Annotated in this window: 37 protein-coding genes and 2 pseudogenes; 19 read left to right on the top strand and 20 right to left on the bottom strand. The window is 63.3% G+C overall.

What is annotated here, in order from left to right; genetic code table 11:
• Positions 1-14 precede the first annotated feature (14 nt).
• From CWO91_RS24150 to nthA, 3 genes are read right to left on the bottom strand one after another with little or no spacing between them, the layout of a single operon-like run.
• Positions 15-392 (bottom strand): nitrile hydratase accessory protein, encoded by a 378-nt coding sequence (locus tag CWO91_RS24150; RefSeq protein WP_165405670.1) that lies wholly within the window; start codon positions 390-392, stop codon positions 15-17.
• Positions 392-1,051 carry a nitrile hydratase subunit beta gene (gene nthB / locus CWO91_RS24145; protein ID WP_130216910.1) on the bottom strand — a complete coding sequence of 220 codons (660 nt, stop codon included), beginning with the start codon at positions 1,049-1,051 and terminating at the stop codon, positions 392-394. Before nthB ends, CWO91_RS24150 begins: the two co-directional genes overlap by 1 nt.
• On the bottom strand, positions 1,048-1,680 hold the full coding sequence (nthA, locus tag CWO91_RS24140) for a nitrile hydratase subunit alpha (RefSeq protein WP_130216908.1): 633 nt from the start codon (positions 1,678-1,680) through the stop codon (positions 1,048-1,050). The genes nthB and nthA overlap by 4 nt, the downstream gene beginning before the upstream one ends.
• A gap of 240 nt (positions 1,681-1,920) precedes the next feature.
• Between nthA and CWO91_RS24135 the strand changes: the two genes are divergently transcribed.
• The 3 genes and pseudogenes from CWO91_RS24135 to CWO91_RS24125 all read left to right on the top strand — a co-directional run bounded on the left by CWO91_RS24135 (position 1,921) and on the right by CWO91_RS24125 (position 5,428).
• Positions 1,921-3,393 carry a DASS family sodium-coupled anion symporter gene (locus CWO91_RS24135; RefSeq protein ID WP_130216906.1) on the top strand — a complete coding sequence of 491 codons (1,473 nt, stop codon included), beginning with the start codon at positions 1,921-1,923 and terminating at the stop codon, positions 3,391-3,393.
• A gap of 229 nt (positions 3,394-3,622) precedes the next feature.
• Positions 3,623-4,773: pseudogene (locus tag CWO91_RS24130) on the top strand (methionine ABC transporter ATP-binding protein).
• Positions 4,763-5,428 carry a methionine ABC transporter permease gene (locus CWO91_RS24125; protein ID WP_128944195.1) on the top strand — a complete coding sequence of 222 codons (666 nt, stop codon included), beginning with the start codon at positions 4,763-4,765 and terminating at the stop codon, positions 5,426-5,428. Before CWO91_RS24130 ends, CWO91_RS24125 begins: the two are co-directional and overlap by 11 nt.
• Before the next feature lie 144 nt (positions 5,429-5,572).
• Here the strand turns inward: CWO91_RS24125 and CWO91_RS43185 are convergent, their stop codons facing one another.
• Positions 5,573-5,791: a hypothetical protein gene (locus tag CWO91_RS43185; RefSeq protein ID WP_165405669.1), complete on the bottom strand. Its 219-nt coding sequence runs from the start codon at positions 5,789-5,791 to the stop codon at positions 5,573-5,575.
• 144 nt (positions 5,792-5,935) lie between these two features.
• Between CWO91_RS43185 and CWO91_RS24120 the strand changes: the two genes are divergently transcribed.
• The 3 genes from CWO91_RS24120 to CWO91_RS24110 all read left to right on the top strand — a co-directional run bounded on the left by CWO91_RS24120 (position 5,936) and on the right by CWO91_RS24110 (position 11,081).
• Entirely contained in the window at positions 5,936-7,924 is a 1,989-nt protein-coding gene (locus tag CWO91_RS24120) for a TonB-dependent siderophore receptor (RefSeq protein WP_165405668.1), read from the top strand.
• A gap of 187 nt (positions 7,925-8,111) precedes the next feature.
• Positions 8,112-9,404 (top strand): siderophore utilization protein FsrB, encoded by a 1,293-nt coding sequence (fsrB, locus tag CWO91_RS24115; RefSeq protein WP_130216902.1) that lies wholly within the window; start codon positions 8,112-8,114, stop codon positions 9,402-9,404.
• An 849-nt stretch (positions 9,405-10,253) separates the two neighbouring features.
• A complete protein-coding gene (locus CWO91_RS24110) occupies positions 10,254-11,081 on the top strand; it encodes a hypothetical protein (RefSeq protein WP_130216900.1) in 828 nt (275 codons plus the stop codon).
• Here the strand turns inward: CWO91_RS24110 and CWO91_RS24105 are convergent.
• Positions 11,078-12,274, bottom strand: coding sequence for a M24 family metallopeptidase (locus CWO91_RS24105; protein WP_130216898.1), 1,197 nt, complete (start codon positions 12,272-12,274; stop codon positions 11,078-11,080). The genes CWO91_RS24110 and CWO91_RS24105 overlap by 4 nt on opposite strands.
• A 471-nt stretch (positions 12,275-12,745) precedes the next feature.
• Between CWO91_RS24105 and CWO91_RS24100 the strand changes: the two genes are divergently transcribed.
• The 5 genes from CWO91_RS24100 to CWO91_RS43610 all read left to right on the top strand — a co-directional run bounded on the left by CWO91_RS24100 (position 12,746) and on the right by CWO91_RS43610 (position 18,768).
• Complete coding sequence (locus CWO91_RS24100) at positions 12,746-13,765, top strand: TRAP transporter substrate-binding protein (protein WP_091895472.1); 1,020 nt, start codon at positions 12,746-12,748, stop codon at positions 13,763-13,765.
• Between the two features lie 15 nt (positions 13,766-13,780).
• A complete protein-coding gene (locus tag CWO91_RS24095) occupies positions 13,781-15,670 on the top strand; it encodes a TRAP transporter large permease (protein WP_130216884.1) in 1,890 nt (629 codons plus the stop codon).
• Between the two features lie 20 nt (positions 15,671-15,690).
• Positions 15,691-17,340: an acyl-CoA synthetase gene (locus CWO91_RS24090; RefSeq protein ID WP_165405667.1), complete on the top strand. Its 1,650-nt coding sequence runs from the start codon at positions 15,691-15,693 to the stop codon at positions 17,338-17,340.
• Between the two features lie 238 nt (positions 17,341-17,578).
• Positions 17,579-18,517, top strand: coding sequence for an autotransporter outer membrane beta-barrel domain-containing protein (locus tag CWO91_RS24085; protein WP_130216882.1), 939 nt, complete (start codon positions 17,579-17,581; stop codon positions 18,515-18,517).
• Positions 18,475-18,768, top strand: coding sequence for an autotransporter domain-containing protein (locus CWO91_RS43610; RefSeq protein WP_245471348.1), 294 nt, complete (start codon positions 18,475-18,477; stop codon positions 18,766-18,768). The genes CWO91_RS24085 and CWO91_RS43610 overlap by 43 nt, the downstream gene beginning before the upstream one ends.
• 72 nt (positions 18,769-18,840) lie before the next feature.
• Here the strand turns inward: CWO91_RS43610 and CWO91_RS24075 are convergent, their stop codons facing one another.
• From CWO91_RS24075 to CWO91_RS24035, 9 genes are all read right to left on the bottom strand, one after another.
• A complete protein-coding gene (locus CWO91_RS24075; RefSeq protein WP_130216877.1) occupies positions 18,841-19,818 on the bottom strand; it encodes a TRAP transporter substrate-binding protein in 978 nt (325 codons plus the stop codon).
• A gap of 38 nt (positions 19,819-19,856) precedes the next feature.
• Entirely contained in the window at positions 19,857-21,170 is a 1,314-nt protein-coding gene (locus CWO91_RS24070) for a TRAP transporter large permease (protein WP_130216875.1), read from the bottom strand.
• 2 nt (positions 21,171-21,172) lie between these two features.
• Entirely contained in the window at positions 21,173-21,721 is a 549-nt protein-coding gene (locus tag CWO91_RS24065; RefSeq protein ID WP_245471346.1) for a TRAP transporter small permease, read from the bottom strand.
• Between the two features lie 207 nt (positions 21,722-21,928).
• Positions 21,929-22,726 (bottom strand): MBL fold metallo-hydrolase, encoded by a 798-nt coding sequence (locus CWO91_RS24060; RefSeq protein ID WP_130216871.1) that lies wholly within the window; start codon positions 22,724-22,726, stop codon positions 21,929-21,931.
• On the bottom strand, positions 22,723-23,511 hold the full coding sequence (locus CWO91_RS24055) for a TatD family hydrolase (protein ID WP_130216869.1): 789 nt from the start codon (positions 23,509-23,511) through the stop codon (positions 22,723-22,725). Before CWO91_RS24055 ends, CWO91_RS24060 begins: the two co-directional genes overlap by 4 nt.
• A gap of 13 nt (positions 23,512-23,524) precedes the next feature.
• Positions 23,525-25,483: a methionine--tRNA ligase gene (gene metG / locus CWO91_RS24050; protein ID WP_130216867.1), complete on the bottom strand. Its 1,959-nt coding sequence runs from the start codon at positions 25,481-25,483 to the stop codon at positions 23,525-23,527.
• Positions 25,484-25,593: 110 nt separating this feature from the next.
• Positions 25,594-26,640, bottom strand: coding sequence for a DNA polymerase III subunit delta' (locus CWO91_RS24045; RefSeq protein ID WP_130216865.1), 1,047 nt, complete (start codon positions 26,638-26,640; stop codon positions 25,594-25,596).
• Positions 26,637-27,323 (bottom strand): dTMP kinase, encoded by a 687-nt coding sequence (gene tmk, locus CWO91_RS24040; RefSeq protein WP_130216863.1) that lies wholly within the window; start codon positions 27,321-27,323, stop codon positions 26,637-26,639. Before tmk ends, CWO91_RS24045 begins: the two co-directional genes overlap by 4 nt.
• 2 nt (positions 27,324-27,325) lie before the next feature.
• Positions 27,326-28,588 (bottom strand): D-alanyl-D-alanine carboxypeptidase family protein, encoded by a 1,263-nt coding sequence (locus tag CWO91_RS24035; RefSeq protein WP_165405666.1) that lies wholly within the window; start codon positions 28,586-28,588, stop codon positions 27,326-27,328.
• A gap of 154 nt (positions 28,589-28,742) precedes the next feature.
• Here CWO91_RS24035 and CWO91_RS24030 point away from each other — a divergent pair, with 154 nt between their 5' ends.
• Complete coding sequence (locus CWO91_RS24030) at positions 28,743-29,699, top strand: alpha/beta fold hydrolase (protein WP_130216859.1); 957 nt, start codon at positions 28,743-28,745, stop codon at positions 29,697-29,699.
• Here the strand turns inward: CWO91_RS24030 and CWO91_RS24025 are convergent.
• Complete coding sequence (locus CWO91_RS24025; RefSeq protein WP_130216914.1) at positions 29,693-30,628, bottom strand: septal ring lytic transglycosylase RlpA family protein; 936 nt, start codon at positions 30,626-30,628, stop codon at positions 29,693-29,695. The genes CWO91_RS24030 and CWO91_RS24025 overlap by 7 nt on opposite strands.
• An 805-nt stretch (positions 30,629-31,433) precedes the next feature.
• Between CWO91_RS24025 and CWO91_RS45055 the strand changes: the two genes are divergently transcribed.
• Positions 31,434-31,562, top strand: a complete 129-nt coding sequence (locus tag CWO91_RS45055; protein WP_256465491.1) for a hypothetical protein — start codon at positions 31,434-31,436, stop codon at positions 31,560-31,562.
• 33 nt (positions 31,563-31,595) lie between these two features.
• Here CWO91_RS45055 and CWO91_RS24015 read toward each other — a convergent pair whose 3' ends face one another.
• Positions 31,596-31,829, bottom strand: a complete 234-nt coding sequence (locus CWO91_RS24015; protein WP_245471347.1) for a hypothetical protein — start codon at positions 31,827-31,829, stop codon at positions 31,596-31,598.
• A 224-nt stretch (positions 31,830-32,053) separates the two neighbouring features.
• Here CWO91_RS24015 and CWO91_RS24010 point away from each other — a divergent pair, with 224 nt between their 5' ends.
• Positions 32,054-32,644, top strand: coding sequence for a TIGR00645 family protein (locus CWO91_RS24010; protein WP_130216855.1), 591 nt, complete (start codon positions 32,054-32,056; stop codon positions 32,642-32,644).
• Positions 32,645-32,663: 19 nt separating this feature from the next.
• Here CWO91_RS24010 and CWO91_RS24005 read toward each other — a convergent pair whose 3' ends face one another.
• The 4 genes from CWO91_RS24005 to CWO91_RS23990 all read right to left on the bottom strand — a co-directional run bounded on the left by CWO91_RS24005 (position 32,664) and on the right by CWO91_RS23990 (position 36,373).
• Entirely contained in the window at positions 32,664-32,981 is a 318-nt protein-coding gene (locus tag CWO91_RS24005) for a DUF1476 domain-containing protein (protein WP_165405665.1), read from the bottom strand.
• 246 nt (positions 32,982-33,227) lie between these two features.
• Positions 33,228-33,419, bottom strand: coding sequence for a hypothetical protein (locus tag CWO91_RS24000; RefSeq protein ID WP_091895525.1), 192 nt, complete (start codon positions 33,417-33,419; stop codon positions 33,228-33,230).
• 246 nt (positions 33,420-33,665) lie between these two features.
• Positions 33,666-34,340: an endonuclease/exonuclease/phosphatase family protein gene (locus tag CWO91_RS23995; protein ID WP_130216851.1), complete on the bottom strand. Its 675-nt coding sequence runs from the start codon at positions 34,338-34,340 to the stop codon at positions 33,666-33,668.
• Positions 34,340-36,373: a VTT domain-containing protein gene (locus CWO91_RS23990; protein WP_130216849.1), complete on the bottom strand. Its 2,034-nt coding sequence runs from the start codon at positions 36,371-36,373 to the stop codon at positions 34,340-34,342. Before CWO91_RS23990 ends, CWO91_RS23995 begins: the two co-directional genes overlap by 1 nt.
• Before the next feature lie 464 nt (positions 36,374-36,837).
• Between CWO91_RS23990 and CWO91_RS23985 the strand changes: the two genes are divergently transcribed.
• From CWO91_RS23985 to CWO91_RS23960, 5 genes and pseudogenes are all read left to right on the top strand, one after another.
• Positions 36,838-37,044 carry a hypothetical protein gene (locus tag CWO91_RS23985; protein WP_130216847.1) on the top strand — a complete coding sequence of 69 codons (207 nt, stop codon included), beginning with the start codon at positions 36,838-36,840 and terminating at the stop codon, positions 37,042-37,044.
• 1,424 nt (positions 37,045-38,468) lie between these two features.
• Positions 38,469-38,683: pseudogene (locus CWO91_RS44425) on the top strand (hypothetical protein).
• Between the two features lie 3,306 nt (positions 38,684-41,989).
• Entirely contained in the window at positions 41,990-42,181 is a 192-nt protein-coding gene (locus CWO91_RS23970) for a hypothetical protein (RefSeq protein ID WP_130216845.1), read from the top strand.
• Between the two features lie 800 nt (positions 42,182-42,981).
• Positions 42,982-43,188 carry a hypothetical protein gene (locus CWO91_RS23965; RefSeq protein WP_130216843.1) on the top strand — a complete coding sequence of 69 codons (207 nt, stop codon included), beginning with the start codon at positions 42,982-42,984 and terminating at the stop codon, positions 43,186-43,188.
• A 1,595-nt stretch (positions 43,189-44,783) separates the two neighbouring features.
• Positions 44,784-45,065, top strand: a complete 282-nt coding sequence (locus tag CWO91_RS23960; RefSeq protein ID WP_130216841.1) for a hypothetical protein — start codon at positions 44,784-44,786, stop codon at positions 45,063-45,065.
• Positions 45,066-45,198 lie beyond the last annotated feature (133 nt).

Raw genomic sequence — 45,198 nt, 5'->3', positions numbered from 1 at the left:
GAACTCAGCGAGACCTACCGAAAATCCTCAGGCCTGAGCTCGATCGGCTTGCCATGCGGCGTGCGGTCGGCGGCGTGGTCCCAGGCGTCGCGGTAGCGGTGCAGCGTCTCCGTCGAAGCGACGCCCTTGCGTGCGACGAGGCCTTCCAGCGTGGCGAGCCAGTGCAGGTAATAGGTCTCGCCCGTGTCAGGATCGCCGGCGGCCTGGGCGCGCTTGATCTCGTCGGCGAGCGCTGCGGCCCATTCCGGCCAGGTGAACACGCCGCGTTCGTGCAGGCTCAACGCCATCGCAAACGCGTGCGCCTCCCAGGGCGCACGGAACACCGGGCCGTCGTCGTCACGGGGAATGCTCGGAATGGCCGTCGTGGCGGCGGCCGCAAGCGTGCGGCTCATCACGCCGGGTCCAGATAGGGCTCGAACGCGTCGATGGAGACCTTCGAGGTCGGATCGCCATCCGCGCCCCAGAGATCGCGCCCCTCGAACACGACCGTGTAGAGCCATTGCGGATTTTCGCCTTGCTCCATCGCGGCCGAATCCGGAAACACGTGGCAGCCATGGTTGAGCTCGACGACACCGACATGGCCGCGCACATAGCGCGGCAGCCGCGTATGCGTCGCCGGATGAATGTTCTTGGCGCGCACACGCTCGCCGATCGCAAACTTCGCCGGGGCCGGGGCAGGGCGAGCGAACTTGCCGCGCACCATCACGCGCTCGACATTGGCGAGGTCGAACTTGCCGTGCTTGAGCGCCTTTGCAGGCTGCATCGCGTGGCCGGCGGCGACCTCCTCCCTCGTGAGGTAGCCCTTCTCGATCAGCATCTCCTCGAGCCCGAGGAACCACTTCTTGTAATAGGAGCTCGACAGATAGACATGCGGCGGGATCGTTTCGCGATAGAAGCGCGAGGTGTCGATGTTGAAGGCGCCGGCCGCACCCATCGCACGCACCATCGCCAGCACGCGCGCTTCCCAATCAGCGTGGAACATCGGCTCGTTCGGCTCGGGCTCGACCTTGCCGAACCCGTCCATGCCGCCCATGTCGTGCACGCCGTTCACGACGGCGCTCCCGGCGTCTTGGGAAAGCCGGTGCCGATCATGGAGTCGCGGGTGACGAGCTCGGCGAGTTGTTCCTCGCTCCAGCCTTCCGTGCCCTTGGGTCGCATCGGCAGCACCAGGAAGCGCGTTTCCGCGGTGGAATCCCAGACACGGATTTCGATGTCCTTGGGCAACGTGACGCCGAAATCGGCGAGCACGCCGCGTGGATCCTTGACTGCGCGCGAGCGGTAGGGCGCGGCCTTGTACCAGACCGGCGGCAGCCCGAGCATTTCCCAGGGGTAGCAGGAGCACAGCGTGCACACGATCATGTTGTGGCGCTCGGGCGTGTTCTCGACCACGACGAGATGATCGCCGACGCGGCTGACATGGCCGAGCGTGCCGATGGCCCTGCTGCCGTCCTCCAGCAGCGCTTTTTTGAACGCCGGATCGGTCCAGGCCTTGGCGACGACGCGCGCGCCGTTGTGCGGGCCGATCTTGGTCTCATAGGCCTGGATGATGGCATCGAGCGCGGCCGGCTCGACATAGCCTTTTTCGGTCAGGATCGTCTCGAGCGCGCGCACGCGCAGCTCGGTCTCCGACAGCTCGGAATGGTCGTGATTGTGGTGGTGGTGGTTATGATCGTGGCTCATGGGACAAAGGATAGGCGCAATGATCCGTTTCTGTCGAGCGTTCGTTGCAGTGCAATCCGGCCACGTGTTCGTGACGCCGTTGGCACGCTGGCATCGCCGGTGACATGACGAAAACCGCTTTCAATCCGGCCCTGGACAGCCATTGATATCGTCGTGGACAGTCCGTATACGCCGCGCTGGGACAAAAGCCGGCCCGGTCAACGGGCCGCACGGCGCGACCACAATCGAGGGGGAAGGCCCATGACCGCTAGCTCACAGGCGTCTGAGTCGAACGGGTTTCGCTGGAAGCTGATCGCTCCCCTCCTGGTGTGGCTGGCGATCTATCTGTGGCCGGTGCCGTCGGGCCTCAATGTCAATCAATGGCACTATTTTGCCGTGTTCGCGGCAGTCATCACCGGGCTCATCCTGGAATCGATGCCGGTCGGTGCCGTCGGGTTCATCGGCCTTACCGTCGCGGGCGTCGCCGGCTATATCGATGCCGATCCCACAAAATCGCTGCGCTGGATGCTGGCGGGATTTGCCGAGAGCACGGTGTGGCTGATCGTCGGCGCCTTCGTGTTCTCGATCGGCTATCGCAAGAGCCAGCTCGGCCGCCGCATTGCGCTGGTGCTGGTGCAGCGGCTCGGCCGCAACACGCTCGGCCTCGGCTATGCGGTCGCGATGTCGGACTTCCTGCTCGCGCCGGCGACGCCCTCGAACACCGCGCGCAGCGGCGGCATCGTCTATCCCATCATCAGCAACATCCCGCGCATCTACGGCTCCGAGCCGGGACCGACCGCCGGCAGGATCGGCACTTATGTGATGTGGACCGCCTTTGCGGCGACCGCGATCACGAGCTCGCTGTTCTTCACCGCGCTGGCACCCAATGCGGCAGCGCTTGCGATCGCCAAGAAGACGGTCGGGATCGAGGTGAGCTGGGGCCAGTGGTTCGTCGGCTTCGCGCCGCTCGGGATCCTCCTGATGGTGCTCGTTCCGCTGCTCAGCTATCTGGTGTGCCGTCCGGAGGTGAAGAGCAGCCCGGAAATCTCGGAATGGGCGGCGAAGGAGCTCAGCGCGATGGGCCCGATGTCGCGCAATGAATGGATCATGCTCGGCCTGATCGTGCTCGCGATGTTCCTGTGGATCGCGGGCTCGAGCCCGGACATCCACGTCCCCGTGCTCGGCTCGAACTTCGTCAACGCCACCACCGTCGTGTTCATCGTGATCTCCTTGATGCTGGTGACCGGCGTGATCGAGTTTGCCGACATCGTCGGCGAGAAGAGCGCCTGGGAAGTGTTCTTCTATTTCACCTCGCTGCTGACGCTGGCCTCGGGCCTCAACGAGATCGGCTTCATCAAATGGTTCGCGACCGAATACGCCAAGCCGCTCGCCGGGCTGTCGCCATCGACCGCGATGCTGCTGCTGGTCGCGCTGTTCTTCTGGATCCACTATTTCTTCTCGAGCATCACCTCGCATGCGGCCGCCGTGCTGCCGGTGGTACTGGCGGTCGGATCCGGCATCCCTGATCTGCCGGTCACGACGCTCGCCATGCTCTGCATGTATTCGCTCGGCCTGATGGGCGTGATCTCGCCTTATGCGACGGGACCTGCGCCGATGTATTTCGGCAGCGGCTACATCGGCAAAGGCCAGTTCTGGGGCTTTGGCCTGATCTTCGGACTGCTCTATTTCGCCGGCCTCCTGCTGATCGTGCTGCCCTGGTTGCAGGTCCACTGAGCCGGGTTCGAGGCTGATGGCCTGGCGAATAAATTTTCTCCCCCGCGGGCGGGATTTGGAAAGTTTCATCCAACTCCCGCAGATATCTGACATTGCAAGACGGACCTGAAAGGGCGATGGTGCGTGCTGCGGTGCAGCGCGCTTATACGAGCCCTCATCGCGGTTCCAATCCCGTCGCATGATGCGACCAGGCTTCCCGCGTGTTTTGCGGGCAAGCGAACCATTGTGCATGAAGGCCACCACCATGAACGCCCACCAATCGCTTGCGATCGGACAACCGATCCAGACGCCTGAAGCGATTTCGCCCGCCGCGACCGAGCCTGACGCGATGGTCCGTTTCGCCGGCATCTCAAAGACCTATCCGGCCTATCGCGGCAAGCCCGGCGTCAAGGCGCTGCAAGACATCGACTTCGCGATTCCGCGCGGCTCCATCACCGGCGTGATCGGCCGCTCCGGCGCCGGCAAGTCGAGCCTGGTCCGGCTGATCAACGGGCTGGAAAAGCCGACCACGGGCCGCGTCATCGTCGATAACAGAGACATCTCGGCGCTCGCAGGGCGCGAATTGCGGCTGGCGCAGCGCTCGATCGGCATGATCTTCCAACACTTCAACCTGCTGTCGTCGCGCACGGCGGCCGACAACATCGCGCTGCCGCTCGAGATCGCCGGCTGGGCCAAGGCCGACATCAAGGCCCGTGTCGCCGAGCTGCTCGCGCTGGTCGGCATCGCCGACAAGCACGACCGCTATCCCTCGGAACTCTCCGGCGGCCAGAAGCAGCGCGTCGGCATCGCGCGGGCCCTCGCCACGCGGCCGAGCGTGCTGCTGTCGGACGAGGCGACCTCGGCGCTCGATCCGCAGACCACACGCGCGATCCTCGATCTGCTCGCCAATATCAACCGCGAGCTCGGGGTGACCATCGTGCTGATCACCCACGAAATGTCGGTGGTACGTCAGCTCGCGAAGGAGGTCGTGGTGCTCGACGCCGGCCACGTGGTCGAGAGCGGCCACGTCGCTGACATCTTCACCCAACCCAGGCACCCGATCACGCAGTCCTTCCTGGCGGAGGTGATCGGCGACAGTCTGCCGGTGTCGCTGGCGAGCCGGATCGTGCCAGAGCCTATCGCAGGCGGGCAGGCCGTGATCCGCATCCAGGTCCGCGGCGCCGCGCCGGCGATACGCTGGTGGCGCGCCTTGCCCGTGAGCTCGGCCTCGACGTTGCAGTGCTCTCGGCGCGCATCGACGAGATCAGCGGCCAGCACGTCGGCTCGCTCGTCCTCGGCATTCCTTTTGGCATTTCTGGCGGAGAGGACGCGGTGACGCGGACGCTCGCCTGGCTGTCTCGATATCAATTCCCGGCGGAGCGTCTCGGCCATGTCGCCTGAACTCATCAACCTGATCGCCCAGGCCACGGGCGAAACCCTGTTCATGGTCGGCATCGCGGCGCTGCTCGGCACCGTCTTCGGTCTGCCGCTCGGCGTCTTTCTTGCGACCAGCCGGAAGGGGGAGCTGTTCGCGGCACCTGCCATCAACGGCGTGCTCGGCGTCATCGTCAACGCGACGCGGTCCACGCCCTTCATCATCCTGGTCGTCGCCATCATCCCGTTCACGCGCCTCGTCGCCGGCACCTCGATCGGATCGACAGCGGCGATCGTGCCGCTGACCATCGCTTCGACGCCATTCATCGCGCGCCTCGTCGAAGCCGCGATCCGCGAGGTCGATGCCGGCCTCATTGAAACGGCGTCCTCGTTCGGGGCCTCGCCGATCCAGATCGTGCTCAAGGTGCTGATCCCCGAGGCGCTGCCGGGCCTGGTGCTGGCGCTGACGCTCGCGGTGGTCAGCCTGCTCGGCTATTCCGCCATGGTCGGCGCCGTCGGCGGCGGAGGCCTCGGCGATCTCGGCATCCGCTATGGCTATCAGCGGTTCATGCCGGAGATGATGCTGGCCGTCGTCGTCGTGCTGATCGCGCTGGTGCAGCTCGTGCAGAGCGCGGGCGATTATCTGGCGCGTCGCGTCAACCGCCGGCTGCGGCATCGCTGATACCGTTTACAGATGTTGCGGACGAGTAGATTCTCGTCCGTCTGGAAACATTCGAAACGTGACTGGGCGCATTCGCCGCACATGCTGCGCACACGTCTGGAGAAATTCTAACGCTGTTCCTATCGCACTCCGAAACCGCCTGGGTTAGGGCGGGGCATCAAAAATGATACCGGCAAAGCCGGCAGTGCGTGGGGCTTCCAAGACGTGACCGACTTCCAACTTTCTTCGCGTGATGACACGCGTCGCCGGCAGATTCATCTTCTCTTCTTCGGTGCGGTCAGCACATTTGCTCTCTCCGTGCCGCTCGGTGACGTGCAAGCCCAGACGCAGATTCCCGCTGTCACCGTCGACGCGCCAGCCCAACGCGCTCGTCCCGCGGCGATTACATCGTCACGAAGATCGGCGGCGACACGCGCCTCTCGCGCCAATCGTCGCGCTCCGGCGCAGCAAGCTGCGCCAACCCAGTCGGCATCGAACGGCGCCACCGGCGAACGCGCCAATGGTCCGGTGCGCGGTTTCGTCGCCACCAGGAGCGGCACCGCCACCAAGACGGATACACCGCTGATCGAAACGCCGCAGTCGGTGTCCGTGGTCACCACCGACCAGGTCAGAAACCAGGGCGCGGTCTCGATCGGCGAGGCGCTGCGCTACACGGCCGGCGTCAGCGGCGACGTCAATGGCGGCTCGGACACCCGCTTCGGCGCCCTTCAGATCCGCGGCTTCGACACGACCATGTCAGGCCTCTACGTCGACGGCTTGCGGATTCCATCCAGCAACTACGTGCACTTCAACGGCCTCGATCCCTACGGGGCCGAGCGCATCGAAATTCTCAAGGGGCCGTCCTCAGCGATGTATGGCGGCAGCGGCACCGGCGGCATCCTCAACTACGTGACCAAGCTGCCGACCGCGCAGCAGTTCGGCGAGGTGTCGATCTCCGGCGGCAGCTTCAACCGCTATCAGGGCCAGTTCGACATGGGCGGCCCCGCCAACAAGGAAGGCACGGTGCTGTGGCGCCTCACCGGCGTGGTGCGCGACGGCGAGACTCAGGTCGACTTCACCAAGGACAACCGCGTCTTCATCGCGCCCGCCGTCACCTTCAAGCCGAACGAGGACACCACCATCACCTTGCTCGCCAACTACCAGCGCGACCGGGCAGGGTGGGGCCTCCAGTTCCTGCCGGCCTCGGGCACGGTATGGCCGAACAACGGCCGCACCATCCCGGTCTCGTTCTTCGCGGGCGTGCCGAGCTTCAACGCCTTCAACACCGAGATCGCGACCGCAGGCTACCAGCTCTCGCACGATTTCACCGACAACATCACGTTCCGGCAGAACCTGCGTTACGCCTATCAGCACAACGAGGAAAAGACCTTCTACGGCACGGGATATACCGACGAGGCGGCGGGGCAGCTGGGGCGTTTCGGCAGCTACAGCAACTCGTACATCAACTCGTTCGCGGTGGACAACCAGCTCCAGGGCAAGTTCACCACCGGCATCCTCAACCACACCACGCTGGTCGGGATCGACTATCGCAACACCGCGTTTCGCGACACCGCTTTTAGCGTTACGACGTCGTCGCCGGAGGTCAACGTGTTCAACCCGGTCTACAGCTACGACTGGACCATCGGCGCGATGAGCGACAACACCGGCGTCAAGCAGTCGCAACTCGGCCTCTACGCGCAGGACCAGATCAAGCTCGGTCGGCTGTCGTTCCAGCTCGGCGGCCGCCAGGATTTCGTGACGACGCAGCTCGACAGCGGCATCTCCAATACGTCGGTTTCGAAGGATGCTTCGGCTTTCACCGGCCGTGCCGCCGTGATGTACAATTTCGACAGCGGCATCGCGCCGTATTTCAGCTACTCGGAATCGTTCCTGCCGGTGCTCGCCACGGGACCGGGCGGCCAGATGCTTAATCCCGAGACCGGCGTGCAGTACGAGGTCGGCGTCAAGTACCAGCCGCTCGGCTGGAACGCGCTGTTCACTTTCGCAGCCTTCGACCTGACGCGTGACAACGTCGTCGTCTACGTGCCTGCAACCAACTTCGCCGAACAGACCGGTCAGGTGAAGTCGCGCGGCATCGAGCTCGAAGGCACGATGTCGCTCGCCGACGGCTGGAACCTGCGCGCGGCCTATGCCTATGTCGATGCCATGGTCACGCAGGATCCAGTGAATGTCGGCAAGGCGCCGGTCACCGTGCCGCTCAACCGCGCCTCGCTGTGGAGCGACTATACGCTTCAGAACGGACCGCTCGCAGGCTTGCAGTTCGGCGGCGGCATCCGCTATGTCGGCGCGACCTGGGGTGATGATGCCAACACATTCAAGGTGGGATCCTCGACCGTGCTGGATGCGCTTTTGGCCTACACCAGGGACAATTGGCGTCTGTCACTGAACGTCACCAACCTCGCCGACACACGTTATGTCGCCGCCTGCTACGGACTGGCGGGGTGCATGTATGCCGAGGGGCGCAAGGCGATCGGCAAGTTGACCTACCGCTGGTGAGCAGGGCAACCACACATGGGAGACAGTTCGGCAGGCGGCTTCATCGCGGCGCATCCTTCGAGACGCCCGCTGTCGGCGGGCTCCTCAGGATGAGGTCATGTTTCGCGGCAAACTCCCAAACCCTCATGGTGAGGAGCCCGCCCAAAGCGGGCGTCTCGAACCATGAGACTGAGGTGGGATTCGAACGATGAGAGCGATATTCGGACGGCTGCATCGCTGGGCGGGACTGCTGACCGCCGGCTTCCTGTTCTTCTCCGGCATCACCGGAGCGATCATCTCGTGGGACCATGAGATCGACGACGTCCTGAACAGCCATCTGTTCGACGTCTCGAGCAAAGGCCCGGCGATTCCCTCGATCGAGCTCGCCAAGATGATCGAGCAGCGGGATCCCCGCGCGCGCGTGGTTTATCTCTTCACGACGCCAGAGGAGCGCCACTCGCTGTGGTTCTTCGTCATGCCGCGGATCGATCCGGCGACCGGAAAGCGTTACCCGCTCGATTACAATCAAGTCTTCCTCGATCCCAACACCGGCGCGGAGCTCGGCCGGCGCTATTGGGGCGCAGTGTGGCCGGTGACGAGAGAAAACTTCGTCTCGTTCCTCTACAAGCTGCACTACACCATGCACATCCCGGAATTCTGGGGTAGCGACCGCTGGGGCATGCGCGTGCTTGGGGTGATCGCCATCATCTGGACCATCGATTGCTTCGTCGGCTTCTATCTGACGCTGCCCTCGCGCCGGCGCGCCAAGGCGGTGCGGGCGCCTGAAGTCACGCGCCAGCTCGAGCGCGGCTTCTGGGCGCGGTGGGCGCCGGCCTGGACCATCAAGACCTCGGGCAGTGCCTACCGGATCAATTTCGACATCCATCGCGCCTTCAGCCTGTGGACCTGGGGCGTGCTGTTCGTCATCGCCTTCACGGCGTTCTCGCTGAACCTGTATTTCGAGGTGTTCTCGCCGCTGATGAAGATGGTCTCGAACTACACCCCGACGCCTTATGAGCAGCGGCCATATCGCGATCTCGACAATCCCATCGAGCCCAAGGTCAGCTTTGCCGACATCGCGGGGCGCGCGGCGGCCGACGGCAAGGGGCGAGGGTGGACCACCCCAGTCGGCGCGATCAGCTACGGCCCGGCCCATGGCGTCTATGCCGCCGCCTTCTTTCATCCCGGCGACGACCACGGCGCCGGCGGCGTCGGCCCGGCGCAGCTCTATTACGACAGCGAGGACGGCCGCCCCATCGGCGAACGGCTGTCCTGGGTCGGCACCGCCGCCGATATCTTCGTGCAGGCGCAATTCCCGCTGCATTCGGGCCGCATCGTCGGGCTGTTCGGCCGCATCCTGATCTCGATCATGGGCCTCGTCGTGGCGGCTCTCTCGGTCACCGGCGTCGTGATCTGGTGGCGCAAGCGTCGCGCCCGCGTGCGCGTGCGCGAGACCGCGGCGATGCGCCTCGGCCGGCAGCAACTCACGCCGGCAGAGTAGCGCGCTCGTCCGGCCTTCGGGTGAACCTTGCCGCGAAACCGAGCCTCGGTGTGAATCCGTAGCGCACGTCCGTGGTTGACGCGCCGCGCTGCGATTACGGTCACCTGAGGATATTTAGGAACCAAGGATATTCCGGTACGGTTTGTGAGTTCCAGGGAAATCCCACTTGCCGAAGGCGGTCCGCCAGGAGGCGACTGATGAGTGATCAATCCAAGCCGGTAGGTGCAAGCTCTTCCTCTAGCAACAAGCCCGATCAAGGTGTTTCTCGCCGCGGCTTCATCGCGAAATCGCTCTGCGGCGCAGCGCTTGCGGGCGCGGCTGCGGCTCCGGCGTGGGCCCATGGCACGGCAGGATCTGCCACGGGTGCCTATGCCCGCGCACGCAGGCCCATCCCGAAAGAGGTTGCGCAATACCAGTATCAACCAAACGGAGCCCAGCGCTGCGGGGTTTGTGCGCATTTCCGGCCTCCCGGCAGCTGCGAGATCGTTGCCGGACCTATCAGCCCGGACGGGTGGTGCCGTTACTTCCGCGGCGCGCGAGGTTCGCGCGGCTCATCTGGCCCAGGCCGAAGCTATTGAGAGAGACTGCGATCGCTCGCCGTGCGTCGCGCGCGAAGAGCACAGTCTCTTCTCGCCCTGCCACGACACACGGCTTGCGCATGGCCTGTTGAGATGCTCAACGCGATCTCCGCCGGTGTTCAACGACAGCACCTCACCTTGCTGCCAGTGCCGCGCCTCGGCCGGCAGCAGCTCACGCCGGCAGAGTAGGGTGCGGCATCGCGGATGAACCTCCTCGCCCGGCACCGGCACAAAGACTGGAGATAGCTCCCAGTCGTTTGCGGACATTGCCATGAGATTACCCACCTTGCTCTGCCTGCTCGCCTTGGCAACACCCGCCTATGCGGCCGCGCCCGAGCAGCATTATCTCGACCTGCGCGATCGCTACATCGCAAAGTTCTCGGCAGCCAAAGAGAGCGACGAGATCTATAAGCAGCACGATGCCGCGCTCAAGGAGCTGGCAGGCGTGCTGCGCGGCCTGGTGGGACCTGTTACGATCAAGGGGCTACCGGCCGAGGGCAAGTCGAACGTCGATACGCTGTTCAAGAACGACATCGGCTTCGGCCATCTCGACGGGCTCAGCTTCGCCTCGGAAAGTTACAAGACGCAAGCGGTGGTGACCACGACCACGCTGCTCAAGCATTGGCTGGGCGAGCATCGCGAGGATGGCATGCCGCAGGAGAGCGGCGCAGCGTTGAAATCCGACCGCTTCTACTACTACGCGATCCAGGACGCCGCCTTCGCCATCTATGCGGAGCTGCCGATCACCAAGCCTGCGGCGGCGAGTGCCGCGATCGCGGTGCTCGGCGTGCGCGGCAATGGCGGTCTCAAGGCGCCGCCGGATGAAATCGACGTCGTCGCGATCCAGGGCGACAAGGTGTTCTTCATCGCAACATCGGACGCCGTAAAGACCACTCCGATACCGGCCTGCGAGAAAGTCTGGAAACAAATGATGGCCAAGCCGGTCGACAAGAAGGACCTGCGCGGCGACATGACCCGCGAAGACAATGCGATGACCGCCTTCACAGCCTGCTTCGCCAAGGAAGCGCCGAGCCAGAGCTGGTTCGCAGCAGTCGTCAAGAAGGCGCAGAGCCGGCTCGATCTGTTGCCGCCGCGCTAAAGCGCGTTGCCGCCCAAATTCCAACCACGCCCGCCTTCGCCAAAAATCTCGTATCCCGTCGGCGTCACCGCGACCGTGTCCTCGAGCTTGATGAAGCCGCGCGTCGGATGCTTCATCGTGGTCTCGATCGACACCACCATGCCGGCCTCGAGCGGCTGGCGGGCGTCAGTGTCGTCGTAGGGAACCGGCCCCTTGGCGGTCAGGCGAGGGGCCTCGTGGCTGACGAGGCCCATGCCGTGGGCCAGGAAATCGGTGCAGTCGCGCTGGGTGATCTGGGCGAGCTGTCGCTCGGCCGCGACGTAGATGTCGCCGCCCATGGCGCCCGGCCGGACCGCGGCGAAGGCGGCGCGCTGCACGGCCTCGATTTCGGCCAGATAGTCCTTCAACTCGACATCCGGCTTGCCCAATACGGCCATGCGCGCGAGGTCGCCGATATAGCCGTGATAATTGCCGCCGGAGTCCAACGACAGCACCTCGCCTTGCTCCCAGTGCTGCGACGACGGCGCCCGGTTGTGGCTGCTGCCGCAGGCAAGCAAGCAATACTCGAAGGTCAGTCCGCGGTTGGCTTCGGCGAGGCGCAACGCATCCGCCAATTGCTGCTTGGTCGTGCCCCGACCGTGACCGGCGATCACCGCCAGCATGGATGCGATGACGAGCTCGGACGCGGTCTTGAGCTTCGCCAATTCCTCCGCCGACTTGACTGCCCGCAGCCGCTCCAGCACCACGAGAGCGTCCTTGAGCTCGGCACCGGGCAGGGCGTCGGCCAGAGCCCGGCCGGCATCCATCGGCAGGAACGCCATCTCGACCCCGACCCGCCGCGAGGGCACGCCGGCATCCCGGATCAGGCCTGCGGCCCGCGTGATCGCATCGACCGATCCATTGGACTCGGTCCGGAGCTGTGGAACCCAGGGCGGCGCGACAGCGCGCTGATGGGTCTCCATACGGTGGCCGACATAGATCGCTTTCTCGGGGGCGCCCTTGGGATAGACCAGGACCGGCAAATAGCGGCTGACGCCGAGCGCGTCCATGTAGTCGAAGAAGATCGCCCGCTCAGCGCCCAACAAGTACTGCACATTGTGCTTGGAGGTCGCGACCAACACGTCGAGGCCGGCGTCCTCCATGAGACGGTCGAGCTTGGCGGCATCGAACGGAATGACACGCGAGGCAGTGGCGCGGGCAGCGGTCTCCTGCATGACGACTCTCCCATGGCTGCGGCGATTTGATCTCCTGCAATTCCTGTCCGCGACCATCCGACTAACAGCCGGATGGTCAGTTGGCTCCCGATGTTAGGCCCGGAAGTAGGGTTCGCACCAGCTTGGGGAACTGCCCGCCACGTCCACATCCGTAATTCGCATAAGGTATATTATGGAATATATTTATGTACAATTGGATCAGACATTTAGATGGAATTCCTGTCACCGCACCTTCGCTCCAGGCCATTTACGGGCTGGCGCTGGGCCGCTCTCCCAGCTCTTTGACGGCTACTGTGCATGGGGTTGTTTTCGCATTTTTTTGTCGGCCCATCTCTCCGAAAGCCGATATTGCCGTGACCTTGCCCGGCTGCAATAAGCGAGGCCTCGCGAGATCGCAGATGACCTTCTGACCTGACGTCCGTATAGGTTTGCATCTCAGAACAACAACAAACCTTCCGAGGAAGCAGACCCATGAGCTTTTCCCGACGCACGCTTCTCAAGGCCTCCGCCGCCACCGCGGTTCTGGGCGGCCTCGGTGCGCCCCATGTGGCCCGCGCCCAGAGCGCCGAGTTCACCTACAAATACGCCAACAACCTGCCGGACACCCATCCGCTGAACGTGCGCGCCAAGGAGATGGCGGCCGCGATCAAGAGCGAGACCAACGGCAAGTTCGACCTCCAGATCTTCCCGAACAACCAGCTCGGGTCCGACACCGACATGCTGAGCCAGATCCGCTCCGGCGGCGTCGAGTTCTTCACGCTGTCAGGCCTGATCCTGTCGACCCTGGTGCCGGCGGCGTCCATCAACGGCATCGGCTTCGCGTTCCCGGACTACGACACGGTCTGGAAGGCCATGGACGGCGATCTCGGCGCCCATGTCCGCGGCGAGATCAAGAAGGCCGGCCTCGAGGTCATGGACAAGATCTGGGACAACGGCTTCCGCCAGACCACGTCGTCGACCAAGCCGATCACCGGTCCCGACGATCTCAAGGGCTTCAAGATCCGCGTGCCGGTGTCGCCGCTGTGGACCTCGATGTTCAAGGCGTTCGATGCGGCGCCCGCCTCGATCAATTTCAGCGAGGTCTATTCGGCGCTTCAGACCAAGATCGTCGAGGGCCAGGAGAACCCGCTGGCGATCATCTCGACCGCAAAGCTCTACGAGGTGCAGAAGTACTGCTCGCTGACCAACCACATGTGGGACGGCTTCTGGTTCCTGGCCAACCGCAGAGCCTGGGAAAAGCTGCCGCAGGACGTGCGTACCATCGTCGCCAAGAACATCAACGCCGCCGCGGTCAACGAACGCGCGGATACCGCCAAGCTCAACGCCAACCTCCAGCAGGAGCTCGCGACCAAGGGCCTGACCTTCAACCAGCCGGCCGTGGCGCCGTTCCGCGACAAGCTGCGGTCCGCCGGCTTCTATGCCGAGTGGAAGGGCAAATACGGCGACCAGGCTTGGGACCTCCTGGAAAAGGCGGTGGGCAAGCTGTCGTAACGCGCAGGCCGCGTCATGGCTGATGTCGAGGTCGAGGTGATCGAAGCGGCGGGCGAGGCGACTGTTCAGTCCCCTCGCCGACCTTCGTTGCTGGCCTCAACGGAGCGCGCACTCGGCCTTCTCGTGGAGATCCCGGCGGCGATCCTGGTCGTCGCCGAGATCGTGATCCTATTTGCCGGCGTGGTTGCGCGCTACGGCTTGCACCGGCCGCTGATCTGGTCGGACGAGCTCGCCTCGATCCTGTTTCTGTGGCTCGCCATGCTGGGCGCGGCGGTCGCGTTCCGCCGCTCCGAGCACATGCGCATGACCGCGGTCGTCGCCAGCGCCACGCCGGCGACGCGGGCCTATCTCGATCTGGTCGCAACCTGCGCGGCGCTGGCGTTCCTGGCGCTGATCGTCTGGCCGTCCTGCGACTATGCTTACGAAGAGAGCTACATCACCACGCCGGCGCTGCAGATCTCGAATATGTGGCGCGCTGCCGCGCTGCCGGCCGGCATCAGCCTGATGGCAGCGTTCGCCTTGCTGCGGCTGCTGCGCGCCGCCGATTACCGGATGGTCGCGGCCGCCGTGCTGTCGGTTGCGGTCCTGATCGGCGCATTCTGGCTGGCGGAGCCGTCGCTGCGGCCGCTTGGCAATCTCAATCTCGTCATCTTCTTCGTCGGCGTCGCCGGCTTCTGCGTGTTTGCCGGCGTTCCCATTGCGTTCGGTTTTGGCCTTGCCATCTTCGGCTATCTGGCGCTGACCACGCGCACGCCCGTGATGGTGCTGGTCGGGCGGATGGATGAGGGCATGAGCCACCTCATCCTGCTCTCGGTGCCGCTGTTCGTGTTCCTGGGGCTTCTGATCGAGATGACCGGCATGGCGCGGGCCATGGTGGCGTTCCTGGCGAGCCTGCTCGGACATGTCCGCGGCGGGCTGCATTACGTGCTGGTCGGCGCGATGTACCTGGTGTCCGGCATCTCTGGCGCTAAGGCCGCCGACATGGCGGCGGTCGCGCCGGTGCTGTTCCCGGAGATGAAGCAGCGCGGCGCCAAGCCCGGCGACCTCGTCGCGCTTCTTGCGGCGACGGGTGCTCAAACCGAGACCATTCCGCCGAGCCTCGTGCTGATCACGATCGGCTCGGTCACGGGCGTGTCGATCGCCGCCCTCTTCACCGGCGGCCTATTGCCCGGCGTGGTGCTCGCCATCACGCTGTGCATGCTGGTGTGGTGGCGCTACCGCCACGAGGACATGAGCCACGTCCGCCGCGCCACGGCATCCGAGATCCGCAGGACCTTCGTCATCGCCCTGCCCGCGCTCGCGCTGCCCTTCGTGATCCGCTATGCCGTGGTCGAGGGCATCGCGACTGCCACCGAAGTCTCCACCATCGGCATCGTCTACGGCGCCCTGGTCGGCCTCCTGGTGTATCGCCGCTTCGACTGGCGGCGGCTGTTTCCGATGCTGGTCGAGACCGCAGCGCTGTCGGGCGCGATCCTGCTGATCATCGGCACGGCCACCGGCATGGCCTGGGGCCTGACGCAATCAGGCTTCTCGCGCTCGCTGGCGGCAGCCATGACGGGGTTGCCCGGGGGAGCGGCGACCTTCATCGCCGTCTCGATCCTGGCCTTCACCATTCTCGGCAGCGTGCTCGAGGGCATCCCGGCGATCGTGCTGTTCGGCCCGCTGCTGTTTCCGATCGCCCGCGCTGTCGGCGTGCACGAGGTGCATTATGCGATGGTGATCATTCTGGCCATGGGTATCGGGCTATTCGCCCCACCCTTCGGCGTCGGCTATTATGCCGCCTGCGCCATCGGACGCGTCGATCCGGCCGAAGGCATCAGGCCGATCTGGGGTTATCTGCTGGCGCTGCTGGTGGGATTGATCATCGTCGCGATCTTCCCGTGGATTTCGATCGGATTCCTTTGAGGCGTTTTCAGGAGGTGTCGATGAGTGAGCGGCAGAACCAGTACAATATCGGCCTCGACAAGACCCCCGCCAACTATGTGCCCCTGAGCCCGCTGAGCTTCCTCGCGCGCAGCGCTGCGGTGTATCCCGATCACGTCAGCACGGTCTATGAGGGCCGCAGCTTCACCTGGGCGCAGACTCACGAGCGCTGCCGCCGCTTTGCCTCTTATCTGGCGGGCAAGGGTATCGGCGTCGGTGACACCGTGGCGGCGATGCTGCCGAACATTCCGGCGATGAACGAGGCGCATTTCGCCGTCCCCATGACGGGCGCCGTGCTCAACGCACTCAACATTCGTCTCGATGCGCCCTCGATCGCGTTCCAGCTCGACCATGGCGGGGCCAAGATCATCCTGGTCGATCCGGAATTCTCCGGCGTCATCACCGACGCACTCGCACAGATGACCGGGCCAAAGCCGTTCGTGGTCGACGTCGACGATGCCGCCTTCAAGGGCGGCAAGCGCATCGGCGAGATCGAATATGAGGCGGCGCTCGCGCTAGGAGACCCGAGCTTCACCGCGGTCCTGCCTGCGGACGAATGGGACGCGATCGCGCTGAGCTACACCTCGGGCACCACGGGAAATCCCAAGGGCGTCGTCACCCATCATCGCGGCGCCTATCTCAATGCCGTCAGCAACATCCTCGCCGGCAATCTCGGTCAGCATCCGGTCTATCTCTGGACGCTGCCGATGTTCCACTGCAACGGCTGGTGCTTCCCCTGGACCGTTGCGGCGGCCGCCGGCACCAACGTGTGCCTGCGCAAGGTCGAGCCGACCAAAATCTTCGAGCTGATCAGGCAGCACGGCGTCACCCACATGTGCGGCGCTCCGATCGTCTACAACACGCTGATCAACGCGCCCGATGCCCCCAAAGGCAGCGCTGCCCGCCGCGTCGTCGGTCTGATCGCAGGCGCCGCGCCGCCGGTCGCCGTGCTCGAAGGCGCAGAAAGCATCGGCATCAAACTGACGCATGTCTACGGGCTGACCGAAGTCTACGGTCCCGCCTCCGTCTGCGCCGAGCAACCCGGCTGGGACGAGCTTCCGCCCGCCGAACGCGCGCGCATGAAGCGCCGGCAGGGCGTGCCCTACCCGCTCGAGGAAGGCGTCACCGTCATCAATCCGCAGACGATGCAGGAGGTGCCGCGCGACGGCGAGACCATCGGCGAGGTCATGTTCCGCGGCAACATCGTGATGAAGGGCTATCTCAGAAACGAGAAGGCGACCAAGGAAGCCTTCGAGGGCGGCTGGTTTCACACCGGTGACCTCGGCGTGCTCGACGAGCACGGCTACGTCATCATCAAGGACCGCTCCAAGGACATCATCATTTCCGGCGGCGAGAACATCTCCTCCGTCGAGGTCGAGGACATCCTCTACAAGCACCCGGCCGTGCTGTTCGCCGCCGTGGTCGCCAAGCCCGATCCGAAATGGGGCGAGGTGCCCTGCGCCTTCGTCGAGCTGAAGGACGGCGCCAGCGCGAGCGAAGCCGAGATCATCGCGTTCTGCCGATCGCAGATGAGCGGCTTCAAGACGCCCAAGGCGGTCGTGTTCGGGCCGATCCCGAAGACTTCGACCGGGAAGATCCAGAAATTCCTGCTGCGCAACGAGGTGGGATCAGCAAAGGCGATCTCGGCCTGAGCCGATCGAGGCTTCAGAAATATCTAGAAACATAAGCTGCGTCTGCGCGGCGATTGTGCGTTGTCGGAAACCGAGCGCGCAGCCTCGACGACATCGAGACACGACAGGAAAAGATTGGAAAACGTTAGAGACGCATTTACGATTCCGCGTCGTCGGATTCGCCGCTTCCAGATGATTCGCCGCGCGGGCTGCGCGGCCGGCGACCGGTGCGGTTGGGGCGCTTCATGCGGTTGGTGTCGTGAGTGCGGATGCGCCTGCGCGTCTGGCGCTGCTGCTATTGACGGCTGGACTGTTGCTGCCCAACGCGGCCGCCGCGCAGGCCATGCGCGAGTTCGGCGCCTTCGCGGGCGCGCAGGGATCTGGGCCTGGCGGGCCTAATGCTCCGGGTGGCTTCAATAGTCCCGCGGGCGTTGCCTTTGGCGGCTCGCAGCCGCCGGGTTTCTCGGGGGCCGGATTTGGCAATGCCGGCGGCATGCCGCCAGCCTATGGATGGAACGCCGAACCGCCGGGCCTGGCCGATCCGGCACGGTTCGGCATGCGGCGGGTCTTCGGCGGCGGCGCCGATCGCGCCGCGCAGCCCGAGACGGCACAGGCCACATTCCTTGCGATGACGCAGTTCACACAGACCCTGCTCAATCCTGCCGTCGAAGGCCGCGGTATCGGCCCGGCTGAGTTCAATGCAGAGCTTGCGGCCTACGCCGAGATCGGAAACGACCTGACGCATGGCGGCATCGGACGCGAGGCCTATGGGGCGATCTACGGCAAGCCGTCGCTCGCCACCCCGCAATGGAGCGTCTGGGCTGCCAGCTTCGGTGGCTCGCAGGTCTCGACCGGCGGCAGCGGCTCGGCCAGCCGCAGTTTCGGCACCGTAGCCGGTGCCGACTACTCTCTCTCGCCGCAGACACGGATGGGCTTTGCACTCGCCGGCGGCGGCACCGGCTTTGCCAACAATTTTTCCAGCGGCCGCTCCGATCTGTTCCAGGCCGGCGCCTTCGTCAGACACACCACCGGTTCGGCTTATGTCGCGACCGCACTCGCCTATGGCTGGCAGTCCATCACCAGCGACTATCGGCCAATGCGTCGCCGAGCGCGTCCGGCGGCGACGGCTTCACGGACAGCCGCACCGAGCTCGGCCTGCGCGCGAGCACGTCCTTTGCCTTGTTGGGAAGCGTGCTGAACCTGCGCGGTCGACTCGCCTGGGCGCATGATTTCAGCGCGGGACAATCGATCCCAGCTGCGTTCCAGTCCCTGCCCGGCCAAGGCTTCATCGTCGGCGGTACGGCTTTGCCGCCGAACGCAGCGCTCACTGGCGTTGCGATCGAGCTGCGCGACCTCAACGGCTGGTCCGCCACGGCGAACTTCGACAGCGAAGTGTCGAGCCTCGTGCGGTCCTATACCGGCAAAGCCATGCTGCGTTACGCATGGTGAGGCTGCCGCGAGATCGAGGAGAGGACTTCCGCCCACGCGCCCGCAAGCGGTGAGCGGAAGGCATCGCCGGTCTCACATCTTCTTGTAGGCGTCGATCAGCGCCTGGCCGTCGGGCCCGGCCTTCTTGAGCCAGTCGGCGGTGAGCTGCGCGCCGATCTTCTGGAAGCCGGCCTTGAGCGCGGGGCTCGGCGGCTCCACCGTCATGCCCTTGGCCTTGAGCTGCTCGATGTACCAGGTGCTCTTGTCTTGCCAGGCCTTCCAGCCGCGGGTTTCCGCCGTCGCGGCTGCCTTGAGGATGGCTTCCTGGGTTGGCTTGTCGAGTCCCTCGAACGCGGCCTTGTTGACGAAGGTATAGTCCTTCGGAATCCAGGCCTGCACGTCGTAGAAGTACTTCAGGGACTCCCAAGCCTTGGAATCATAGCCCGTGCCGCCCGACGACATGAAGGAATTGACGACGCCCGTCGCAAGCGCCTGCGGCAGTTCGGCAGCCTGGATCGTGACCGATTGCGCGCCGACCAGCTCGCCGATGCGCGCGGTCCCGACGTTGTAGGCGCGCCACTTCAAACCTTTCATGTCTTCGATCGTCGCGAGTGGCTTGTTGACGTAGACGCCCTGCGGCGCCCACGGTACGGCGAACAGCAGCTTCAGACCCTGCGCATCGAGCTTCTTGACGATCGCGGGCTTGGAGGCCTGATACAGCTTCATCGCGTCGGGGAAGCTGGTCGCGAGGAACGGCACGACGTCGATGCCGAAGAGCGGGTCCTCGTTCTCGTGGATCGACAGCAGCACCTCGCCCATCTGCGCCTGCCCGGTTATCACCGCGCGCTTGATGTCGGGCGCCTTGAACAGCGAGGCGCCCGGATGAACCGTGATCTGGAGCTTGCCGGACGTAGCGGCCTCGACGTCTTTGGCGAAGGCGACCAGATTTTCGGAATGCGGATTGTCGGCAGGATACGCTGCCGGCAGGTTCCATTTGGTCTGGGCCAAAGCAGGGGTCGCAGTGATCGCGACGCCAGCGATCAAGAATGCGCGGGCTAAACGAGAGATCATCGGGCTTCTCCTCACAGTCAATCTGAAAAAAGGTACGCTCAGTCTGGGAAAGCAAGCTTCGGCAGGAACATCACGATCTGCGGATACTCCGTGATGATGAACACGGCAGCCAGCAGCAGAATGAAGAATGGGAATGCCGCCCGCGCGACGGTGAACGTATCGCGGCCGCTCATGTTCTGGAGCACGAACAGGTTGAAACCGACCGGCGGCGTGATCTGCGCCATCTCGACGTGAATGATGAGATAGACGCCGAACCAGACCAGATCGAGGCCGGCCTGCTTGACCATGGGCAGCACGATCACGGCGGTCAGGACGATCATCGAGATGCCGTCGATCAGGCATCCCAGGATGATGTACATGATGCTGAGATAGAGGGCGAGCATGCTTGGTGTGAGCTGCTGCCCCTGGACCCAGGTGGCGAGCGCCGCCGGAATGCCCGTATAGGCCATCGCAGCGGTGGTGTAGGCCGCGCCCGCGAGGATCAACATGATCATGCAGGTCAGGCGCGTCGCGCTCATGATGCTCTCGAGGAAGTTCTTGCGCGTGAGCGTGCCGCTCCACCACGCCAGCAGCAGCGCACCCGAGACACCCCATGCGGCGCATTCCGTCGCTGTCGCAAAGCCGAGAACGAGCGAAAGGAAGACCGCTAGGATCAGTAGCAGGCAGGGCGCCAGCTTGCCCGACTCGCGGAGCTTCTGCCGGAATGGCATCGGCGGATCGCGCGGCGGAATCTTCTTCGGGTTGAGCAGCGACCAGATGATGATGTAACCGGAATAGAGCACAATCACGAGCACGCCCGGCAGGAAGCCGCCGAGAAACACTTGAAGCACGGAGACGTTCGCCGTGACCGCATAGACCACCATCGGGATCGAGGGCGGAATCAAGAGACCGAGCGTGCCGGAGCCCGCGAGTGATCCAAGGCTCAGGCTCTTGTCGTAGCCACGCTTGTCGAGTTCCGGCAGTGCGATCTTGCCGATCGTCGCACAGGTCGCGGCCGAAGAGCCCGACACCGCCGCAAAGATGCCGCAGCCGATCACATTCACATGTGTCAACCGCCCCGGCAGCCACTGCACCCAGGGCGATAGACCGCGGAACATTTCCTCCGACAATTTGGTACGGAAAAGAATCTCTCCCATCCAGATGAACAACGGCAGCGCGGCCAGCGTCCAGGACGAGCTTGCGCTCCAGGTGGTGGTCGCAAGCACCGAGCCGAGTGGCAGGCTCGTGGTCAGCGCCATCGCCACGAAGCCGACCAGCCCGAGCGAGACCGCGATCCAGACGCCGCTGCCTAGCAGCAGGATCATGACGCCGAGCAGGATGAACGACAGCTCGATCATGCCGAGATTGGCCATGGTCAACCTCCGCCGCCCTGCGAGATGCGCTCGATGAATTCGTCCGGTGTCTCGTCCGGCGAGCCCTTCTCGTAGCTCGGCCGGTTGCCGCCGACGACATTGACCATTTCGTCGATCAGCGCGATCGACAGGATCGCAAGGCCGCCGGCAAAGCCGAGCTGCGGAATCCAGAGCGGAAGCGCGACGACGCCCTGCGCCACGTCGTTGAAGCGCCAGGAATCGTAGGTCATCTGCACGGCATGCCGGGTGAAATAGAGGATGAACGCGGTGGCAATGCCCAGCGCGACGATCTCCGCGACCTGCTTGGTCCGCCCGTGCAGATGCTCCAGCAGCAGGCCGACGCGGATCATCTCTCCGCGCTTGAAGGTGTGCGCGAGGCCGAGGAAAGCCATTGCAGCCATGCACCAGGACGCGAAATCGTCGCCTGCGGGAATGTTGATCGCAAACTGACGCCCGACCGACATGACCATCATGATTGCAAAGATCGTAACCAGGAAGACACCCGCGGCGTAGCCCGCGCCGAGATAAAGGAGATCCAGAGCGCGTCGCACCAATCCCCGAGCCGCTACATCGTCGCCTGCCAAACGCAATCCCCATCCTAACGAGGCGATTCAACCGACCCGGCGATTGCACATCAGCGGCCGGTCCTGCTTGAATATCGCCCTGTCAAACGCCTGTCTTTCAGACGTTAGATCAACATGATGGGGCCGGCGCAAGCAAGGAGTATGCCGCCAGGCAGGAGAATTTCCACCGCGGGTTTAGTGCGTCTCCAGTCGCAGCCCGTCATAGGCCGGCACCACGCCCGCGGGCAGCGACTGCCTGATGACCTCGTAGTCGACGTCGGCGGTCATGTTGGTGATGACCGCACGCTTCGGCTTGAAACGTTCGATCCACGACAGCGCATCGTTGATGCTGAAATGGCTGACATGACCGGTGTAGCGCAGGCCGTCGACGATCCAGAGGTCCAGATTTTCCAGTGCGCCCCAGCTCTCGCGCGGGATGTCGTTGAGGTCGGGTGTGTAGGCAGCATCCCCGATGCGGTAGCCGAGCGCGGGAATGTTGCCGTGCTGCACCAAGAAGGCGGTCATCGTCACTGCGCCGCCCTTCCCCAGGATGGTCTGGCTTTCCCCCGCCTCGATCGAATGCCGCGTCAGGATCGGCGGATAGTCGCTGCCCTCCGGCGAAATAAAGCAGTAGGAGAACCGCGCCATGATGTCCTTGGCGGTCGACAGGTTGAAGTAGGTCGGGATGCGGCGTCGCATATGCATGACGACCGAGCGCAAGTCGTCCATGCCATGGGTCTGATCGGCGTGCTCGTGGGTCAAGAACACCGCGTCGATGTGGTCGACATTGGTCGAAAGCAACTGCTCGCGCAGGTCCGGCGAGGTGTCGATCACGATGCATGTGGTGCCGTGCTCGGATTTTCGCTCGACCAGCAGGGAGCAGCGGCGACGACGGTTTTTGGGATTGTTGGGATCGCAGGCGCCCCAGCCGAGCGCCGGGCGCGGCACGCCGGCGGAGGAGCCGCAGCCCAGGATCGTCAGCGTCAGCGTCATGCGTCTCCTGAAGCCTTCACCTTTGAGAACAGACGGAAGAAATTTTCGGTGGTCTGGCGCGAGATCTCGTCGAGCGACACGCCGCGCGCCTCAGCGAGCACCTTTGCGACCTCGACCACATAGGCCGGCTCGTTGCGTTTGCCGCGGAATTTACCAGGCGCAAGATAGGGCGAGTCTGTTTCAACCAGAATACGGTCCGACGGCAGTTCGGCCGCAAGCGCGCGCAGGGACTCCGACTTCTTGAACGTCAAAATTCCCGTGAAGCCGACATACAGCCCGAGCGAAACCGCCTTCAGCGCCAGCTCACGCCCGCCGGTGTAGCAATGCAGCACCGCGCGAAACGATCCGCGTCCGGCCTCATCCTCCAGGATGCGGGCACAATCCTCGTCCGCCTCGCGGGTGTGGATCACCAGCGGCAGGCCGGTGGCGCGGGCGGCGGCGATGTGGGCGCGAAAGCCCCTCGCCTGCGCCTCCGGTGAGCCGTTGTCGTAGAAATAATCGAGCCCGGCTTCGCCGAGCGCGACGACTTTGGGATGCTGCGTCAGCGCAATCAGCTCGTCCGGCGCGATGCCATCCTCCTCATCCGCGTTGTGCGGATGAGTGCCTACCGAGCAATAGACATCGTCATAGCGCTCCGCGATCCTGACGAGATCGTTCAGCTTCCGCACCCGCGTCGAGATCGTGACCATGCGCTTGACGCCGGCTGCACGCGCACGCGACACGATCCCGTCGAGATCTTCCGCGAAGTCCGGAAAATCCAGGTGGCAGTGACTGTCGACCAACATCGCGCGACCGCCTTCAGGCCGCCGGCTCGATGTAGCGCGGGAACGCCGGTTTCGGCGCCGGCAGCGTCGAGCCCGGAGCGATGCGCGAGGTGCCACCGAGCGCCGCGAAATTACGCTCGGCCTCGGGGATGCCGAGGCTCTCGAGCAGCAATCCCGAGGCGGTCGGCATCGCCGGCTGGGCCAGGATCGCGATCTGGCGCACGACTTCGGCGGTGACATAGAGCACCGTCTTCTGCCTGACAGGATCGGTCTTGGCGAGCGCCCAGGGCGCCTCGCCCGCGAAATAGCGGTTGGCCTCCGCAACCACGGCCCACACGGCGCTGAGCCAGTGATGGATCTGCTGCGTCGCCATTGCTTCGCGTGACGTGACGATCATGCCGTCGGCCATCGCCAAGATCGCCTTGTCGTTGTCGCTGAACTCGCCGGGCTCCGGCAGCACGCCGCCGAGCTGCTTGGCGATCATCGACAGCGAGCGTTGCGCAAGGTTGCCGAGATCGTTGGCGAGATCGGCGTTGATGCGCGCGACAATGGCCTCGTGGTTGTAGTTGCCGTCCTGGCCGAACGGCACTTCGCGCAGGAAGAAATAGCGCATCTGGTCGACGCCATACTGGTCGGCGAGGTTGAAGGGATCGACGACGTTGCCGACCGACTTCGACATCTTCTCGCCCCTGTTGAACAGGAAGCCGTGGGCATAGACCCGCTTCGGCAGCGGAATGCCGGCCGACATCAGGAACGCCGGCCAATACACCGCATGGAAACGGATGATATCCTTGCCGATGATGTGCACGTCGGCCGGCCAATAGCGCCAGCTGTTGTCGCTCTCGTCGGGGAACCCGACGCCGGTGATGTAGTTGGTCAGCGCGTCGACCCAGACATACATGACGTGCTCTTCGTCACCGGGCACCTTCACGCCCCAATCGAAGGTGGTGCGCGAGATCGAGAGATCGCGCAGCCCCCCTCTGACGAAGCTCACCACCTCGTTCTTGCGGGAGTCCGGTCCGATGAAATCGGGATGATCCGCGTAAAGCTTGAGCAACCTGTCCTGGTACGCCGACAGGCGGAAGAAATAGCTCTTCTCCTCGACCCACTCGACCGGCGTACCCTGCGGTCCGAGCCGCACGCCGTCATCGTTGAGGCGCGTCTCGTCCTCGGCGTAATACGCCTCGTCACGAACGGAATACCAGCCCGAATAGATGTCGGCATAGACGTCGCCGTTCGCTTCCATGCGTCGCCAGATCTCCTGGCTGGAGCGATGATGCTGCTCTTCGGTGGTGCGGATGAAGCGGTCGAACGACACGTTCAGACGCTCGTCCATCTCCTTGAAGCGGCCGGCATTGCGGGTCGCGAGCGCGGAGACGGACATGTTTTCGCCGGCCGCCGTCTGAACCATTTTTTGACCGTGCTCGTCGGTGCCAGTCAGGAAGAACACGTCCTTGCCGTCGAGCCGCGCGAAGCGCGCCAAGACGTCGGTCGCGATCGCTTCATAGGCGTGGCCGATATGCGGGCTGCCATTGGGATAAGCGATCGCCGTCGTGATGTAGAAGACGTTGTCGCGCGCGGGGGCGGCGACAGGAGCAGCGACCTGCGGAGCTGCGACTGCGGCGGGCTTCGGCGCACGCGGCGCCTTCTTCGATACCTTGGGCGTCGATACCTTGGGCTTCGCAGCCTTCGGCGGCGCGACGACAGGAGCCGGCGCTGCGATCGCGGCAGGCGCAGTCACCTTCGCCTTCTTGGCCACCTTCTTCATTGGAGCCTTGGCTGGCTTTTTGGCCGCTTTCTTCACCGCCTTCTTGGCGACGACCTGCTTCTTGGTAGCCTTCTTGCCAGCCCGTTTTGCCGTCTTCGCAGCGCTCTTCTTCACGCTCTTTTTGGCGGCGGCCTTCTTGGTCTTTTTGGCAGCTTTGCGCGCAAGCACCTTTGCAGCCTTCTTGCTGCTCTTGCCCTTGGCGGTTTTCTTAGCTCGCGTTGCCACGACAAATTCCTTTACCGGCTTCTCAAAAATTTGGAAACGAACCTGCGTCAGGTTGTTGTTTTACGCATGATCTTTTCGGAAAACCGCTCCGCACTTTTCCGGATCATGCTCTAGCGCGTTGCGTCCGCCAGCCAGCCGAACACCGAGAAAACCAAGGGCTTGCGCTCCAGATTGTAGGTTTCGGTGTCGCGCGCGGCGCGGACGACCTTTTCCCATACCTCAGCTAGACGCGCAAGGCGCGGCAGGTTCTGGTTGGCATTGGCTTCATCCGCATGCAGGCGCTCGGCGATCCAGCGGTCGATGCCGTCGATGAAGGCGGCAAGCGCGACGCGGTCGCTGGTGCCGAGCGAGTCGCCGAGCGTGTGCAGTTCGCGCGGATCGACCTGCGGCAGACGCGCGAGCAGTGCCGCTGTGCGCTGCTGGAGCTTGAGCGCATCACCGCCGAGCAGCGTCAGCGCCCGCGCGACACTGCCCTCGGAGGCCTCCGCCGCTTCGCGCAGGGCGGGATCGTTCGGGTCGAGGTCGGCCGCCGAAGCCGCAGCACCGATCACGTCGTCCGTGACGAGCGGGCGCAGGCGCAGCTTGCGGCAGCGCGACTGGATCGTGGCGAGCACGCGTGCGGGCGCGTGGCTCACCAGCAGGAACAGCGATTGCTGCGGCGGCTCTTCGAGGATTTTCAGCAGCGCGTTGGCCGCATTTGGATTGAGCTCGTCGACGGTATCGACGATGCAGACGCGCCAGCCTTCGGCGGCGGCCGTCGAGCCGAAGAAGCCGATCGTCTCGCGCGTCTCGTCCACGGTGATCACGGTGCGCATCACGCCGCGGTCGTTCGCGGTGCGCTCCAGCGTCAACAGGCCGCCATGCGAGCTCGCCGCAACCTGCCGCGCCACGGCGTCATCGGGATCGATCGCAAGGTCTTGGGCGTGCTGGACGGCCGGCGCCAGCGGCTGGCCATGGGCGAGCACGAAGCGCGCCATGCGGTAGGCCAGCGTTGCCTTGCCGATCCCTTGCGGCCCGCCGATCAGCCAGGCATGCGGGATGCGCCCGCTGCGGTAGGCGGTCAGCAGCGCCGTCTCGGCGTCGCGATGGCCGAACAGCCTCGACGTCTCGCGCGGATGCGCAATGGCGGTTTCGCGCTCGGTCTGACGCGGGCTCATGCGGAAATCACCGAAGAGGGCGTGGGAAGGAGACGTTCGCGCAGCGCCGTCCAGACACGCCCGGCAACCGTATCGGGATCGGAATTGGCGTCGATCAGCGCGCAACGCGCGGGATCTTCCGCGGCGATCTTGAGATAGGCGTCGCGCAGTCCCTGGTGGAACTTGAGATCCTCGCCCTCGAACCTGTCCGGCGTAGCGCTGCCGCGGCGCGCGGCGGCACGCTGCAGGCCGATCTCGACCGGCAGGTCGAGGATGATGGTGAGATCCGGCTTGAGATCGCCGATCGTGACCCGCTGCATCGCGTTGATCAGGCCATCCGGCACGCGGCCGAGGCTGCCCTGATAGGCTCGCGTCGAGTCGGCAAAGCGGTCGCACAGCACCCAGACGCCTTGGCTGAGCGCGGGCTGGATTACGGTGCGGACGTGATCGTCGCGGGCGGCGGCGAACAGCAGCGTCTCGGCTTCGGGTCCAAGCAGCTTGCCCATGCCTGACAGCACCAGATGACGCATGATCTCGGCGCCCGGCGAGCCGCCCGGCTCGCGCGTGACGAGGATGCGCATCCTTGCCGCCTTGAGACGGTCGGCGAGCTTCTTGATCTGGGTCGACTTGCCCGCCCCTTCGCCACCTTCAAAGGTGATGAAGCGTCCGCGTCCAGACGGCCACCGTACCGCGCTTTCACTCATGGTCAGAGCTTCTCGGCGCCCGCGCGGAACATGCCGATCACGAGCTCGCTGGCGCCGTCGATCGCGCGGCGCATGGTCGAGCCGGTGCCGATCGCTTCCGCGGCATAGACCGGTGTCTCCACCGCGATGGCGCCGCTGCGCCAGACCTTGACCACGCCGACCCGCTGGCCGGCTTCGACCGGCGCGCGCACCGGGCCGCTATAGACGATGCGGGCGATCAGCTTGTCGCTGCCGTTCTTGTGCACCATCACCTTCACGGGTGACTTGGCCATGAGCTTCACCGAGCGGCTCTCGCCGCCGAACACCTTGGCGTAGCCGACGGGTTGCTCGGCTGCGATCAGTACGCGGGTCTCGAAATTGCGGAAGCCCCATTCCAGCATCTTCTTGGCTTCCGTGGCGCGGTCTTCGGGATCGTCGAGCCCGTTGACCACGACGATCAGGCGCGTGCCGTTTTGCACGGCCGAGCCCACCATGCCGTAGCCGCCTTCCTTGGTGTAGCCGGTCTTGAGGCCGTCAGCGCCTTCCATCGAATTGAGCAGCGGATTGCGGTTGGGCTGGCGGATCTTGTTCCAGGTAAACTCCTTCTCGCCGAACAGTTTGTAGAACTCGGGGAAGTCCAGGATGATGTGGCGGGCGAGGATGCCGAGCTCGCGCACCGTCATCTTGTTGCCGGGATCGGGCAAGCCGTTGGAGTTGGCGAAGGTCGATCGGGTGAGGCCGAGCTCGCGGGCGCGCTTGGTCATGAAGTCGGCCGCGAAAATCCGCTCGTTGCCCGCCATGGCTTCGGCGAGCGCGATGCAGGCGTCGTTGCCGCTCTGGATGATCGCCCCATGCAGGAGATCGTCGACCGAGACCTTGCTGTTGATGGCGGCGAACATGGTCGAGCCGCCCGAGGGCGCGCCGCCCCTGCGCCAGGCATTCTCGCTGATCCGGTACTCGTCGGTCAGCTTGATGTCGCCCTTCTTGATGGCGTTGAAGACGACCTCCGCGGTCATCAGCTTCATCATGCTGGAGGGCGCGCGCAGCTCGTCGGCGTTCTTCTCGAACAGCACGCTGCCTGAGGAGGCCTCCATCAGGATCGCAGTCGGGGCGTCGCCGTCGAAGCCCGTGTCTTCCGCCTTCTTGGCGCCCTGCACGCTCTGGTTGGCGGCGTAGAGCGCCCCGCCCCAGCCGATGGCCGCGACCAGAACCACCGCGATCAGCCCGCGCGCCAGCGCACCGGCGGTGAACCGGGAGCGACGAAGCAAAGAAGGACGAAATGCCATGGCCAAGCCCTGAGAGCGGCGTTCTAGCAGTTGGAACAGATGCGAACAACACGGAGCTGGACGCTTGTCCCTGAGATTGCACGATTCTCCTCGCGCCCCTATCGTGGCATCTTATATTTCCCGACCAAACCCCTGAAACAAGGCGGAAAAGCGAATGTCCTCAACCCGGATGATCAAGGCCAACGGGGTCGAGCTCTTCATCCGCGAAGCCGGCCAGGGGCCGCTGGTGGTGCTGTGCCATGGCTGGCCGGAACTGTCCTATTCCTGGCGCTACCAGATCCCGGCACTGGCAGAGGTCGGGTTTCACGTCGTCGCCCCCGACATGCGCGGCTACGGCCAGAGCGCGGCGCCGCCTGATGTTGCCGCCTACTCCATCTTCGACACGGTCGGCGATGTCGTCGGCCTCGTGCAGGCGCTGGGCGAGAGCAAGGCGATGGTGGTCGGCCACGACTGGGGCGCGCCGGTGGCCTGGCACGCGGCGCTGTTCCGCCCCGATATCTTCACGGCTGTCGCCGGCTTGAGCGTGCCGCCGCCGTTCCGAGGCCGCGGCAAGCCGCTCGATTTGTTGCGCCAGGGCGGCATCACCAATTTCTACTGGCAGTATTTCCAGACGCCCGGCGTCGCGGAAGCCGAGCTCGAGCGCGACGTCGCCCACACCATGCGCATCGTGCTCGGTGGCCGCGGCCTCGCCGATCCCTCGGCAGCCATGTTCGTGCAAGAGGGCAAGGGCTTTCTCGGCCATGCGGGCGCCGAGGGGCCACTGCCCGGCTGGCTGAACGAGGCTGATCTCGCCTATTTCACCGAGTGCTTCCGTAAGTCCGGCTTCCGCGGCGGGCTGAACTGGTACCGCAATATCGACCGCAATTGGGAGCTGACCGCCCCCTGGCAGGATGCGCAGATCCATCAGCCCTCGCTGTTCATCGCCGGCTCCAAAGACGCCGTCATCACCGGTCTGATCGGGGCCAAGCGCGTCAACGAGCTCGAGCGTGTGCTGCCCAAGCTGAAGCGCAAGCTGATCCTCGAGGGCGCCGGCCATTGGGTGCAGCAGGAGCGGCCCGAGGAGGTGAACGCGGCGCTGGTGACGTTCTTGAAGGAAAGCGCGGCTCAGTAGAGGCCGCGACCGCTCAGGATGCTGCGGGCCTCGGCCGCGCCGTCCGAGGTGTAGGCGGCGGACCGAGCGCTCTCGGTCGCGTAGCGGCCGTCCTCATCATAGGACACGGCACGCGCGTTCTGAAGCGCCCGCCCCCGGCCGCGGCTCGAGGCCGACATTTCCGAGGTGGCATTGAGCGAAGCCATGTCGGCCGAGCTGTTGCCGAGATTATAGGGCCGCCCCTCCGGCATCGGAACCTCGCCGCGAATGGCACCGCGGCTCGATGAGGGCAATTCCGGCACGAAAGGCCTGGCCGAAGCGACCCGGACCATCGAGGGCGTCGGCGCCGGAATGCCGGTACGCAAGGTCGCCATCAGCTGGCGGTCGTCGGAGCCTTCGAGCGGCGCCCGGCCGACATATTCGACCCGGACCTTGGCGACGCCATTGCCTTTGAATTCAAGGAGTTCGGCGGCCTTGTTCGAGACGTCGATGAGCCGGTTGCCGTGATAGGGCCCCCGGTCATTGACGCGGACGATCAGCGACTTGCCGTTCGAGATATTGGTCACCCGCGCGTAGGACGGCATCGGCAGGGTCGGATGCGCCGCGGTCAGCGAGGCCATGTCGAACACTTCGCCATTGGCGGTCAGGCGGCCGTGGAAATCATCGCCATACCAGGACGCCATGCCCTCGGCGCGGTAGTTGACATCCTCCTCCGGCACGTAGGTCCGGCCCGCCACGACATAGGGCTTGCCGACGCGGTAGGTGCCGCCGCCCTTCGGGACCGGATCGCCCCAGGCCACCACCCTTGGGCTCGAGGACACCCCGTATTTCGGATCGACGCGACTGGCGAACTTGTTCGAGGAGGCGCAATTGGCGAGCGCAAGGCAGGTCGCAACCGCCGCAACACCGCGCACGGCCCGCAAAACCGAATCTGACCGTCGGATCCCCATTCGCCCCAAATACCATTTCGCCGGGCGCATACCCATCGCTTTAGCCGCGGGGGGCGCTGTCCGGACCTTGTAATCCGAGGCGGCCCACCACCGCATCGGAAGCAGTAACGATAACGCAACCCGAACACGGCGGAAATGGGGAGCCCGCAGCGATCACGCCGGGATGGTAAACGGGACGTTCGTTTGCCTCCGTTGATCTACGGAGCGCGGGCGCCCTGCTCTGTGCCAAGGCTGGACATTCTGTTGCGCCAAATCCTCACTCCACCCCCATTGTCACGCCGCTCACCGAAATTCTTTTGACTGTGCAAGGCCGCACGCGTTCTCTCGAATGCAAGGGCGGGATTTGGAATTTAACGATGATCGAGACGGTTTCGGCACTGATGGGTCTGGTAAGCGCGGGGATCTTCCTGGCCCATGCGTTTGAAGGTTACCGCACGAGGGCCTGAAGGCACTCGCGCGGGACGGCAAGCATCACCTCTTTCAAGGCGGCACGTTCGGACAATTTTAATCGATCCGATCGAGCATCGAGGACGAGAGCGGCAGGTGTCCCATGCGCAACCATGACCTCGTATCCGATGGCTTCCTGGTATTGACCGCAGGCGGCTTGGTTCTGCTCTGCTCGGGCCTCGTGGCACTGGCCTTCGGCTGATCTCGGACGAGATCGTCGCGCTTTCCCGACGACGACCATGCTGCGCCGCAGACAGGTGTTTGCCCGGATTGTCTCGCTCCCGTTTAGTTGATTGAATTTCCGCGTTCGGCGCCTCGACTTAATTTCAAGAGGCCATCACCGACGAGGGTGACTCACATGCTTGCCGAGAAGTTTTTCCTGGTTCTTGAATCCCTGATCCGCGGCGATCGCACCTATCCGGACGGAAGTCCCCGGGTCATCAGCACCTCCCCGCACGTGCCGGTGAAGCTGCCGAGCCGGAAATAGCTGGCTCGCCGTCGAGCCCCGGTCACGCGCCGCTCAGCGCAGGCCCAACAGCGAGCGGCGATAGCGGCCTTCGCGGGCCTCGCTCAGACAGACGAAGCTGCCGTCAAAGCCCTGGCGATATCGCTTCTGGCCCCTGGTGTAGTAGACCCCCTTCCTGAAATCGAGCCAGACCACCTGATCGTGCGGACAATGGCGCTGCGCCTGGGCCTCGTAGCGGAACGGGGTCAGTGGCGTTGCCGACACGTCTGTGCCGCCGGAGCCGGCCATGATCGCCGCAGCGAGCGCGATGCGGCCCGCCCATTTTCCGCTGCGAAACACGCCCCGCCTCCCGATCTTGATCCCGATCCTGGCCGCCCGCGCGACGGCCGACCGGCACGGTAGCACGAAAATGGCGCGATCCCTGGAAAGCGACCAGCGCGCCCCGTCTTCCGCCGGCCATCTTGCCGGGTTACATGGCAGCGAGATCATCTCGATGCGAGGATGCTGCCTGAATGTCGGTTGAGACTGGATTCCAATCCGAACTCCGCACCGAACCCCGTCCGGCCTCGCCGCGCCTGGGCCTGCTGCCGATGATCATCTTCGGCTCGCGCTGGCTGCAGCTGCCGCTCTATCTCGGACTGATCGTCGCGCAGTGCGTCTACATCGCGCTGTTCCTCAAGGAGCTCTGGCATCTGTCCTGGCACGCACTCGACCTCACCGAGCAGCAGATCATGATGAGCGTGCTGGCGCTGATCGACGTCGTGATGATCTCCAACCTGCTCGTGATGGTCATCGTCGGCGGCTACGAGACCTTCGTCTCGCGGCTCGACCTCCAGGGTCATCCCGACGAGCCGGAATGGCTCGGCCACGTCAATGCCAGCGTGCTGAAGATCAAGCTCGCCATGGCCATCATCGGCATCTCCTCGATCGCGCTGCTGCGCACCTTCATCGAGGCCGGCAATCTCGGCTCGAACCGTGCCAGCTACACCGAGAACGGCGTGATGTGGCAGGTGCTGATCCACATCACCTTCATTGTCTCGGCGCTCGGCATCGCCTATGTCGACAAGCTCGGTGATTCCGGCGCGCGAAAGCACGCCGAATGAGGCGCGGCCATCGGCCTTCTTATTTGTCGGCTTCGAGCTGCTGCATCACCTGGCGCAAGTACTCCAGAAGCTTCTGCGCGACCTGCTCGCGCGCCACCCCCTTGGCGGCGAGATCGCCCGACACCTTGCTCACGACGTCGTCGATCGTCTGCCTCTCCAGATTGTCCGTCACCAGCGCCGTTGCGTAGCTTGCCGCCTCGTCGGCGCTGAGGCCGAGCTGGCTGGCGGCCCAGAGCCCGAGCAGCTTGTTCGACCGGGCCGTGGCCTTGAACATCAGCTCCTCGTCGTGGACGAACTTTGCTTCAAAGCCCTGCTCGCGCTTGTCGAACGTGGTCATGGTCAGCTCCATTCTCGCTTTCGCTGAAGGGGTCGGACTGGCTGGGAGCGAACGTCTCCGTCGTTCACGTCAGTTGAGGATCATTCGAAGCTTCCTCCCGAAACGCAAACGCCGTCAAGCCCGCCGATGGGTGGGCGCCCGGGAGGCTCAAGCTGGTCTTGAGCGCGACGGGAACGCCAACCGGCATGAGCCGCCGGCGTCGGTCGAAAATCGGTCTAAGAGATTGTTGGCGCCGACCGCGCTTGGTCAGCCCTTCGCCGCGGCCGCTTCACGCGCGAGGCGTTCAGCTTTCAGCCGCTCCTTGTTGGCGTAAAACGCCTTCTGCGCCTCTTCATGATCACGCATGGCCTTTTCGGCCTCGATCCGGCGCGCCGCATCGCGCGCCTGGCGCTGCTCGGGGGTCAGGGGTTTGCGTCGGAAGGAAAGGTCTTCAGTCATGGCGACACAACGTGGCGGCGAGGAAAAAGTTCCGCATCGTCGAACTGAAGCGTGGGTGCTGACCACCAAAGTTTTGCGAAAACAACCCCATGCACAGTAGCTAAGTCTCGATGGCACAACGCCTTTTGCATTCGCGCAAAAGCCGGTTGACCCGTCGGGCAAAACAGTGACATTTTGCCATCTTCGGAAAATCGTCAAAGAGGTTGATGGGCCGCCACGAAGATCGTCTCCTATCGGCAGACAATCCTAGATCTCGATTTCCGCAATCACGGGCAAATGGTCTGAATAGGCCGTTGCCTCTCCGTCGGTCCAAACTCTCCCAAACCGGCTATCGGGCGTCGCATAGATCCTATCAAGGCGTAGAACGGGCAAACGCGCCGGGAAAGTCCGCAAGCGCGTACGGTTGGGGCAGACCTGCGCGAGCACGCGCCGCACCGATTTCACCCAAAACCAGTCATTGAAATCACCGAGGACGACGGTCCTTCCAGGTCGCACCAAGCTTACCAGGGCCTGAGCTTGCGCATAGCGCTCGTGGATACTCAAGCCGAGATGAGTGGCCACCACGCGCACATCGCCGACCGGTGTCAGCAGTCCCGTGGCAATCGCCCTGCGTGGCTCCCGCTCTCGAAACGACACATCGAGGATCTCGGGCACGCCAGAGAACGGAAAGCGGCTTAGGAGCATCTGACCATAGTCGCCATCCTCGGCGACAATCGACTTAGCGTGAACCCCGTGATCGCCGACAACACTCGCCAACTTCGCAAATGGATCGTCTAAGCGCGATCGCGAATCCACCTCCTGAAGCGCGACGACATCAGGGGCCCACTTGCGAACGATCGAGCAAACACCCTCCAAATCGAACTTCGGATTGAGATTGAACGTGCCATGCACATTCCATGTCATGAATCGCATCGCCGCCATCAGCGCCTCCCGGCGAGCCAGGTCGCGACGAATTGTGCGCCTGCGCAGATCCCCAGCCAGCCCAAGAACGCCAGAGCCAACAGCAATATGTTGCTCCAGGACGCATTCCTGGCCAGGTCTGCGATCTGAGCCCCCAGAACTGCCATGGCGAGAATACCGGGCATCATGCCCAGCAGAGTTCCAACCATGAAGTCACGTAGAGGCAGCGTGCTCGCACCAGCCACAACATTCACCACAGAGAACGGTGCTATGGGAATCATCCGGATGACGACGACGGCTAGAATCCCCTTGCCCACAACACGTTCTTGGATGCGCGCTGCACGTCGGCCGAGCAACTGCTGGAGACGTTGTCGGCCGAGTACCCGTCCGATCGCAAAAAGGATGAAGGCGCTGAGCAAGACGCCCGCCATTGCGGTGATGAAGCCCAGCCAGGACCCAAGTGCGGCAGCAGTCGCTGCAATGAGCACGAGAACCGGAAACACGACCAGCCCGCCAACGACGAAAGCTGCGATAGCGAACAGTGGCCCCCAGATGGACTGCGAGTAGGCAGACAGTAACGCCGAAATATGAGGCGCGTCGGCAAAATCGCTCAACGGCGTGTACGACCAAGCCATCGTCAATCCAAGAAGCGCCACCGTTATCGACGCGATCCCCACTAGTGTCTTCGTGCTCCACATGCGAGATGCCGCCCGCTCCAGATGAAGCGGCCGCTCCGGGTCTGCCACCGGCTGAACCATTGTGGCCAGCGCACTGGTCAGGACCGAGGACCCCACTTCCCGCAGCGTCTTCGCCCCATCAGCTCTCGACACGTCGTCCAGGAGCGCAAAAAGACGATCCTCGTTTTGCGTTATGGTCAGTTCGTCGAGACCGCCGAAATGTGCGATCAGGCGACGGCGGACCGAAGCGATGAAATTCCGATGCTGGTCGGATGCCGCTTCAAAGATCAGGTCACATTCGCTATCGGCGCCCATCGAGCGATTGTTCAGGTTAGCCGAGCCGACCCTCAAGATCCTGTTATCGACGATCATGAGCTTGCTGTGCACCATCACGGCAGCTTCGGTATCCCCGCTGCGTGAGATCGGGTAGACGAAGCGGATGCGATCTGCGACTCCAGCCTCACTGAAGCAGTCGATGAAGGCACCACGGCCATTTTGCATGGCTTGGGATTCCAACCACGATGAATGCAGTTTGGGAGTGACGACCAGAACCCGAAGCGAAGGCACGCGAAGCATCTGCTGCGCCAATTCACGCGCAATCTTGGTCGCGCTGGTAAACTGATTTTCGATGTAAACGAAGCTGGTCGCCGACCGGATCGCTGCAGTCAATGAGCGCTCGACTTCCTTGATGGTCGAACCTGCAGGACAGACCACCTCGGTCCTGGCGATACCAACCGGCAAGTGCTCGGCCTCCACCGGCACATTGGCCGGCCACCGCATGTTCCCTAGCCGGCGCCGATGATGGGTCTGTTGACCTGAAGCACGCCAGCGTTCCTCCGCGAGGTCGAACAGCCACGCTGCTGCATCCCCATCGACCATGCATTGAACATCATGAAAGGGTGGGTATGGCTTGCCCTCAGGGTCGCAGCGCAACGGATGATCGGCACGATGATCACTGGTGTCCCAGCGCCTGATTGTCAGATCGAGCCCGCCAACGAACGCCAGTGAACCGTCGATACAGACCATCTTCTGGTGTTGGGCCGAACCAAACGGAAGTGTGCAATCGAGACAAAACCGGACGCGGCCAGATGTTTCGGCAGTAAATTTTGCCGCGGAATTCCATTCTCTTTCGGAGGCATAAAAGGAGACAAAGTCCCAGACAAGGATGTCGATCCGCAAGGTCGGGCGGCGTTGAACGAGCGCGCGTAGCAATGGGCCAAGTTGTTCCGGCAAGCCATCATCCGCTCGTCCGGAAGCTCCGACCAGCCTGGTTTCGCTATGGATGTCCCATCCGATGATGTAGACCTGTTCTTGCGCCTCCAGCAGCGCTTCCCGCAGGGCCGCGAAAAACGCGGCGGCATCGTTCAGAACCGTCACGCGCCGCGCTTCGCACCGCCTCCAGACGGTGTCTCCGGGGATCAGGGTCGATGAACTCTGAAGCAGATGGACCTCGCAAATCGCATTCGCGGCTCAACGTCCTGAATGCTTAGGGGGTTCCACGTCCTCTGGACACAGGGTTACAAAGACGCAGGTGATCTGCGGGGCACCACGCGCCTGGGATTCAGAACCGGAGTATCCCGAACAGAAAGAGCAGCGCCACGGTGACCAAGCCGGAGATCAGCAGCGAGCCGAGACACCCCAGCCGGTTCGAGAAAAAGAAGAACATGCGTGCCCGCCGTGAAGCTTCCTGCCGGGCTAATTTTTCAAATTCGATAGCGTTCCGGATGCGCTCTCGTTTGTCCTGACCGTCGAGCGGTCTGACTCTACCGACAGCTTGATTGACTGGTGTTCCTGGAAAGGAGGGGTAAGAACCAATCTCTGGACGAGACGTTGAATCTCCGATGTCCGACGCTTTTGACTATTTCCGAGCGCACGCGGTCCGAGCCCTTTGCAAGGCCCGGGCGATGCCCCGCGGACGAATGAAGCATCTCCAATTGGTGGTGGCCCGGATCTACCACCTGCTCACCAAGGAGGCCGCCTACGGCCCGAACCTGCAGCATCTGGACGACTTCCGGGCAGCCCAGAAGCTGGAGAGGTCGATTGACTGATGTCTTTGCGGATCAAGCAGCCCGGTCGACCGCGACGTTGGTGCAAAGGCGCCTATGTAGACAACGCGATACAAGCCGGAGCGAGTGAGTGGGGGCCGCTGACACCACAACCGTGGCTGAACTCCGCGGGAATACGCGCAGCGGACTGCGGTAAGCGGAGGCAACCCCTATCCCAGGAACGCTCGCTGGGCTTTCGCGTCTTCTGAAAGAAGAGACGTGCCTATGCTTCCAGCCACGCCCCCGAGCCCCACCCTATTCCGCTGCCCCAAATGCGGCGAACCACTCAGTCTCGCGGAGAAGCTATGGGACATGAAGACAGCCCGCTTCATCCGGGTGTACAAATGCCGGTGCGGTGAACTACTCTGGGATGATCAATCGTCCGCGGAACGCAGCTAAGGCACGCCGAGCCCCCTCGCTTGGAGTTGCCACCGATCACGAGCATCGCGGCCCCCTCGATAGGTCAACAGTCACTTCAGCTAGTCGGCGATTGCGCCCTCAATAGCTCAGCTGACCGCGGCAACGAAGCCGCATTGTGTACTGAATTGGACGCACACCCCATCCGAAATCGCATCTAAGTAATTGATTATGTTGAATTGTGGCGGAAGGGGTGTCTGGTCAACCACGTTGATTCAACTCGATTTTTTCTGCGCCTTGGAAGAATAGCTACGGTGTTTGCAACGGTCGCCTTAGCAATTTCTCAACCGTAGTTTTCCGCCCGTGAGCGTGGCTTGCGACCTCCTGCCTTCGTTCAAAACGGCCGCGGGTCGTGGCGGCCGCAACGATGCGACAGGGCAAGCCGTAGCCCAGTCGCCGCAGCGGTGCATTGTTGAGGCCGTCGAGCTCTGCCATTCTGCGGGTGCGTCTGGATCACAGAGCCCCGCAAGGACGCGCTCCCAGGCATGGAATGCGAGGCCCTCGGTACCGGGCACCGCCAGATGCCCCCTGCTCCCCAGGACACGGCGCCGATCTGATCCACCACCCGTGAGCCCTTCACGCGGCGGATTTTGTGTTTTTGATCGGCCGCCACCGCTCAGTATGATGCCCGAGTAGCCAGTCACAGTTTACCGTGGAGTGGCACAATGACGCATAACCTCGTAGCCGTGTGTGTCGTCGTGGCCTTAATTATCATGGCCTCGATTGGCTTCGCTCAAAAGCACCATGAATGTTGGAACGGGCACGTGCTCAAAAATTGGCGGCACGGGCACGTGCTCATAACCCGTGAGCCCTGCGGATCCGTTGGCCCCTCCATATAGAACCGCCGCCCCTCGGAGCTTTTCCTACCCACGACGCGCAGTAGCTCGCGCGACGGATGCGCCCCAAGGGATTGATAATTTGCGAGGTACTTACAATGCCGCTTTGATCGCGGCACGCCTCGCCCTGCACACCGCCACACTCCTACGCACGCCGACGGCCGACCGCTCAAGATCACCTTCGGCCAGATGCGCGAGATGGGCTTGCGCGGTGTCCTGGTCTACTGCCATTGCGGCCATCACGTGGCTCTGAATCCGATCGCTGGCCTGACGATGTTCGCTTGTCTGATATCGAGCCGCGTTTCGTCTGCGGCGAATGCGGCAGCCGCGGAGCTGAGGTCAGGCCGGATTTCGAGAGCGGCAAGCCATCGCAGTTTGCATCGCCGTAAATTTCCCAAGCGAAGGCCCGCCAGCGTGAACCGGCGGCCGACACGGGCAATGGGATATCGATAGCGGGCAAAAGACGGCCCCGGCCAGTGGGCTTCTAGGGGTGGGTGGCCGGGGCCATTTGGGGTGCTTGGACTTTGGGGAAGTTCAAGCGACTGCGAGCTTACTCACAGCTCGAAGCGCCGTTCTGTTCGCTTCCGAACATTGCCAGTATTGCTCCGGGTAGGAACAGGCCTCATTGGAGCAGGATTCGTAAACTCCGCGGCCAGTGCTTATCTCGACTGGATCCACGAAGTGAAGCACGATGGCTACCAGACCCTCTAGGCCCATGCGGCACGCCGCGCGAAACAGGTCCAATGGCGCAGGCTCTTCTCAGTTTATCGCACGCACTTACAAGTTTTTGCTCGATAGCGGATTCATTGAAGTGTACTGGACACCTTCTCCGCCGCAGCAGAAGATGAGATCGTCCTTTGTTATCAAACTCGGCCCTTTTGCACGGACCACCCCGTCCGGTGAGACCTCTTGGTGAAGGGCCCGCCACCGTGAACCGGCGGGCCATTTGGCTTCACCTCTTCATGCAGAGACCGACTGTCGGCGAGGATCCACATTTCGCGCCGTCTGCGGCTCCTCCACCAGGACAGAATACGGAAACCAGTGTTTCGCTGTTATCGCAATTGACGGCGCCATCCGCTTGCACGGCGCGGATGTTGACGGACGCCGGATCGCCCTTATCACCCTTATCGCCTTTTGGCCCCTGCGGTCCCTGTGGCCCTTGCGCGCCGGCTGGCCCCTGTGGACCGGGTACGCCCTGAATACCTTGAGCGCCTTGCGGACCGGCCGGGCCTTGCGGTCCCGGATCGCCCTTTGGTCCAGGCTCTCTTCCACAACCCGCTAGCGCGAGAGCGGCGGTCATTGCGACGACCGTAATCATTTTTTGCATTCGCGATCCTCCCACTGATCGAGACCATTAAACTGGTCGCCTGAGAGAGCCGCAATAGAGAAGCCCGCCAAGCTGGCGGGCCCCTTTGTTCATCACCTTAGCCGGCGGGCATAAGCCGCCAGCCGCTGCCGGGTGGGTTCCTATGAGATCGGCGCCGGCGCGTAATGAACGGCCCGCCTTGCACTCCCGATCGTACTGAGCGGCGACAAGGCGCTCGACTAGAGCCACGAACGATATCAGGAAGTCGGCTCGCTCGGCTTCGATACAATACCCCTGCTCCGCCTCCTGAAGCTAGCTACCCGAGCCAGCGAATGGAGTTCGACCGTGTCAAGACGTCCGCCTTCTTCGCCAGCCGTGCCAATTTGGAAAGCGCGCGATCAGATCCCCTCACGAACCTGTCGCCGCGATACCGTTGCAGCCTGGGTGTAGGCTGTTGAAAGTTCGGTCTGCAAAGGATCCGCCTTCGTGCGCAGTCTGACACGAGGTGAATGTCACCGCGCCAATGCGGTACCACGCTCAGCTGACGTTATCCCAACCCAATCGGGATGCATGCTGACTAAGCATAGTGCGGCTATATCTCGGTCCGGGTTATCAGGCCCACGGGCATGCTCAGCTGATTTGTTAAAAATGCAATTCCGCCTGCAGGGGAAAATTTGCCTGTTTGCGCCTTGATGTGGCTCGCCGTTAGCGAGCTATGGAGGCGCGTAGCGATGGGACAAAGGACCCGAATTTTGAAGCGGGCATACGTCTCGCCCGATCTCGTGAAAATGCTTCAGGAACTTGAGGATCTACGAGAGAAGGTCCGGCTCGCCGAGGCCGCACGAGTGTTGCACTAGGTTGGCGCGTTTGAGGCGCGTTAAGACAGCCATCCCCCCGGGGCGGTTCGGCTCGCTTTAGTCGCTCTCCGCCACCCGTAAATTTCCCAATATCGCTCGCATCGAGCTCATTCGATCATTTCGAAATGAGATCGTCGAAGCCCAAGGAATGGACTGAGGCTGAGCGGAAGCGACTCGCCTGGCTAGCGCGTCGTCGTGTCGTGTCGGAGATAGCGGCGGCGCTCGGTCGGCACACCGGATCCGTGAGGCGAATGGCACGCGCAATGGGGCTTATTCTGAAAAAATAATCTTGCCCACCTTCTAGCCTCCTCGCCGACCGGTTGCGGAATGCTGCGCCCGCTACGAAGGCAGAGCTCTACGGTTTTTGCCAAGTTTGGCGGCCAGGATGATAGGCCCATATCGAGCTGAATGATCGGCTCGAGCGCGGCGGTGCACCAGTCCTTGAAGGTTGCACCGGAAGCCATACGGCAGGGCGTTCCCGCCCAAGGTCGGGATTTATCCACCGCGGCTGGCTGCCGTGCCGTTGGACCGTTTGGACCCCGACATGTACTTCCGCTTGGAAGACTTCGGCGCGCGGGCTGCGCAGGGCGTATAAATCAGAATCCGCTTGCCCGCACAACTCGAAGATGCGTCATAGATCCAATCGCAAGCGCAACCTCAGGAACGCATCGCGTCGATCGTGTGGGCAATCAGGATCGCTACGCTGACGCCGATGAGAATAACGAGGACCCAATTTAAATACACGTTCGCCTCCAATCTTTGGAATTGAACGCGCGCAATTGTGCACAGTCAAAAACAACCGGCCGAGATTATTAATTTCGGCTTTGGGCTGAGGATTCAAGGTAACTGTTGCGTCCGCTGTCGGCCCTATCGATGGAATGCCATGAACAGAAGGACCCCGACAACGCACGCCGCGAGTGAGAGCAAGTAAATACCCACGGCAACCCCGACTCATCTTGAACTAGGGATTTAATTGGGAACTCGCGCTATCCGATGGTCAAGCCTAAGCTTCCCAAGAAACGGTTGATATGCACTCGCGTTTGCGGCGGTAATGGCTCTGGGTGCAGCCGCCGGTGCGTCGGCTAGGCGCAGCACGAAGGAGTGCCTGCGGTCGCAAACAACCCTCCTGCTTTAAATGACCGACATAAAAATATTTTATAGAGGAAATTATATCCTAAGTTAATCCCACGCTCGCGAAGGGCTGCCAGTGCGAACCGGCGGGCACCGCTGTTGTCCCTGGAGGGCGCTTGCACAGGAACGTTTAGCGTGGCCCGGCGTCGAATGGCGACGAAACCCGCGGTTCGTCCATGGACAGAGCGGTCGCTTATGCAATTTCGACTTTCATCGTCCTCTTTGGCGTCGGGATTATTGCTGCCGGCCTGTCGTCCAGCTCACCTGTCCTATGGATCGTCGTCGGGCTCGTCCCCATAGTCATCGGGCTTGTAAGCGCTTTCGGTCCCACCTGATGGGTTCGTCTCCTCCTGAAGCGGAACGGCACCAATGCCCGTCGAGTTGTCCTTGGAGAGGCAGCTGTGGACCTGACCGAGATCGAGCGCGCGTTCTTAAAACAACTGTCTTCCGAAACGTGGATCGGCACTCCGCTGTTCGATCACGAACTCGTCGCGCGCCTGGTGGAGTCTGGCCTGGTAGAGGCAATCCCCCAAGCATCGGGCAATACCGAATACCGCATTACCGCGCAGGGCCGTGCGGCCTTGAGTGGATAGCGTTGCCTCGCAGAAGCTTGGGACATCCTGCCGTTAGTTAAGCGTGTCTGCCTTTTCCGGATCGACGTTTTCGTGGTCGCTCACTTGCTGGCCTCGACGAGGCGACCTACCGCTTCGACCAGCGAGCCGCGGAAGAACTGTGGGCCATTAAGGCATTCAAGTTGCGCGAGATGGCCCGTCCCGATGTCCCCTCAGGTCTGAAGACGTGGCTGGCCAAGGCGGACGCTGAATTCGGCCGCTACGCGTTAGCGTTTTCATCTCATCGAATGGGCCATCATCGCGGAAGCATTGGAAACACCACCCGATGAGCTGATCTCGGCCGACACCGCCAGGAGAGCTCGACGGTACGTCGAACAGTTTCTCTACGCGCACGCTCTGTTCATCCACACGACGGTCCTCGACGGCGCCGGCCACGATCACGAAGCCCGTTGGGTCGCCGGCTACATTCTCACTCGCAATTTGGACCGAATGAGCGCCAGAGAGGTCGCTAGAGCGCGGCCGCGCAGCTTGGGCCGAAACCGGAAGCAATTGCTCGCGGTGATGGGGCGCCTCGAGGCCGAAGGGAATCCTGGGTCCGGCGGTATTACAAGCTGAAGAAGGCGTGCGCGCCGTTTCCATATCCCTACCCCGAGCGCCCGGCGCGCTACCGATCAAGGATGGAAAACCGGGCGACCAAGGCATTCGAGCGGAAGCACGGGATCAAACGGCCGCCGAGGACCCGCGGCATTGATGTCAGCATTCGCGGCACGCAAGTCAAGATAAGCCGCGCAAAGCTCCGCGACCTCGTTTGGAGCAAGACGATGATCCGCGCCGGCCCCGATCTCGGGATCACCGAGACCGCCCTACGCCACCTCTGCAAGCGATATATGATCCCGATGCCAACCCGCGGGCACTTCAACCATAAGGATCCGAAGATGCGTCCGCCGAAGCCAACGCTCGCGCCGTTGAGGGGCGTTGAGTTGGCGCGCACCGCGAAGAAGACGACACCGGCGACGACCGCCATGTGATAGCCAGAGATCGGTCAAGCAAAGATTTTGTTTAGAGAATGCAGCGGCTTATGATGCCATTGCTTCCCAAAATTCTGGCGTGGGAAGCAGCTGGGAAGCGGATTTGGGCTGACAGGCGCCGGCTTGCTCGCGTCGCTGTGCTGCGCTTCAATCTGGAGCGACTACTCGGGGGCGAACACCAGGGGCGCTATGACAATTCCGCAATCCATATTGGCCGGCGCAGCGGTGATCGGCGCGTGCATCGTGGCGGCTCAGTTTGTAGCCCCATACCAGATGGCAAGCGGGCCGGCGCTGGTCTGGCGCGTAAATCGCGTCACTGGCGAAGTGCGGGAATGCCTGAGGGGCATGGACGCGCGCCAGCCCATATTGTGACCGATTGCAAATAGAGCGCGGGACTCGAAGCCCTGCGCGAAGCTGGCAATAGACGGTCGCCTTCGGGGGGCCTTCTTCTATTCGTATCCGCACAAGCGACCTCGGTTTGGGGTCCGAGGTCGCCAACCTTGGGCAAGGTTTGCTCCCGACGGGGGGCTTTTGACTTGGGGATCGGGAGCTTGGATTCGACTCGGAATGGGGAAAGTCGTTCCGCGTGCCGATTGATTAAAACGGCCCCGGCGTCCGTCGCTGGGGCCGTTTAGATACTCTTTCCACACAGCTTGCAGCTTGGTCGAGTCACTCTCTGGGCCCGCCAGCGTGAACCGGTGGCCCCCTGTGAGCGCGAGCCGAAGCCCAGATCTAACGCGAAGCTCTCTCGCGCGCAGCATTCAGGTCCGCTTTTATGCCTGAGATTGCTGCCTCAGCCGGCTGTCGACTTGGGGGCGGTTCATTGAGGTCTCGCGCCCATGGTGCCCCTGATCGAACTGTCGAACCTGAAGTGGCCTGATCAGAGCTCACGCAAGCAGCGACAAGTAGGCCAGGAAGGCCGACCAATACCGCCCGCGTCATCGCCTGGATGCCCATGCTCGCCTAACCGAGATGCCTCCGAATCGATCCTCAGCATGGACAAATCAGAGTTTCGTGGTCCGTTCCGTGACTGCCATGAAACCATTTTACCGTGGCCGCGAAGTCGGCCTGAAACAAACGAGGTCCAGCCTTGCGCTCTTCCAGCGCATGTCCCAGAAGGGGAACTACCTCTATGATCAGCCCGACATGGACTCGCAAAGCACGCAAGCTCGTAATCGCAAATTTGCTGATCGGCGCGGCCACTCTGGTAGGAGTGGCCGCTCACGAGCCCGTCTCAAGTGCTGCCCTCGGTAGTGAATGGCAATGCAGCAGAGCTGCATTTGTCCTAACGACGTGTCGGCACGTGGCTGACGAAGTTATGACGCAAAGAACGGCCGCTCTAGATTAGCGAGCAAGCCATCCGCCCCAACGCTGGTTGTCCGAGCCTAAATCCCAGACTGAGCGAGCCCGAAACCATAGCCCTGCGCCCTTGTCGTTCACGCCTCAGCCGTATGGCGTGAGCGCCAGCCGCTGCTGGCTCCGAGCGCTCTGCAATCGCCTCTTCCACACCCACGAGCCGCAGTGGCTCGCACGCGTTCCGCGGCCCAAGGGATTGATAATTTGCGAGGTACTTACGATGCCGCTTTGATTGCGGAATGCCTCGCCCGACCAAACGTCACACTCCTACGCACGCCGACGGCCGGCCGCTCAAGATCACCTTCGGCCAGGTGCGCGAGATGGGCTTGCGCGGTGTCCTGGTCTACTGCCATTGCGGCCATCACGTGGCTCTGAACGCCGATCGCTGGCTTGACGATGTTCGCTTGTCTGATATCGAGCCGCGTTTCGTCTGCAGCGAATGCGGCAGCCGCGGAGCTGAGGTCAGGCCCGATTTTGCCAGCGGCCGACCTCCGCAATTTGCGATGTCGAACGCCCGTTAGCGCTGCGTAGATTTCCCCGATGAAGGCCCGCAGGGGGCGCCATGCGCAGGGGCGGCCGCGAACAGATGATGAGCATCTTCGAAGCCAGAATCGCGCTAAGACTGGTTCATGAAGTTCACCGCCGAACGTCCCT

Source organism: Bradyrhizobium genosp. SA-3, assembly GCF_004212635.1.
Classification (GTDB): domain Bacteria; phylum Pseudomonadota; class Alphaproteobacteria; order Rhizobiales; family Xanthobacteraceae; genus Bradyrhizobium.
The sequence above is the reverse complement of the archived record's forward strand: the minus strand, read 5'-3'. Positions and strand labels throughout refer to the sequence as shown.

What these genes read in the sequence shown, in the direction of transcription:
- CWO91_RS24090 (WP_165405667.1), top strand. Translation starts at nt 15,691, where the DNA reads ATGAGTGAGCGGCAGAACCAGTACAATATCGGCCTCGACAAGACCCCC.
- CWO91_RS24150 (WP_165405670.1), bottom strand. Translation starts at nt 392, where the DNA reads ATGAGCCGCACGCTTGCGGCCGCCGCCACGACGGCCATTCCGAGCATT.
- tmk (WP_130216863.1), bottom strand. Translation starts at nt 27,323, where the DNA reads ATGAGTGAAAGCGCGGTACGGTGGCCGTCTGGACGCGGACGCTTCATC.
- CWO91_RS45055 (WP_256465491.1), top strand. Translation starts at nt 31,434, where the DNA reads ATGCTTGCCGAGAAGTTTTTCCTGGTTCTTGAATCCCTGATCCGCGGC.
- nthA (WP_130216908.1), bottom strand. Translation starts at nt 1,680, where the DNA reads ATGAGCCACGATCATAACCACCACCACCACAATCACGACCATTCCGAG.
- CWO91_RS24030 (WP_130216859.1), top strand. Translation starts at nt 28,743, where the DNA reads ATGTCCTCAACCCGGATGATCAAGGCCAACGGGGTCGAGCTCTTCATC.
- fsrB (WP_130216902.1), top strand. Translation starts at nt 8,112, where the DNA reads ATGAGAGCGATATTCGGACGGCTGCATCGCTGGGCGGGACTGCTGACC.
- CWO91_RS24095 (WP_130216884.1), top strand. Translation starts at nt 13,781, where the DNA reads ATGGCTGATGTCGAGGTCGAGGTGATCGAAGCGGCGGGCGAGGCGACT.
- CWO91_RS24015 (WP_245471347.1), bottom strand. Translation starts at nt 31,829, where the DNA reads ATGGCCGGCTCCGGCGGCACAGACGTGTCGGCAACGCCACTGACCCCG.
- CWO91_RS24105 (WP_130216898.1), bottom strand. Translation starts at nt 12,274, where the DNA reads ATGCAGGAGACCGCTGCCCGCGCCACTGCCTCGCGTGTCATTCCGTTC.
- CWO91_RS24010 (WP_130216855.1), top strand. Translation starts at nt 32,054, where the DNA reads ATGTCGGTTGAGACTGGATTCCAATCCGAACTCCGCACCGAACCCCGT.
- CWO91_RS24060 (WP_130216871.1), bottom strand. Translation starts at nt 22,726, where the DNA reads ATGACGCTGACGCTGACGATCCTGGGCTGCGGCTCCTCCGCCGGCGTG.
- CWO91_RS24025 (WP_130216914.1), bottom strand. Translation starts at nt 30,628, where the DNA reads ATGGGGATCCGACGGTCAGATTCGGTTTTGCGGGCCGTGCGCGGTGTT.
- CWO91_RS24075 (WP_130216877.1), bottom strand. Translation starts at nt 19,818, where the DNA reads ATGATCTCTCGTTTAGCCCGCGCATTCTTGATCGCTGGCGTCGCGATC.
- CWO91_RS24125 (WP_128944195.1), top strand. Translation starts at nt 4,763, where the DNA reads ATGTCGCCTGAACTCATCAACCTGATCGCCCAGGCCACGGGCGAAACC.
- CWO91_RS24100 (WP_091895472.1), top strand. Translation starts at nt 12,746, where the DNA reads ATGAGCTTTTCCCGACGCACGCTTCTCAAGGCCTCCGCCGCCACCGCG.
- CWO91_RS23965 (WP_130216843.1), top strand. Translation starts at nt 42,982, where the DNA reads ATGATCCGCGCCGGCCCCGATCTCGGGATCACCGAGACCGCCCTACGC.
- CWO91_RS24055 (WP_130216869.1), bottom strand. Translation starts at nt 23,511, where the DNA reads ATGTTGGTCGACAGTCACTGCCACCTGGATTTTCCGGACTTCGCGGAA.
- CWO91_RS23985 (WP_130216847.1), top strand. Translation starts at nt 36,838, where the DNA reads ATGTCCGACGCTTTTGACTATTTCCGAGCGCACGCGGTCCGAGCCCTT.
- CWO91_RS24005 (WP_165405665.1), bottom strand. Translation starts at nt 32,981, where the DNA reads ATGACCACGTTCGACAAGCGCGAGCAGGGCTTTGAAGCAAAGTTCGTC.
- CWO91_RS24000 (WP_091895525.1), bottom strand. Translation starts at nt 33,419, where the DNA reads ATGACTGAAGACCTTTCCTTCCGACGCAAACCCCTGACCCCCGAGCAG.
- CWO91_RS24045 (WP_130216865.1), bottom strand. Translation starts at nt 26,640, where the DNA reads ATGAGCCCGCGTCAGACCGAGCGCGAAACCGCCATTGCGCATCCGCGC.
- CWO91_RS24135 (WP_130216906.1), top strand. Translation starts at nt 1,921, where the DNA reads ATGACCGCTAGCTCACAGGCGTCTGAGTCGAACGGGTTTCGCTGGAAG.
- CWO91_RS23960 (WP_130216841.1), top strand. Translation starts at nt 44,784, where the DNA reads ATGCCTCGCCCGACCAAACGTCACACTCCTACGCACGCCGACGGCCGG.
- CWO91_RS24035 (WP_165405666.1), bottom strand. Translation starts at nt 28,588, where the DNA reads ATGGCATTTCGTCCTTCTTTGCTTCGTCGCTCCCGGTTCACCGCCGGT.
- CWO91_RS24110 (WP_130216900.1), top strand. Translation starts at nt 10,254, where the DNA reads ATGAGATTACCCACCTTGCTCTGCCTGCTCGCCTTGGCAACACCCGCC.
- CWO91_RS23995 (WP_130216851.1), bottom strand. Translation starts at nt 34,340, where the DNA reads ATGGCGGCGATGCGATTCATGACATGGAATGTGCATGGCACGTTCAAT.
- CWO91_RS24070 (WP_130216875.1), bottom strand. Translation starts at nt 21,170, where the DNA reads ATGGCCAATCTCGGCATGATCGAGCTGTCGTTCATCCTGCTCGGCGTC.